This is a genomic window from Atopobium deltae, from assembly GCF_001552785.1.
GTDB lineage: Bacteria > Actinomycetota > Coriobacteriia > Coriobacteriales > Atopobiaceae > Atopobium > Atopobium deltae.
Window position 1 is genome coordinate 1 of sequence record NZ_KQ959495.1, and the last position, 45,000, is coordinate 45,000.

Sequence of the window (45,000 nt, forward strand, 5' to 3'; positions counted from 1 at the left end):
CCTTAAGCTCATCAGCGATTTTTGCTTTTAGCTGATTATGCTCAGCCTTTGTTTTTTATTAGTGGGTTGTCAATCAGTTTAATTGGCAAGCCGTGCTCCGCCAACGCATCTGCTGTACACTTATCTTTTTTATAATCGTGAAGCTGTTGATCATTAAGCTCATCTAAATTAAAAATTGAGTTATCCACTTCAGGCGCTTCACCCGTAAGTACCCATTGCGGATCGCGATATTTAAGTTTACGCTCAAGCAGACTGTGCTCACTTTAACGGCGCTTATTGCTGTGCTTTAACGACGATCTTCTCGCATATTTTTGTGTGTCGTGGCATTGCATCAATATGCTCGTGGCGCGCTGTTCCGCTGCTTGTGGTGTTGCTGCTGCCGCTAAAAGCACTGCCGCTAAAAGCGCCACCGCTTATAGCGTTGCCGCTGCCACTAAAAGGCGTGAAAAAAATTGTTAGATTCGTGTTGGTATAAACGTTTATGATACAAGCGTTCCTGTGAACGAGTGTGTGGTGACGCCGCATAGCGCTTGCCAACACACAAAGACGCACGGTACACAAAACGCATGGCAGGGCTCGTACATGTGAATTATTTCAAGAGTATGAGGACAATGGGGTAAAGTATGCTATCCTTGCAGAGCAAAACCTTTCCTGCTTCGGGTGCAACCTTCACGTCCCGGAGCCATTAGCCCAGAGGAGGTGACAATATGAAGGCTTATGAATTGTTGTTTTTCGTCGATCCCTCTTCAAATGAAGAGGTACGCGCTGGCATTATGAAGCGTGTTGAGGTGGCCATTACCGAAAACGGAGGTCAGGTCGACAGCGTCGATGACTGGGGTAAGCGTAAGCTTGCTTTCGAAATCGATAAGCTCAACGAGGGTGACTATACACTCATTAACTTCCATGCAGACCCAACTCAAATTGCAGAGCTTGATCGTATTCTCCGCATTAACGATGCGGTGAAGCGTCATATGGTTGTACGCCGCCCTGATAAGGACTAGTACTGGAAGGTGGGTTTATCCCACAAAGAGAGGTTGTGATCACATGAGCATTAATCGCGTGCTTCTTAGCGGAAACCTTACGCGCGACCCTGAATTAAAAGCAACAGCTGGCGGAACGCAGGTTTTGTCTTTTGGCCTTGCCGTTAACGACCGCCGTCGTAATTCGCAAACGGGTGATTGGGAAGACTATCCCAACTTTATTGACTGCGTCATGTTTGGTGCTCGTGCCGAAGCAGTATCTCGTTTTATTGCAAAAGGCGCCAAGGTTGCCATTGAGGGGAAGCTTCGTTATAGCTCGTGGGAGCGCGACGGTCAGCGTCGCAGCAAGCTCGAGGTTATCGTTGATGAGATTGAATTCCTCTCTCGAGGCCAGCAGGCGGGCACATCTGGATCGTTTGCCGCCTCTACTCCATCGGCTCCTGCAGCACCAAGGCCGCAGCAAGCACCTCCAACTGCCGCAGACTATGCCGATGAGGATATTCCGTTTTAAAAACGTTGGTGGTCGAAGGGCACTTGTGCTCAAGATCACTACATGAAAGGTAAATAGGACATGGCTACTGATTTTCAACACCAGCCGCGTCGTAAGTACTGCCAGTTCTGCAAGGAAGATGCAAAGTTTATTGACTATAAAGACGTGCAACTTCTTCGCAAATATATGACGGATCGTGGAAAGATTAAACCCCGTCGTGTTACTGGCGCTTGCACGCAGCACCAGCATGATATCGCGCTTGCCATCAAGCGCGCCCGCGAGATGGCCCTTGTGCCATACACCGTTCCTGTGGTATCTAGCCGCGGCGGCCGCCGTGAGCGTAACTAGCCCGCAATTCGTAACCAAAAATCGCACACCATGTGCGATTGTGTAAGGAGTGTCCATGAAAGTCATCCTTTTGGGTGAGCTGAGGGGCAAAGGTGGCGAAGGCGACGTCGTAGACGTTGCACAGGGCTATGCGGAGAACTTCTTGTTCCCAAACCGTATGGCTCTCGCTGCGACCCCAGGCAACATCAAACAGCTTGAAGAGCGCCGTCACAACATTGCAAAGCGTGAAGAGAAGCGCATTGCCACGGCTGAGCAGACGAAGAACGCTCTTGAGGGTAAAAATGTACAGATCGCCGTCAAGGTTGGCGAAGAGGGTCAATTGTTTGGCTCTGTCACCAATGCCATGATTGCCGATGCTGTAAAAGAGCAGTTGGATATTGAGATTGATCGTAAGCGCATTGAGCACCACACCATCAAGGTTGCTGGTGTTCATGAGGTTGTTATTAACCTGTACCGCGAGATCAGCGCAAAATTGCAACTGATCGTTGGCGGTGCTTCTGCGCAGGCTGCCGAGAAGACCGACGAGGTTGTCGAGTCTGTCGAGGCCAATGACGCCGCTGCCGAGACTGCCGCCGATGAGGTTATCGAGTCCGTTGAGGCTGCTGACACCGCTTCAGAAGCAAGTGATGAATAAGCAGTTGAATAAGCGCTTGTTTTTATAAACGAACAGCTGTTTCAACAATTTTCATCAGTGTGACAATAGGTAGGTAGAAGCAAGTCTATTGAGTTTTTAACAAATGCCCCGCTCGTACGTGCATGTATAAGCGGGGCATATTTTTGTATAGATTCTAGAACAAGCCGTTTACCTGCATAAATAATGATTATGCAGGTAGAAGTGGGTAAAGTTTAGGTAAAATTCAAGAAAAGTGCTCTATCGCGAAAAACTTTTAAAATTGTCGAAAACTTTTTTGTTCGCCAGCAAAAAATTGTTGAAAACGTCGAAAACTTACGTTTGCAAGGGTAGACGCCGCCCGCTCTCTACAATCGCATTGTTGAAACTTGTCTCGAACCGTTTCTGCACAAAATGATACTTGCATTTGGTTTACCATTCTGGTCAAGGAAAGTTTTTAAGCGCTGTCTGGAAGAGATGTCTAAGGAAGACAGGCTAAAAAGGAGATGACATTGCCCACAGCAACACCATATAACGATCGGCCCACAAGTCACGCACCCGCGCCAACGCCCCCCGAGGCTGGCGTAAAAATGCCGCAGGACTCCTCTGCCGAAGCGGCCGTGCTTGCTGCTATGCTCATCTCTGCGGACATTTTGGAAGAGTGCCTTTCCTTTTTAAAGAGCGACGACTTCTATGCCCCTTCTCATCAGCTTATTTTTACAGCAATGCAGCAGTTGCACGATACGGGTCGTCCTGTTGATGCTATCTCGGTGGCAGACAATTTAAAAAGCAACAACCAGCTTGACCGTATTGGTGGCCCTTCCTACCTGGTTGACTTAAGCTCAAACACCCTGTCGCTTGCCTCGTGGAAGTATCACAGCGAAATTATTCGTCGCAACGCCACGTTGCGCGAGATTATTAAAACTTCGTCGCAAATTACCGCGCTCGCGTTTAGTGCGCCAGAAGATACAAAAGAAGTGGTAAACGACGCAGAACAGATGCTTTTAAATGTGACCAACCGCGCCATCCGTTCTACCTATTCGGGCATCTCGGATGTCATGGAGGAGTTGTTTGAAGAACTGGATGAGCAGTCGCGCAACCAGACGGATATTCTCGGCATAAAAACGCGCTTTCCTGGTATCGACCGCGCGCTGTTAGGTATGCGTCCTGGGCAAATGATTGTTATTGGTGCTCGTCCTGGTGTGGGAAAGACATCGTTTTGTTTGAATCTTGCTGTTAACGCCGCCGCCGAAGGCGCATCCGTTGCGCTCTTCTCGCTCGAAATGAGTAAAAAAGAAATTGCCCAGCGCTTGTTGTCGGCGCAAGCAAAAATTAATCTGCAGGCAATCCGTTCGGCAAACATCAAGGACGCGATGTGGCCACAAATTGTACAGGCTACGTCGGAGTTATCGGCACTCGATATCATGATTGACGACACCCCTGGCACCACCGTTACCGAAATTCGTGCAAAAGCCCGCCGCATGCTGCATGGCAAGAAAAACGGCATTGTGATCATCGACTATCTGCAGCTTGTGTCTCCTCCTTCTGCGGGGCGCCGTGCCGACAGCCGCGCAACGGAAGTTTCCGAAATGTCGCGTGGCATCAAAATTATGGCTAAGGATCTCGAAGTTCCCGTCGTCGCGCTTTCGCAGCTCAACCGTCAGGTTGCCGACCGTAAGGGTCAGCGCCCACAGCTGAGTGACCTGCGCGAATCTGGTTCTATTGAGCAGGACGCCGACATCGTTATTCTTCTCGACCGCTCAATGACCGCTGAAGAAGCCGCACGCGATGATCGCCCGAAGGAAAATGTCACCGACTTTATTATTGCGAAGAACCGTTCTGGCCCGCTGGCTATCGTGCATTTGGTGTTTATGCCTGCCTCAACAAAATTCGTGGAGCTCGCGCAAGATTACGAGAATTAATATATCGACTGCCTGCGCATTGCTATACTAAAAGTCTGAAGTTAAAAACAGGTTTATGTTGTTGTGTCACGGGCGCAGGTTGCCTTAAGCAACCTGCGGTATGGCAGCGCGCATATGCGACCTGCTGTATAATAACCTGCTGCAAAACAACCTGCGGTATAAAATCTTATACAACCTGCTGTATAAAAACTATTGAGGAGCGCATATGTCTGCATCAGTATTGGTGGGAACCCAGTGGGGCGACGAAGGTAAAGGCAAGGTCACCGACCTGATTTCGGGCGATTTTGACGTTGTCTGTCGATATGCTGGTGGCGCTAATGCGGGCCACACGGTCATTGCCAACGGACATAAGCTCGCACTGCACCAGGTGCCTTCGGGCGTGATGTATAAGGGAACTTATCCCGTCATTGGCAACGGTTGCATTGTTGACCCCGAGGTTCTTCTCGGCGAGATCGACATGCTCGAGCAGCAGGGTATTTCCTGCAAGGATTTGAAGATTTCGGGCAACGCGCACATCGTGATGCCGTACCACAAGGACCTCGATGGCGCCCACGAAAAGAAGCTCGGCAAAAATCTGATCGGCACGACCAAACGCGGCGTTGGCCCCACCTACATGGACAAGATGAACCGCACGGGTCTGCGCATTCAGGACATGCTTGATGAGAAGATCTTTCGCGAGAAACTGGATGCGGCGCTCGCATATACCAATCCCATTCTCGAGAAGGTCTACGAGCTGCCGACCTATACCACTGATCAAATCTGCAAAACCTACTTGCCCTACGCTGAGCGCATTCGCCCCTACATTGTCGAAAGTTCGCTTTTCTTAAACGAGCAGCTTGAGGCAGGTAAAAATATCCTCTTTGAGGGCGCGCAGGCAACGATGCTCGATATTGACCACGGTACCTACCCCTTCGTGACATCGAGTAACTGCACAGCCGGTGGCGCAGTCACTGGCTCAGGCGTTGGCCCTACGCAAATCAAACGCGTGCTCGGCATTGCAAAAGCTTATCTTACACGCGTTGGCTCAGGCCCGTTCCCCACGGAATTGTTTGACGAGACGGGCGATCTTCTCGGCGAAGTGGGCCATGAGTATGGCGTTACCACGGGTCGTAAGCGTCGTTGCGGCTGGTACGATGCGGTGGTTGTCAATTATGCAGCTCGCGTCAACGGCCTGACCGATCTCGCGATTACCAAGCTTGATGTGCTTGGCTGCGTGGACGAGATTAAGGTGTGTGTCGCATACGAGTGCAACGGTCGCCGCTACACGACGGTTCCCGAGCATCAGAGCGTCTTTTATCACGCAAAACCTGTGTACGAAACGCTTCCTGGCTGGAAGATGGACATTTCGGGCGTGCGAAACTTTTATCAGCTTCCTCGAGAGGCGAAAGACTATATCGATTTTCTCGAGCAGCTCGCAGGCGTTCGCATTTCCATTATCACGGTTGGTCCCGACCGAGAACAAACCATCGATCGCTACTGGAACTAATACGCGTGGGGCTAAAGAGCGCACCACGCAGCACAAAATGCACTCAGCATGAAAGATGTCTATGAACTAATACATACGAAAGAGAAGCGGAAGTAAGAACTGTGACTGAGGTTACGACTCAAAAAATGCACCCCACGGCCTCTTTTGCGATTGTTACCGATACAGCGTGTGACCTGAGCGAAGAGTGGCTTGCTCAAAAAAACGTCGCCCTTGCGCCTATGTACATCCACATGGGTGGTAAGACGATGCGAGATTACATTGATATTGCGGCGCCAGATTTTTATTTAGCCGCAGCTCAAGCGCGTAAGCAAGCGACTACGAGTGCGCCGTCGGCCGAAGAATATAAAAAGATTTTTCAAGACCTGTTAGATCAGGGCTATGCCAACATCGTGTCGGTCCACCTTTCGAGCAAGGTCAGTGCCTCGCATGGCATGGCTTGCGTTGCGATTCGCGAGCTTGATGCTGCCGAGAAGATCGTGGCGCTCGATTCAAAAACCATGTCAGCAGCCGAAGGCTTTATTGTCGAGGATCTCGTGGCTTCTCGAGAAAACAACGTAAGTTTTGCCGACGCGCTTGTCCACGCGCACAAAATTATTAAAGCAACACGCCTTTTTGTAGTTCCTGCTCGTGGCACTGTGCTGGGAAATAACGGCCATCGTTCGTGCGGTGTTCGCGGCAAAACACGTGCACTATTGAGCAATTTCTCGAGGAATCGCACACTTTTTGAAATTGATGAGGAAGGCCGCTTCTTCCGTATTGCTTCGAGCGAGGTACTGGTCCGCCTTGCAGGAGATATCGTCCGCGAGATGAGTCTGTATTCGCAAAAGGTCGGCCCGCTCGCGTATGCCGAAATCAGCTCGGGCATGCCCCGCGACCTCGAAATTACCGAGAAACCCATGGACACCAACGAGTTCGAGAAGCGCCGCATTCGTATTTCAAACGTCTCAGCCGCAACAGCGGTACACCTTGGTGTCAGTGCCGTTGGTGTGGCATTTTTGCCGGACGGTCTTATCGGCATGGCGCATGAAGATGCGGCCCAGCGCCGCGAAGCTGAGGTTGTGGTGCGCACTGCCGAGAAGGTTGCAGCTGCCGATAAATCCGCGGACAAGAAGATCAACATCTTGCTCCTTGGTTCGGGCGGACGCGAGCATGCCTTGCTCACCAAATTGCAAGCTTCTCCTCGCGCAGGAAAATGCTATGTTTGCCCTGGTAACGGAGGGATGTGGACCATCGCGCGCAAAGCCGATTTCGATGCGGCCAACCCACAAGCGGTAGTCGAGTTTGCACGCACTCACGACATAGATCTTGTGGTTATCGGTCCCGAGGCGCCGCTCGTGCAAGGTGTTGCTGACGTCGTACACGAGGCAGGCATTGCTGTCTTTGGTCCTACCCGCGCCGCCGCTCAGATGGAAGGCTCCAAGCGTTTTGCAAAAGAAATTATGCAGCGTGCTGGCGTTCCTACGGCTGCCTATCAAGCCTTTACCGATGAGGCGGCGTGCCAGGAATATGTCGCGACCCAACCAACCCCGCTTGTTGTGAAGGCAGATGGTCTTGCTGCAGGTAAGGGTGTCATTATCGCACAAACTGCCGATGAGGCTTACGCAGCGGTTCACGAGTGCTTCACCGCTTTTGGCAACGCTGGTCAAACGGTGGTTGTCGAAGAATTTCTCAAAGGGCCAGAATGCTCGCTGCTGACGCTCACTGATGGTAAGACCGTCATTCCTCTTGCCACTGCGCAAGATCACAAGCGCGCGCTCGAGGGCGATACGGGCCCCAACACAGGCGGCATGGGCGTGTATTCACCCGTACCTTTTGTGACTGATGATGAAATGCAGCAGATGATCTCGATTCAAAAGCGCGTGGTTGCTCAACTGGCGTCCGAGGGTATCACCTATAAAGGTTGCCTCTACGGTGGCTTTATGCTTACCAAAGACGGTCCCAAGGTGCTGGAATTTAACGCGCGCTTTGGCGACCCCGAGACGCAGGTCATTTTGCCTCGCATGCAGGCCGATCTCCTTGACATTTTTATGCATATTGATGCAGACACACTCGATGAGGTTTCTGTCGCGTGGGACGATCGCTGGGCCGTTTCGGTAGTGCTCACCGCCGCAGGTTACCCAGGTGCTTACAAAAAGGGTGACGTCATCTCGGGCATCGAGCAGGCCAGTGCGTTGCCAGATGTGCTTATCTACCAGGCTGGTACAAGCCTTAATGAGAAAGACGAGCTTGTCACAGCGGGGGGACGCGTGATTAACGTGACAGCGCTGGGCGACAGCTTCGAGCAGGCTCGCGAGAAGGCCTATGCGGCATGCGAACTCATTCACTTTGTAGGAAAAACCTATCGTTGTGACATCGGTCTTCGGGCCTTGCGCGGACGCCGCGCGTGGGAGGTGTAGCGGCTATGACAACACATGACGAGAAGCTCGACGAGCTGGCGCAGGAGTCGCAGCTGCCGCAAGAATCGGTGCGCCACCCGCACGCGTCGTATCAGCAGACGCCGCACCAGCAGCCGACGCGCCACCTGTCTGGCACACCGCTTAAGCGCAAACTGGTGCTGGGTGACACCGACCCGCATGATGCGGCGTTGCACGAAACCGTGCTTTCGGAGAACCGCATTTGGGATGGGAAGATTTTTTCGGTTGATCGCCTGAAAGTTGCCATACCCACAGGCGAAGAATCGATCCGCGACGTCGTGCGTCACACGGGTGCCGTTGCTGTCGTGGGTCTGACCGACGAAGGCTATATTTGCTTGGTGCGCCAGTATCGTGTGGCGCTCGATCGCGTTACGGTGGAAATTCCCGCAGGCAAGCTCGAGCCTGGGGAAGATCCCTTAGCCGCTGCCCGTCGCGAATTGCTTGAAGAGACGGGGATGGAAGCAGCACACATTGCATATTTAACAACCATTACGAGTTCGGTGGGCTTCTCGGATGAGCTCGTGCACATTTATATGGCAACAGGCCTTCATTTTGTGGCATCTCATCCTGATCCTGAAGAGTTTATCAACGTTGATCTTGTCGAGTTGAGCGATCTTGTTGATGCTGTTTTGGATGGACAGATTGAAGACGCCAAGACGGTAGTCGGGGCTCTTATCTGCGATGCCGTTGGACACAGACTTGCGCTGCAAGAGACGATCGATGTAGATGCTGACGCGCCCGCCGTTGCGGACACACCACGAGCCGCAACGGCGTCACAAGAGGTGATCGATGTGGAGGAGCATGGCCGTTCATAAGTTCAACAAAGATAAATTTTTGAGCGGAGACGAGGCGGAAGAGCTCTTCTCGACGCTCGACGAGACGGGCCACCCCAACATCAAGGTCGCGCGCGAGCAGCACGAACGCCGTGCCCATAAGCAGGCTCCTCGCGAAATCGACCCGCTTTCGAACGAGGATCCTTCGGGCGCCACCACCGACCGTACGATTCGCCGCACTGCTGTTGCCTTCGTGCTCATCACGCTTGCGGTCATCATGCTTGCTCAAACGTCGTGCGGTGTCATTCGCCGCGTTTCAACAGCGCATCTTTCAAAAGAGGTGAGCGTTACCAGTGTGTCGCGCTCCCTGCAAAACGGTATCGAATGGGGCAACGGCTACACCTCGTTCCCCGGCGAGTTTAGCGTGGAACAGGCTGACGAGAATAGCGGCATTGTGGAAGTGTCGGTCGTGGATGTTTCGTCGGCTAATGCTGCGGAATGTTTTTCATCTTCGCAGGTGCAAGCCTCGGCGCTCTCTATCAACGCGCTGCTTAACCCTAACATTCACGCCGTCATTTATCACGTTAAGGTGCGCACGGACGACCAGGGTAATTTCCTGCACAATACGATGTTTGGTTTCTTGCGCCCCGTGGGCACCCTGCGCAGCTTTATGACCTTTGTCTGGACTAAAAACACCTCTGAGCAGGGCGTTAATTTTACCTGCCGCATTACGGGTCTCGACGAGCAAACGACGGCTGGCATTCGCAAAAAGCTGCAGGCAAACCTTGTCTTAAGCGACATTTTGGCACCCCCAGGCACCAAGCCGGGCACCAAGGCAAAGAATGACAAAGTAAGCGCCGCCGATGGCAAGGAAAACACAGCCGACGATAAGTCAAAAGACGCTGACACCAAGTCTGCCGAGAAGATCAACGGATCGGATGCAGCTACAAACTAGCACATCAACGCCGTCAGCTCTCCAAGTGTGGTTTCAAAACTGACACCGCGCTGCTGGTAGTTGGGCTGCTTAAGCGTCTTTTGCATCGCATGACGAACGGTGTCGCTGGCAAATTGTGCTGCCGTCTGCAAATCACGCTCGTTCATAATCGCCGCGATGCAGCATGAAGCAAACAGATCGCCCGTGCCGTGAAGCATAAAGGGAAGCAGCTCAGAGCTGACCTCGACCAGATCAAAATCTTTTCCTGCAAGATAATTGCGAATTTTGCCGTCGCCCTTAACAATGCCCTTGAGCACCACATTGTGCGCACCAAGACCAATGAGCGAATCCATGATCTTATCGATAGCTTCTTTTGAAGGATTGCTTCCAGGATAGTCCATGCTCGCCAAAAACGCCGCCTCGGTCATGTTGGGCGTCAGCAGGTCGGCGCCATCTACCAGCTCGCGCATGGCACAACAAAGCTCATCGGTATAGGTTGGATAGATTTTGCCCGCGTCTCCCATGACAGGATCAACAAAACGCAAAGCCTCAGGGTATTCTCGGTAGAGGCGCTGAATGATCGAAACCTGCTCGGCCGATCCCAAAAATCCAGAATAGACGCCGTCGAGATCGACGTTCTCCTGCTTCCACGCGTCGAGATAGTCCGAAAGCATGGATGTGGTGTCGTGCATATAAAAGACCTCGTACGCGGTGTGGGCCGAGAAGAGCGACGTGGGCACGGGACACACATCGCAGCCCGCCGCACTTAACACGGGGATGGCAACGCCGAGCGAGCACTTTCCGTAGCCGCACAAATCGTGTACCGCCGCAATGCGCGGGATATAATCGGTGGGTTTTTTATACAACTGCACTTGTGATGCCAACAACATGCGTCCTCCTTGACTATAACTATGGTAGGGATATACAAGGGTACACCAAACTAGCAATGAAGAAAGGCTTTTGGTATGGATCAGCAACAAAACCAACAGTTTATTCGGTTCACTCAGTCCGCCGCCGAGAATGACTGCGCGACCGCGCAGGTCGAGAAGGGCCGCGAGGTTGAGAAGCCCGCTGAGGACGCGCTGCAGCAGCACTCCGACACCACGCCGCTCGTTGGCATCATCATGGGCTCGAAGTCCGACATGCCCACCATGGAAGCGTGCACCAAGCAGCTCAACGAATTTCATGTGCCCTACGAGCTGATTATTGCGTCTGCGCATCGTACACCCGATAAGGTGCATACCTGGGCTGCAGGCGCTGCCGATCGCGGACTTAAAGTCATCATCGCTGCTGCAGGTAAAGCGGCGCACTTGGGTGGCGTTGTTGCCGCATTTACCCCGCTTCCCATCGTGGGTGTTCCCATGAAAACATCCGACTTAGGAGGCATGGATTCGTTACTTTCCATGGTGCAAATGCCTTCTGGGGTACCTGTGGCTTGCGTGGCCATTGGAGGCGCAAAAAATGCAGCTATTTATGCGACGCAAATTTTAGGAGCGACACTTCCCGAATATCGTAGGGTTATTGAGGACTTTAAAAAAGCCATGGCTCAAGACGCATAATAAGTTTTACAGTAGAACCCTACGAGGAGAATACCATGCAAAAAGCAGCGTTACTTACACAGATTAAGGATGCCATGAAGGCCCGCGACAAAGTGAGGCTTTCTATTTTGCGTCAGATCAATCAAGCGATTAAGCAAATCGAAGTCGACCAACGTCGAGAAGTGACCGAGGCTGATGTTGATGCATGCACAAAAAAGCTTTTAAAGGTGACGCGCGAGGAGCTTGATGCCCTGAATAAGGCAGATGCGCAGTCGCATGCCGATCGCATAGCGGATCTCTTTCAGCAGGCAGATATTTTAAGTTCGTTGTTACCCACACAGCTCGAAGGAGCAGCGTTGGCGCAGCAAATCGACGAACTTATCGACAGCCTACAAGCAACAACAAAGCGCGACATGGGTAAACTCATGGGGGCGCTTTCGAAGCAAACCAACGGTAATTTTGATAAACCCGCTGCCGCAGCGTATTTGGGCAGCAAACTCGTTTAAAAACCCATGAGGAGTGGTTATGGCACGGCACTTCGAATCCGATCCGAATGAGTCAACCGCACTGCGCTTTGAGCAGCGTGGCGCGCAAGCCAGTGCGCAAACTGGTGCGCCCGCATCACAGCTCGGCGCGAAACAAAATGCATATCTGTCGGGTGATCTTGGTAAGGATTCAAGCAAGGGAGCTGGCAAAAGGCCAGGTAAAAAGAAGCGTTCCATTTCGAGCATCATCTCCAACCTCATGCTTGTTATCGGCATTGTGCTCTTAGCCGTTGCAGGATTTATGTGGGGTAAAGCTCAATGGGATTATCACGAGCAGGATAAAACAAATCAAAAACTGGCGACCTATGCCCAGCTTCCCGAAAAAGGCGGTCCTCCCAAGGTTGACTGGAAGGGCCTAAAGGCGGTCAACAAAGATGTCGTCGGCTGGATTCAAGTTCCACACACCGTCATTAATTACCCCGTCTACCAGGGAGCCTCCAACGATACCTATCTCAACACCACAGCGGAAGGCGTGCACGGCGTTGGCGGTCAAATCTTTTTGGATTACGAAAACAAAAAACCTGGCATGCTTGACCAGCAGACGCTTATTTATGGACACCACCTTAAAAATGGCACCATGTTTAAGCAGATTGCCGACATGGATAAGCAGGAGTTCTTTAACTCAATTGACACACTGTGGTATGTGACCGAGACGGGTATCTACGAGCTTGAGCCGCTCTTCTTGTACTACACCACAGGAGAAGATACCACCGTACGTCAGTTTAATTTCGAAAACGAAGAAGCATTCCAAAACTTCTTAAAAGAGAAGCTCGCGAAGGCGCAAACCAAGCGTAAAGATGCGGAAAAACTATTGCCCTCTGTTAAACATGTGCTAAGTTTAGGCACTTGTGACTATATTGAAGGATACGGACGTACTATTCTTGTATGTGCGATTAAGAGTGAGGTACACCCCTCCTAGACCCTCGCAGGCTTGTTGTGAGAACCGTCGAGGTTGTTGCGGAACCGCCAGAACCTTTGCGGTGATGTTGCAGAATCTCCGCAGTATTCTCGTCAGGCTTGTTGTGTTTATTCGATGCGTGTTGAAGGAGCGCTTGCATGCAAGATCTCCAGCTCAGGAATAGACAATGCGATCCATTCGAGCAGGATATGCTGCACGATGAGTGCGGCTTGTTTGGAATTTGGGCACCTGGACGTGATGTGGCACGTCTTACCTATTTTGGTATTTTTGCTTTACAGCATCGCGGTCAGGAATCTGCCGGTATTGCCGTCGGCGATGGTCAGACGGTACTCGTACGTAAAGATTTAGGGCACGTCAATCAGGTCTTTTCGGATGCTGATCTTACGGCTATGCCTGGAAAAACTGCCGTTGGGCATGTGCGGTACGGCACCAGTGGTGCCAAAAGTTGGGAAGCAGCACAGCCTCATCTTGCGGCCATTGATGCAACCATTATTGCACTTGCCCATAACGGGACACTTGTGAACACCGACGATGCGCGCCGTGAGCTCATGGAGCTAGGCGTGCATTTTCGTTCGAATACTGACTCGGAAGTGGCCGCCAAGCTCGTTGGCTATTACACACAGCAAACGCATCACTTACGACAGGGTATTGCCAAAACGATGAGCCTTATCGAGGGTGGTTATGCCATGGCGCTCGTGCGCGAAAATGCATTGTATGCATTTCGTGATCCCAACGGTATTCGTCCGCTGGTCATGGGTACTATTTCTGCGACCAAAACCGCTCCGCAGGCGTGGGTTGTTGCAAGCGAAACCTGCGCGCTCGATATTGTAGGGGCGCAGTACATCCGCGATGTTCGTCCTGGCGAGATTGTGCGCTTCTCGGATGAAGGAATGATCTGTGAGCAGGGCATTGCTCCTCGGCAGCCCGCGGAATGCATTTTTGAAGCGGTGTATTTTTCTCGTCCTGACACACGCATTCAAAATCGCTCGGTCTACTCGATGCGCTATGATATGGGAAGGCGCCTTGCGCAAGAAGCTCCCGTTGATGCTGACATCGTCATCGGCGTTCCCGATTCGGGCCTGCCACCAGCCGAAGGTTTTGCGCGCGAGTCGGGCATTCCTTTTGGCGAAGGCTTTGTAAAAAACCGCTATATTCAACGAACCTTTATTCAACCCACCGATGAACAGCGCAAACTCGGTGTTCGCCTTAAGCTCAACGCGCTGCCCGATAACGTATGCGGAAAGCGCGTGGTCATGGTTGATGACTCCATCGTGCGCGGCACGACCTCCATGCAAATTGTGCGCATGCTCAAGGATGCGGGTGCAACCGAGGTGCACGTGCGCATCAATTCCCCCGAGGTGGCGTGGCCCTGTTTTTATGGCATCGATACCGACGTGCAGTCGCAGCTCATTTCGGCACGCGCCAGCGTTGACGAGGTCTGCCGCTACATTGGAGCCGACTCACTTGCGTTTTTATCGGTCGACGGCCTGCTGGACTGCGTTCCCAAAACGGGCTATTGCACCGCCTGCTTTACTGGGCGCTATCCCGTTCGCATTCCCGACAGCTTTGCCGCTGGGAAGTTTATAGAAACTCGCACACCCGTGTACTACTAACCGCCTGTGCGTGTACCAGCGCTTATCCGCTGTACGCGCATCCGTGTCCGCCACTCATGCCTTTAAGGAGAAGATCGTCATGTCCGAGCAGTGCCAAGCCGAGAAGACCGCGCAGGTTGAGACGACTGAACAGCCCACCGCGTCCGCTCAGCCCACTTTGACCGCGCGCCACGAGAGTTCTTCCACGCAGCCCGATCACATTACCTACGCCAACGCGGGAGTCGATGTTGACGAAGGTGCTCGTGCGGTCGATGCCATCAAAGAAGCGGTAAAGCGTACGAGCCGCCCCGAAGTTATCGGCGGACTCGGCGGCTTTGGCTCCTGTTTTTCGATGAAGGCCTTCAAAGACATGGAGGATCCCGTTCTTGTTTCGGGAACGGATGGCGTGGGTACTAAACTTGCGATCGCGCAGTTGCTGGATCGCCACGAGACTGTTGGTGAAGACCTGGTAGCCATGTGCGTTGATGACGTCGTGCCCGTCGGCGCCGAACCGCTCTTCTTTTTGGATTATGTAGCCATCGGCAAACTGCGCGCGCAGCACGTTGCCACCATTGTGAGTGGCATCGCGAATGGCTGCAAAAAAGCTGGTTGCGCCCTTGTTGGAGGCGAAATGGCCGAGCATCCGGGTGTTATGAACCCCAATGACTACGATCTTGCGGGTTTCGTGGTGGGCGTGGTCGATCGTCCTTATATGCTTGGTCCCGAGCGGGTGCAGCAAGGCGACGTTATTATCGGCCTGGCAAGCTCGGGCCTTCACTCAAATGGCTATTCCTTGGTTCGTAAAGCTGTCATCGAGAAGAAAACCCTCGAGGAACTCACGGCTCCGCTCGACGAGTTGGGTGGCGAATCGATTGCTGACGCTGCACTCAGGCCAACGACCATTTATACAGATGGCTTGCTCCGCGTACTAAAGGCAGGAGCGCCCATTCATGCCATGGCGCACATTACGGGTGGTGGCATTACCGAAAATCTGAATCGCGCGCTGTCGACCTCGCTTGATGCTGTGGTGTATAGAAGCAGACAGTCCGAGCTCTGGAATATTCCGCCTATTATCTCGTATGTAGTCCGCGCCGCACAGCTCACCGATGACGAGGCTTATAAGACCTTTAACATGGGTGTGGGCATGAGCCTTTTGTGTGCCTCCAACGCTGCCAAGCAGGTGCTTGAACTTTTAGCAGCCGAAGGTTTTGAAGCCTTTATCATGGGCGAATGCGTTGCTGGTACGGGTAAGGTGGTGTATCGATGAGCATAAAGCTGGGTGTGTTGCTTTCGGGAAGTGGCACCAACTTGCAGGCTCTTATCGACGCTATTCGTTGTGGCGGGTTGGATGCGTCTATCGAGCTCGTGGTGTCTTCCCGTCCGAACGCTTACGGGCTTCAGCGGGCGCGCGCCGCACACATTCCCACCCTCGCACTGAGCACTCAGGACTATGCCGACCCCATTGCTGCTGATGCAACCATTGCGCAGGAGCTTATAAAATACCAGGTAGATTATGTTGTGATGGCGGGATACATGCGCATGGTGCATGCGCCCATTTTGAAGCGCTTTCCCGCGCGGGTGATCAACATTCATCCGGCGCTTCTTCCGAGCTTCAAGGGAGCGCATGCTATCAAGGAGGCGTATGACGCGGGCGTGAAGGTGACGGGTGTGACGATTCATTTTGCCGATGATCGCTATGACTGTGGCCCCATTATTGCGCAGCAGGCTTTAGTGGTTGATCAGTCGTGGAGCCTCGAGGAACTCGAGGAGCACATTCACGCTATTGAGCACGTGCTTTATCCGAAGATGTTGCAGCTTTTTGCCACCAAGCGTGTCGAGTTCAATGAAGCTACACATAAGGTGTTTATTCGGTAAAGCCGTTTCGGCGGCATCGCGGTTAGACCGCGCGTCCAGCCCCGACAGACTGCGGCTAGACGATGCGCGCGGCTAGACGATACGGGCAGCAAGATGTCCTATCCAGCATGCCACAAGCGCACCGACTACATTAGCAACCATGTTGACGCTTGCTACCAAGTAGGCGCCGTTTTCGTATAACGAAATTGTCTCGTTGCTAAAAGTCGAGAAGGTCGTGAGGCCGCCTAGCATACCCGTTGTCAAAAACGTTTGCACCAGGCTCGAGAGTTTGAACTGCGGTGCAAGACCCATGATGAAGCCGATTGCAAACCCGCCTACTATATTCACGATGAGCGTGCCCCACGGAAGGAAGCACTTGTCGGCGGGAAAAGCGCTCGAGATCAGATAACGTGCCACAGCCCCCAGTGCTGCTCCTGCTGCAACAAGCAGTATCTTTTGTAAGGACTCATTCATGCGGCACGACCTTGTTCTGTGATATGACCTCTTGCCCTGTAATCTTGTCACTCTCGGCGGTCTTATCTTGTCTAGCGGTCTTAGGGGCGCCAAAGCCACAAACTCCACCAAACGCCTTGTTACACGCTGCCTGACAGGGCTTCAGCAGCACATAATCGCAGATGGTTGACACTAGCAGTGCCAGGCAATAGGTGCCAATGACAGCTGTTATCCAAAGTGGGAGGCGCAATGCAAAAGGCATGGGAATTTCTGGGACAAGTAAGCCTCGCGCCTGGAGACGCGAAAAAACAAAATTGATCGAGACGTAGTTGAACAAATAAATAGAATAGGATCGATGTGCCACAAAAGCTATACCTTTTTGCATGGGCGCTGCTGTAATGCGAATCTTATCGAAGAGATGAAACAGTGCAATGGTGGTAAAGAACCAAAGGTAACTGGGGTCTTCTCGCTGATAGCCATAAGCCGAGGCAATGCCTCCCAAAAGCCAAAGCACAAGTCCTGCCTCACAAAGACGCCGCAAAGTTTTTTCGGAGAAAAGTTCGGGAAGTCGTTTTACAAAATAACCGAGGCAGAAATAGACAAAGTAGCTTCCTGGAACTACTTGTGGAGGAGCGAGTATCGAAATTGTATTTATAAGGGTGATGAGACCTTCGCGCTGTATCCACGTAGCCATAGAAGAGAAGCTGGTAACAATAATGCCCCAAACCATGGCGACGCTTACGAGTAAAAAGAGGCGACGTAGTTGTTTGGTATCAAGCGATTCAAACATTTTGTAGAGCCACGGCGCAAGCATTAAGAAGGGGATAAGTGCTCCCGCAAACCACCAGCCACCTGAAATAAGTTGATACCACCAGCGAATAAGGTTGCCAGCCGAAAGCGTTGTTTCCCCTTGTCTGATGGCATAAAAATACAGAAGTGTGCCGTATACAAGAAGGGGTAGCGAAATAGTGAGGAATTTTTTCCAGAGGTAGGTGATGTATGAGCCCTTGAGTTCTCGAATGGCAAAGTATCCCGAGAGTGCAAAAAAGATGGGATCACAAATGATGATAATTTCTGCAACCATGCCACCTATGTTAAAGCCTCGTACTGGCGTGAGGTAGGGAGTGCTATGGATGGCTACTACCAAAAACATTGCTAGCGCGCGTAAGAGATCCCATTGTGTTAAACGTTGTTTTGCCATGTTTGCTCTATTTGCCATGAACCATACCTTAATCGCAAGAGTTGTAGAAAGGTTATGCAGGCTATGCCTGTGAGTAGTTGGTGTATCTGTGTGTTGTAAGTACATCTTATAGTGCATCTTGTTCGGATGCTAGGTGGGCACGAGCCACTTGGATGCTAGGTGGGCACGAGCCACTTGTAAAAGTGTAACAAAAACCCCCCCGAAGCATCGAGGAGGTCTTTGTCCGTGCGTTGTATGTAGTCAGACCTTAGCGACCTGCGCGCTGCTTGCGCTCGTAAGCGTACAGCGTTGCTGCTACACCAAGCATGCCAGCAGCACAAACGGCAGCTACGTTAAAGCTGTCGCCCGTCTTGGGCATGGTCTTCTTGGAGGACTTGCCCGAATCAGGCTTAGTGGTCTTGCCGGGCTTGACGTCAGTCTTGCCAGGCTTGGCGTCAGCGGCCTTAACCGTGACGTTAAAGTCTTTGCGGGTCGTCTTACCATTAACCGTGTTGGTGGCTACGACGTAGTACTTATAGGTACCAGGCTTAGCAGGAGCATCAAACTTGGCGTTCGAGCCCTCGGCAACCTTCACATCGCCCTCGGCGGCATACCAAGTGTAGGTGATCTTCTTGGCGCTCTTCGCGTCGCTGTCGATAACCTGAGCAAGTGCGGTGGCCTGAATCTTCTCGCCTGCCTTTACCTCGCTCACGCTATCAAAACTGTGGATGTCGGGAGCATTGAGCTGTTCAGCAACGCCCGCGCTGTAACGCAGAGGCTCTTTGAGGTCGTTTTTGGTGGCATTAAAGTCGCTGGCCACAAAACTACCAGGAGCAACCTTACCCTCACGCAGGGCGAGGAGCCAAGTCCTCATTTCGCCCAACAGCTTGTAGGCCTTCTCGTAAACCTGCTGAGAAATGGCTGCATGAGCGGCATTCGCGAGTTCGGAGCGTTTAGCGGCATCGGTCGTCTTCATCTTGGCATCGATGGCCTTGTGCTGTTCGATGACCTGCTTCTGCAAAGCGTCGAGGTACTGACGAACGGGCTTTGCGATGGCCTTGCGCTTGTTGTAAGCCAAGGTGTTGATGTTCATGATGGTGTAGTCCAAAGAACCATCATCAAGACTGGCGTCCATAGCGGCGTCAACACTGTCGTTGCGTTCGCTGTTACCAACGGGCTTCTCGCTCCACTGACCATTGGTGGGGAAGAGCTTCGTGTCAACTTTGGTGAGAAGGGCGGAGTAGCTCGGTACAAAGACACCAAACTCGCCGCGGGAGAGGTTCTGCCACTGGATGGTGGCGATGTCGGAGCTCAGGCCCTTGCGGATTTGGAACATGTGAGCCTCGACGGTGCGGTTGTTACCGATGGCATAGACGGGGTTTTGGTTCGCGTCGATGCCGGGCAGGCCTTCACCGCGAGTGCAGGTTGCACGCTGGGCCTCAAACAGGGTGATGCCCGTCTTGCCAGGAGTGAAGAACAACTGCGGGTCGGTAACAGCGGTGACACCCTTGCCATTGGTGTAGGTGAATTCGCCAGCCTGCAAGGGTTTGCCAAAGTAGGCACGGCCCTGAGCATAACGAGTCCACTGCGAAGCACCGGGGTTCTCGAGACCGTAGGAAGAAGCGATGTCAAAGGTACCGTCATCGAAGGTAACCTTGCTACCAGCATCTTCGGCAGTTTTTACCAGATTGGCAGAGTGCAGGCACTCGTTCTCGTCGTCGATGTTGACCTTGAACTTCAGACGACCAATGTTGGGGTTGACCGAAACCTTATCGGCGGCAACCTTGGTCAGGTTTACAGCGGTCCACTGGTGGCCTGAAACCATCGAGAAGAGCCAAGTTTCTTTAGCGTCAGCAATGATGACCTGGTTGTTGTCGTAAGCACCGTGCTTCTCGATAATAGAACCGAGCAGTTTTACGCCCTCGCGCGCGGTCTTGGAGCAACCAAGCACGATGTCGGGAATGGTATACTCGCCGATGCCCGAGGGATCATTGCTGTTGGCGTTGCCCGTGGGGTCTGCTGCGTCGATCTTCTCGTTTTGGTCGGTGGTCAGGGTGGCCGAGCAGCTTACGCCATGCTCGTTGGTGCCGGCCTCGGGATACGCGTCAGTGCGATTGTCCCAGCCAGAAGGCAGGTCGCGTACATAAGTGTAGCGATAGGTCTTGCCAGTGTAGGTCCACTTGAAGTTGGACTCGTCGGACGAGAAGGTCGGGTTCTCGCGAGGCTCCTGCACACCAAAGGCCTTGGGATGGCGAGGTGCGTAGTCCTCGGAGCGACCAACATACACGTCACCCGTGTCGGTCAGCTTGGGACCGACCCAAATTTGCGTGCACGCAAGTGCGTCAAGAGGAACTGCCATCAGCAGTGCCGTACCAAGGGCAACGGCTTTGCCGACAATTTTAAGAAGCCCTCTTGTGCGTTTTGGTGTATTCATACACACTGCTCCTTATCTAGAGGATTAATACACATACGGACGAGCCTTTAAAGGTTTGCTTTGCTTTGGCTGCGCGGGTTCGTTGTTGCATAACCCGCTCACACGAACGTAACGCGAACGCACGTTGGCGTATGCAAATAGATGTATATACCTGCGGGCTTACCTGCGCTTTTATTATAAACAAACCTCATAAGGCTATCGATGAATATCTTAGCATGTGAGGCGAGAAAACCCAATAAATTAAAAGGAGTATACCGTTCGCGGAAGGTCAGCGTATGTTGGTTTCCGAGCAGCGGAATATAACATAAGCTAAAACAAGTATATTATACTCTTCGGGTATTCAAGGATCTCATGATCCAATACGTTTTGAACAGACAGAACAGACGGTAGTTTTGAACAGCGATAGCGATTGTCGATTTCCCCGAGCCAGAGTGTCCTAGCAGCGCATAAGAGCGATTTTGCGTCAGCTCAAACGAAAGATCCAATAAGACCTTCTTGTCGCCGTAGGAAAAACTGACGTGGTTAAAAGCAATGTCGTAGTTATCAAACTGCGTGCGTGTTCCATAACTGAGCTGGTCAGACTGCATTTCGTCGTAGAGTTTCTCGAGCATTGTACGGCGTTACGTTTTACCGACGCAAGCGTCGGTAGGCACTGCTATACACTAGTTAGGGAAGACTAACTTAAAAATTTTCAAATGAGTGCGCTACACTATACAGGTTTATAAAGCATTTTTAGTATGCATACGTTTAGTATGCGCATGATCTAGATCTCGCACAACACATCATGATTCGCCGCGAAAGGACTTGCATGACCAGCGTAAATACCGCGACCATCACAGAGAACAAAACCACTGCAGCACAAAGTAAGCCAACGCAAAACAAAACGCAGCAACTCTTTTTGCTGACGCTTATGGCAAGCATTACGTTTATGGCAATCCTTTGCGAGTTGGTGCCTTCGGGCATCCTGCCGCTTATCGCCGATGCCTTCGAGGTGCGCCTAGCCGTTTGCGGAAGCCTGGTAGGAGGCTATGCCATTGCGTCAGCTCTGTGCGGTTTGCCGCTGGTGAGCCTTACGGTTGAGTGGGAGCGCAAAAAACTGCTCCTTACGCTTCTAAGCATTTTTGCCCTTTCGAACCTTGGCATGGCGCTGGTTCCTTCGTTTGTGCTGCTCTTGGTCTGTCGTGTCATCGGTGGTGCATGTGCGGGAACCCTGTGGCCTATGATCACCGCCTATGGCATGCAGCTTGCTGAGGATGGCAAGCAAGGTCAAGCTGTCACCATTATTATGTCGGGCATTACGGTGGGCATGTCGGTGGGACTTCCTCTGCTTACTGCTATAGGCATACAGTTTGGATTTCGCGCCGAGTTTCTTGTCATGGGCTGTGCCATCGCGGGGATCGCACTGTTGTGTTTTCGCTTTTTACCAGCGGTTTTGGGCGAGAAACGCAGCAAAGCAAATTCCATTGTCACCATCCTGCACAATAAGGGCGTGCTGCTCGTGCTTGCACTCACGTTTTTGGCGGTGGGCGCGAACTACGGTGCATATACCTTTGTAACGCAGCTGGTCAGCGCCAGCTCGTATCCGAGTATTGGGACGGCGCAACTCTTTTTTGGTGTTGGTTGCGTCATTTCGGTTTTACTCACGCTACGCTTTATTGATGGGCACCTCCTGCCGATAATGGAGGGCATGTTTGCAAGCGGCGTCGTTACCATGGGGCTTTTTGCCATAACACAGCAGGATCTGTTGCTGCACGGTGCCTTCTTTTTGTGGGGACTTGGTTTCGGTTCGCTCAGTAGCATTTTTCAGACGGCAACTGCGCATCAGGTGCGTGAGGGAGTTGCTATTGCCAACGCGCTGCAATCTGCCTCGTTTAACTGCTCCATCATGCTTGGCACAACGGGCGCGGGCATTCTTTTGGAGCAGCTTGGTGTGCAGGCGGTCGTTATCGCAGCTGCAGGAATTTTGGGAGCAGGCTTGCTGTTCATGTTGGTCAATCGCAGATTTTTAGCGTAGGATTCGTGACGGTAGTCGTGTTGGGGTGGGTCAGCTAGCGGTTTTCTGTATCTTGATTTAAAATAAACTATATAGAGCTATAGAGCAAGTCTGTATAGAGCAATTCGGCGTATGACGTTGTCGTATGCCGTTGGTGTTTTATGCGTCCAAGGAGTTGATTGCATGAAAAAGCACAACATCCACGGCATTCGTGCTGCTCGCAGTATCCATGACATCCGTAGTGCCCGCGCTACTCGTAATGCCAGCGCCCTGCGAAGCACACGAGATTCCAACAGCAAAATCAACGCCAAGATTGGCAGCAACGCCAGCGCCAAGGTCAGCACCAAACAAAATTTCGCCGCCACAAGCACCAATTACAAGCAGCGCCTTCACTTTGTGGCAACGCATACCGCCAACGACGTACTCGCGTACACCTCCAGCAACGACGCAGGTCTGCAAGAAGTACAGGTCTACGAGCATCGCAAGCGCTGGGGGAGCAACAACATTGCACACAAGCAAAAGATACCTGTGTCCAAGCGCTTAGCTGAAGCTTTTATCAACCCCTTTACAGCGATTTTGTTTTGCCTTGCCAGTGTGTCAACGGTGAACGATATTATCTTCCCTCTCTTTGGGCTGTTCGGAGCCACACCGCAAGATTTTAACTGCGTGAGCGTCGTTATTATCGTTAGCATGGTTACAATTTCGGGTCTGCTGCGCTTTGTACAAGAAACAAAAAGTTCGCGCGCTGCCGAGAAACTCTTGGCGATGATCACCACCACCGCGACCGTCAAGCGCGCAGGAGAACTCCAAGAAGTACAGCTCGATGACGTGGTTGTGGGCGACATTATTCGTCTGGGTGTGGGCGACATGCTTCCCGCTGACGTGCGCTTTTTGGCCACCAAGGACCTGTTTGTCAATCAAGCGAGCCTGACAGGCGAAAGTGAACCGCAAGAAAAAACTTCTCACAAGCTCAAAAAAGAAAACTCTGCCTTGGGCTATGGCAACCTTGGATTTATGGGAACCAATGTTATTTCGGGCGGCGGCGAGGCTGTCGTGGTCGCCGTGGGCAAAAAGACGATGTTTGGCTCGATGACCGAAACCATGGCGCAAGATGCTCCCGAAACAAGTTTTGCCAAAGGCGTCAACGAGGTCAGCTGGGTGCTCATTCGCTTTATGATGGTGATGGTGCCGCTCGTGTTTGTTATCAACGGCTTCACCAAGGGCAACTGGGTGAGCGCGTTTTTGTTTGCCATCTCGGTTGCTGTGGGTTTAACCCCCGAGATGCTGCCCATGATTGTGGCAACCTGCCTGGCTAAAGGCGCCATCAAAATGAGCCAAAAGCAAACCATCGTCAAAAATCTTAATTCGATCCAGAGCTTTGGCGCCATGGATGTGTTGTGTACCGACAAGACCGGCACACTGACACAAAACAAGGTGGTGCTTGAGTATCACCTGAATATCCATGGCGAGGATGACCTCAGTGTCTTGCGCCACGCCTACCTCAACAGCTACTTCCAAACGGGTTACAAAAACCTGATGGATATGGCGATTATCCAAAAAACGGAAGAGGAAGAGACAAAAGATCAAAGTCTTATCGACCTGTCGGAGCACTATGTCAAGGTGGACGAGATTCCCTTTGACTTTGTGCGCCGCCGTCTTTCCATTGTTGTCGAAGATCGGAAGAAAAATACCCTCATGGTTACCAAGGGTGCCGTGGAAGAGATCTTGTCCATTTGTTCGCAGGCGCAGGATGGCGAGACGTTGCTTCCCATCAATGATGAGCTGCGCCAAAAAGTGGTGGCTATGTCACAGGAGCTTAACGAGAAGGGCTTCCGTGTGTTGGGCCTTGCCAAGAAGGATAACCCCTCGCCCGTAGGGGCCTTTAGCGTCAAAGACGAGTGCAACATGGTGTTTTTGGGCTACCTTGCGTTTTTGGATCCGCCAAAGGAATCGACTCGCGCTGCGTTGCAGGCGTTGAAGAGCCATGGTGTGGTTACCAAAATTTTGACGGGTGATAACGAGAAGGTCACGCGCACGATTTGTCAGCAGGTGGGCCTGGAGGTCTCGGGCATGCTGATGGGCGAAGAAGTTGACAGCTTAAGCGACGAGGGGTTGTGCGAGCGTGCGCAAGTGTCGCAGGTATTTGCCAAGCTCACGCCCGATCAAAAAGCGCGTATCGTGCGTGTGCTGCGCGAACGTGGGCACACGGTGGGCTACATGGGTGATGGCATTAACGATGCAGCTGCCATGAAAGAAGCCGACATTGGTATTTCGGTGGATGATGCCGTGGATATCGCAAAAGAATCGGCCGATATTGTGCTTTTGCAAAAGGATTTAACCGTGCTCGAGGAAGGTATTATCGAGGGGCGTAAAACCTACGCCAACATGGTGAAGTACATCAAGATGACGGCATCGTCCAACTTTGGCAACATGTTTTCGGTGTTGGCAGCTTCGGCGTTTTTGCCGTTTTTACCCATGCAGTCGTTGCATCTGATTATTTTGAGCCTTATTTACGACCTGTCGTGCACAGCCATCCCCTGGGATAACGTTGACCCCGAACTTATCGTGCGCCCGCGGTCGTGGGATGCGCGTTCGGTGGGCTCCTTTATGGTATGGTTTGGACCCACGAGCTCACTCTTTGACTTTATGACCTACCTGGTGCTCTACTTTATTTTGTGCCCCATGGTGGTTTCGGACGGGGTGCTCTTTGGAGACCTTGCGCGGGTCTATTCGGGCGCTACGTTGGAGCAGCTGCAGCTTGCCTACATTGCGCTGTTCCAAACAGGATGGTTTGTTGAGTCGATGTGGAGCCAAACGCTGGTCATTCATATGATTCGTACCGCGCGCCTGCCCTTTATACAAAGTAAGGCCTCTGGTCAGCTGAGCTTTTTGACAGCCTGTGGGATGCTGGCGCTTACCTGCGTCCCCTTCTTGCCTTTTGCGTCGGCTATTGGCCTATGCGCCCTGCCGCCCGTCTATTTCGTATATTTGCTTGTATGCGTGGTGCTATATATGGTGTGTGTGACGCTCGTCAAACACTTTTATATAAAGGCACATGGGGAGCTGCTGTAGGAGGGCGTCGCGTTGCAGTCTACACGACTCGTTGCGTACAGCGCACCGCTCGCGCCCCCTTTAGAACAGGCAGAAAGCCCGACCGCCGCAATAATAAGACCGCAAACAAGCGCGGGGTAGAGAAGTTTTTTCATGGTGGCTCCATTCGTATCGTGCCTTTATATGTGCTTTCGTGCCTAAACTTATGCAATCCATACCCAAAAAAGAGATCAACTCGCAAGTGATTTCTTATGAAGAAGTGGGTATATATGGGGTACCGATTTGCTGTTGAAGTTACACAAAGGAGTCACTATGAAGGCTGGAATCTTTTATTTCACCACCTCTGGCAACACCGAGTCCATTGCCGACGGGCTTGAAGAAGTCCTGCAAGAAGAGGGTGTCGAGGTCATCAAGAAGGCTTTTGACGAGGCCGATGCAAGCGATTTGGATGAGCTCGATCTGGTCGCGCTTGGCACGCCAGCACAGGGCTCCGAAGAAGTGGACGAGAGCGAGTTTAAACCCTTTTATGACGAGAATATCGACGTATTGAGGGACAAAAAACTCTTCTTGTTTGGTTCCTACGGCTGGGGCGGCGGCGAGTTTCTCGACATCTTCGCTGATGAAGTCAAGGGGGACGATATGAACGTAGTCGCTGTCTTTGCTTACAACGAGGCACTTGACGACGACGGGAAAGAGCAGTTGAGCCAAACCGTTAAGGACATTTTGTAACGTACGCTGTGTCTCGCTTTAGGAATTTTTTACAGTGCGGCGCTTTTTGCGTACGCGTGTATAGTTTATGCTGTATCTGTCGTAAACAATGTATAGAAGCATACGTAGAAGCAACGGGTAGAAAAAGCATACGTAGAACCTAGGAGTTCATGCCATGGGATCCTTTATACAGCACGTTATTGATCATCTTCCGTCATCGAAGCGTGCTGTTCGCAACGTGCATACAAAACTTGATCGTTTGGAGCAGCAGGTCAGTGGGCTCCAAGCTATGCTCGCGTTGCAAGAATCCCTCATGCATGAGCAGCTCCAACAGCTGCAGCGCTACGAGCAGCTCCAGCAAGAGCTTCGCACGGAAGTACTTACCAATCGCGCGCAAGCGTCGCTGTTTGATTGGTCGCTTTTTCGCCGCGATGGAGAAGATGATCGCTCCGCTCAGCAGCGATTTTTTGCGCAGCTGCCGCAGGCTACGGGAACAGTGCGTTTGATCCAGCGTGGTTGTGCAGGGTTATTGCAGGAATTTGCTGCTATTGCTCACAAGCATCAGCTGCCCTACTGGGTCGATTTTGGAACGCTGCTTGGTGCTGTGCGCCACCAAGGTTTTATTCCCTGGGATGACGATGTCGACTTAAGCATGATGCGCGACGACATTACCCGTCTCTGCGCGCTTTTGAAGGACGATCCCGAGCTGGTGCAGCGTTACCGCGTCACGCTCATCTACGATCCCTATGCTTGCTGCCGCCAGTTGCGTTTCCGTTATGCAGATGACAAGAACCCCTGTTTTCTCGACATCTTCTTTTATGACTACAAGGGCGCTTGGTCATCGCAGGAGCGCGATTGCTTTATTGAACTCAGACGCCAATTAAAAGCAGATCTGCACTCGTTGAGTTTTTATAACGAATGGTGTGAGCAGGGGTATTGGCCCGTTGGTCATCCTCACACCGACGAGGTCGAAGCCGTGTTTGCGAAATATCAGCGTTTGGTCCATAAGGAAGGAATTCTTGCCGAGAAGACCACCTCGCAAGGCATTGTGTGCGGCCTGGATAATGTTGATGGTGAGTGCGCCTACACGGTGGCAAACGATGACATTTTCCCGTTGCAAACCATGCGCTTTGAGAGCTTTGAAGTTTTGGCTCCAGTGCATGTCGAGGCGGTGCTCGCGCAGCTGTACGGGGATATCTATCAGCTGCCCGACGACATCATTTCGCATTTTCAGCATATCGACCGCGCGGCGCTGGAGGATCCAGCGCAGGCTCGTGTTATTGAAGAGGGCATCGCAAGCAATCCCTGGATATAGATCTAGCAGAGGATGAAAAAGAGGATAAAAAAGTTCGAGGGCTCGAGCATGTGCTCGAGCCCTCGAATCAGTTATGCGCTCGTTATGTGTGATCGCTATGCAACTGGCTGCTATTAGTGCTTTTTAAGGGCGCACGCTGCGGCGAGCAGTGTGGTGCCCAAGCTCGCTACACCAAACAGAGAAGAGGCAAGTGCTGCGGGGTCACCCGTTTTTGGAAGAGCGTGCTTCTTAGCAGGGGAGACCTTCTTGGCAGCTGGTTTTGCGGGCGCTGTAGGCGCTGTAGGCGTCGTCGGCGTCGAAGGATCCGGATCGGCGGGCGTAACTTTGCGGCCAAGCTCAACCCTCCAACCATCGAGGTCGTTGCCGCTCACAGTCAGGGTATAGCGCTTTGCGAGCTCGTCTTTGTTGTTGCCCGCGAACTCGGCGTGCAGCTTGTAAGCAATATAGCGGCCTGTGTAGGGGTTAAACATCTCCATGTTGTTTTGCTCGAGCGCACGCTTAAAGGATCCTTTGCGAGGCTTCCCAGCCCATAGATCGACAGGGCCTTCCGCGAAGGGAAGTGTGCTTTCGATCACGCGTCTGTTGTTGATACTCTTGTAAGGATACTCGCTTTTGCCATCCTTGATCCTCTCGAGCGTGTAGCGAATCGCGATTTTGCCCTCGTCCTCCTTAAGAATGGCGTCGCCCTTCTTGACGGCCGCCGTGGTCTGCGTCTGCATATTTTGCGAGAAGAGCACATCGAGCTCTTGCTTCTTGGGGTCTTTGGCCAGCGCGACACCATAAATCTTGTTGCCCTTGTGAATAGGGAGAATGACGCCGTTAATGTCGCAGTCGGTGTAGGTCATATTGTCCTGTGCGACGATCTTATCGGTAGGAACAACGAGGTCAGTGGCCTCGCCAATTTTGCCCTTGTACTGCTTCTGGACGTAGGCGCGAACCTTTTTGCCTTCGGGATTCGTGCCCGTAAAGGTGATGAAGTAGGGGAACGAAACCTCTTTGCCCTCATCAGCGGGGTTGTAGTAGCCCGTCTTTTTGTCGTAGTGATGCCAATGAAATTTGATGGTCTGGGATTTTTGCGCTCCTGCACGCGCGGCAGGTGCTGGCTCGCCAGCGGTGGCCGTCGTCAAAAATGCAGGCACCAGTCCGACGAAAAGACCTGCGGTTACAAGTAACGTGACACAGAACGCAAGATAGCGTTTGCACAAACGCTGGGGTTGATGCTTCATACAAGTTCCCTTCTGGATAGGATATATAAACGAAGCTGCTTTGCACATGAACGCATGCCACATCCAGCGCTAGGCTCGAGGTTCAAGTGGCTAGAAAAAACATTCAAAGCAGCGATATGCACGTCACAGCCTTCTTATTCGCCTAGTATATATTAACTGTTATTAAAAGACAAGTTTTACAAAATAAGGGCAGACTCATCGAAAATAGAAATTTGGAACCCGCTTGCACACATGCATATACCACTTACATGCCGTTTTCATACCGCTTACAGAAAACATGTAAAAGGCTTTCAACAAAGTCTGCCATGCGCATAGGAGGTGTTCGAGCCGTGTCCTATACTGGTGCTAGCGAGCAGCTTTATGTTCTGTAAAACTCTAACTAACGAGGGAGTGTTCTATGGAGAGCGAAGTTCACAACGACGAAGCTACAACCCCGCAAGAAAACTCAGCTTCTGCCGATAAGCCCGACGAGGCCGCCACCAAATCAACCACGGCCGAGGACACTAAGAAATCCAGCGAAACTGTCACAGTCACGCCCGACGCACCAAGCGCAAAACCTAAGGTGACGGTTGCGACCAGCCAGTCTTCGACCAACCCGTCTTCAGCCAACGACTTGATCAAAACGCTGCAAGGTTTTATACAGCGCTATTCAAAGAACTTCCTCTACGAAAAGCTGCTCATGGGGCTTTACGGGCTTGCCGTAGTGCTCTTCCTGTTTATTATGATGCAAATCTCAAAACTGCAAAACACATCGTCATCAGGCTCATTTATGCAGGCGATTGGAAAATCCCTCGATACCACACGCACGATAACAGGGGCCTTTGGTTTCTTTACCTTTGTACTCTGGGTAGCCGTTGCTATTCTGGGTCTTTCCGTATACAACAGATGTATCCTGCGTAACGATAGATCAAAAACGTTCCTTGCCCCCAGCATTTTGGGTCTGGCGGGACTCGTTGTGGTGCACTCGCAAAACCTGACGCTTTCAAAAGCCATGCGCTTTTTGAGCGGATTTTCAAACCTTAACTTTGGCGAAATCCTTGGCGGCGGTGCCGAAGTTTCGACGCTTTCAGAAGGCAGTGCAAACATAATGATGGTGTTGTACCTCATAGGTTTTGCCCTGCTCATCGCTGCCATCGTGTTTTACTTCCGCTTTATTAAAACCACTAACGAAAACACCGTTGCCCAAAGCGACGAAGAGATTGCCGAAGCGCTTAAGACGGGTAAAGCCAACGCGCAAAAAGCTATGGCTGCAGGCGTTGATCTGGCCGAGAAGGGCGCGCAAAAGGCAAAAGAGGTTATGCAAAGCCAAGAGGTGCAAAACGTTGTCAAGACGGGCAAACAAACCGTCGCCAAGAATAAGAAGACCATCGTGCTTGCGATAGCCGCAGTGGCTGTCGTCCTCGTTGGTATTCTCGGTTTTACCTTAATTGGTGCGATGCTCAAGCCCGATGCCGTAGTAAGCATGAAGGACATGCAGATCGTTTTAAACATAGAAGGCAAAAGTGGCTATGGCAAAGCTACAGCAGAAGTCATGGGCGAGCCTCTTGTGACAGAGATTAAGGATCCCAAACAAACTGCACAAATTCAAAAAGCGGTACACGAGTACGATATTAAGATCAACAAGAGTGAAAAACTGAAGAACGGCGACGAGATTACGGTTACAGCTGTGGTCAAAGACAGCTCTCTGAATTTGAAGTTCGACACAAAAGAGCTCAAAAAGACAGTGACGGTTGAGGGTCTAGAAGAGATTGTTAATTCCGCAAAGGAGCTCGACACCAAGGTGCGCGAGCGTATGACACAAAAGGCAAAGACCGATATTGGCGAGAGCATCCGCTCAGATATTAAGAATTTAAAGGTCGAGAAGCTAAAGACCTTTGAGCGCCCCATTCCAGAAGCGGAGCTTGAAAAAGAGTATTCAAATCAGCCCTTTACGATTCTTGAGGCCTATAAGGTCACGTTTGACGAGAAGAAATTCAAGCTATCTACCAGCGATCCTGAAGAGTTTGAGCCAAGAGAAAGAGTCTATGTCTATGAATTCTCTGGTTTTAGAAAGAAGGGGTCGGCTGTGGACTTTGACTTCGGTAGAGCTACGTGGAAAGACAGCTTGGGCAAAGATGTTATGACAGACCTTGAAAACAGGTACCAGGTAGAAGGCTATACGGTCGTCGAGTAAGCTTTTGTCGCAACTCGTGTCAGCATTTCATCGGGGTTGTTGAGTTACAGCAGGGAAGCGTCGTACAACAGTGCGGCGCTTCCTTTTTGCGTTGTGAAGGAGGTTGTGCTGCAGGCACGCTGTAGCCAAGCCGCAAAATGCATAAAAATACAGTTTACCGACGATTTTATCGACTCTAAAAATTTTAAAGCTCCTTTTGTAGCAACACTAAACATTGGGTTCATAATTAGGTACACTAAGCGTAAGAACCTGTATGAACAAGGAGGTTGCTATGGCTCTATCGAATGAAACTATACTCCAACAGGCCGAGGCCTATATGGATACAGCTATCGATTTTTTGAATAGAAAAATTGCTATGAAGGCTGTTTCCGCTGACGGCATTGCGGCCGAGCACATGAAAAAAGACGCGGAATTTGTCGCCAAAGAGCTCGCGCGCGTGGGCGTCGATTCCAAGGTTGTGCAGTCCCGTAACGAGGACGGCTCTGCTGGCGCCTGGGAAGTTATCGGTCAGAAGATCGTAGACCCCAAGGCAAAGACCGTGCTTCTGTATGCGCACCACGACGTTATGCCTGCACCCAACGATGATGGCGCTTGGGAGACCGATCCGTTTGTTGGCACCATCAAGGGCGATCGCCTGTATGGTCGCGGCGCTTCTGATGACGGTTCAGGCATTGCTATTCACCTTGGCGCACTCGCCATTTTGGGCGATAAACTCGGTGTCAACGTCAAATTCTTTATCGAGGGTGAAGAGGAGGTTGGCTCCGAGAGCTTCATCCCCTTTGTAAAGGAGCATCCCGAGTTCTTTAATGCTGACGTTATGATCGTTGCTGACTCGGGCAACTGGACAGCCGAGATCCCCAGCTTGACCACCTCGCTGCGTGGTAACACCACCATTGACGTTACTGTTCGTGTTATGGAAAGCCCGCGCCACTCTGGTGCATACGGCGGCGCCGTTCTGGACGCTAACACCATGGCAGCTCTTCTCATCTCCTCGATGTACAACGAGGACGGCGAGTTGGCAGTCGACGGTGTTAAGTCGCAAGAGGTTGTCGGCGGCCTGCAGCAAGATCTTGATGAGGAGCAGTTGCGTCGCGATGGCTCTATCCTGTCGTCCGTCAAGCTTCCGGGCACGGGCTCACTGGCTTCTCGTCTGTGGGTAAAGCCGAGTGTTACCGTCATTGGTTTTGACGCACAACCCGTGGAAGGTTCCTTTAATGTCATTGCGCCTTCCTGCACCTTTAGACTTTCTCTGCGCACCGCTCCTTCGCAGGATCCCGCCGAGGCGCAAAAGGCCTTGGGCGAGTTCATGGTCGCACACGCGCCCTTTGGCTGCGAGGTAACCTGGAAGCCCATCGATGCGGGTCGCGGTTGGGCCATGGATGCACACAGTGAGGTAACGCAAATTGCCGAGAAGTCCCTCGAGGACGCATTTGGCTGCGCTCCCATCAACCAGGGCCAGGGCGGCTCGATCCCCTTCATCCCTGATCTGTGCGCTATGTATCCTCAGTATCATGTTTTGGTGACGGGTCCCGAGGATCCTAAGGCCAACTGCCATAGCCCCAACGAGTCGCAATCGCTGCCCAGCCTGCGCAAGCTTATTGCTGCCGAGGCCATGATGCTGCGCGACTTCGCAAACATTAAGTAACTTCGTAGAGAAGATCGTAGGTAAAGTGCTGCTGGCGTTATCGCCCGCAGCGCTTTACTTACTGTTTGGGTACTGCTCGCGCCATTCGGTTTAGACAGCTGTCCGATGCGCGTTATTGCAATGTGCAACGAATTTGCGCGTTCTGGCGCGAGACGAATTCGAAATGAGAGAAGTTTTTTCATGAGATTACTAGAAGAGAAAATTTTGCAAGATGCGCAGATACTTCCCCGCAACATCTTGAAGGTTGACAGCTTTCTAAACCACCAAGTGGATCCACAACTCATGATGGCGATGGGCCAAGACATGGCAGACCACTTTGCCACGTCAGGTGCCACTAAGGTGCTCACTCTTGAGGTTTCGGGCATTACACTCGCGATGGCCGCTGCCTTTTACCTACGCGTTCCCATGATTTTTGCCAAGAAGATCGCCTCGGTCACCCTGACCCATGACGTTTACTCGAGCGTCGTGGAGTCCTATACCAAAAAGCGCTCATACGAGATCAAAGTCGACAAGCAATTTTTAACGCCTGACGATAAGGTCCTGATCGTCGACGATTTTCTCGCCACGGGAGCTGCGCTTAAAGGCCTGACAAACATTTGCGAACAGGCAGGTGCGGCCGTGGTTGGGTATGGCATTGCTATCGAGAAGGTCTTTCAAACTGGCGGCAATCGCCTCAGGGAGCTTGGCTTTGATGTGTATAGCCAAGCTCGCATCAGCGAATTTGTTGACGGAAGCGTCAAGTTTGAGCATTAAGGCCCGAGCAAGACCTGAAGCGGACGACTTCGCTAAGACCTGCGCGCGCCTTATGACAGACAGCCCGCCCCCCAAGCTGCTTGCTTCTGTGGTTGCTATTACAGCTGCCCGTAGTAAGCGTTTGCTCCATGCTTTCTAAAGTAATGCTTGTCGAGATAGTACTGAGGAATCTCTTGTTGTGCGCCGCGCCTCAGTGTTTCTGTCCGCTCAGCCATTTCACAAACAGTTTCGATCACTTTGCCTACCTCGACCGATTTTATCGCCGAGGATCCCCACGAAAACGTTCCGTGATTGCGAACAAGCACGCCTGGCGTTGCCACAGGATCAATGTTTCTTGTGGTAAACGTTTCTACGATGACATGACCGGTGTTCTTCTCGTACGCCTCTTCTACCTCGGTCTGCGTTAAATCACGCGTACAGGGGATGGGGCCGTAAAAATTATCGGCATGCGTGGTTCCATACACGGGGACATCTCGGCCTGCCTGCGCCCATGCTACGCCTTGGATGCTGTGGGTATGTGTAATGCCTACGACCTGCGGGAAAGCTGCATACAGCACCACATCAGTAGGCAAATCGGAGGACGGACGAAGCCTTTGGTCGCCAATAATGCGCCCTTGTGTGTCGCAGACAACCATGTCGGCTGGCTTCATTGCCTTGTACGATACGCCGCTTGGTTTAATGACGATAACCCCGAGGTCACGGTTAATTTCGGCAACGTTTCCCCAGGTGAGCGTCACGAGACCCAGTTTTGGAAGCATGCAGTTTGCTTCGCAGACGCGCTGCTGCATGTCGAGCACTTCTCGAGAAGCTAAAACGCGCGGATCGATGGTCGATGCTGTTGTGCCAGTCGATCCACATGAGCCTTGCTTAGTTAAACTCATAGCCGGCCTCCTTGAAAATCGGCATGATGAATCCCAGCGCATCCTTAACCTCGGCCACGGGGTCATCGGACGTCTCGCTCCACATTTCGAGCATGAAGTTTCCTTCGTAGTCCAAACGCTTCAGCGTCTTAAAACAGCCGAGAAAATCGACGCAGCCCGAGCCCCAAGGCACTTCTTTAAACTTACCAGGAAAGTCAGGCGTTACCTTGAGCGTGTCCTTAACATGAATGCCGGTGATTTCGTTAATGCCCAACTCCAGCTCTGCAAGCGGATCGTTAGCGGGCCACGCGCACAAGTTTCCTAGATCGGGATATACCTGCAGCCACGGCGAGTGGATTTGGCGCTTAATGGTGTTGAATTTTGTGATCGAATTGATGAAGGGGTCGTCCATGATCTCGATCGCAAGCATGACTTCAGCGGCGGCTGCCATTTCCGTTGCTTTCTGAAGATTCTCGATAAAATACGCGCGGCTCAAGGAGGTCTTCTCTTCATAGTAGACATCATATCCCGCAAGCTGGATAGTACGTATGCCTAATTGCGCAGCTAAATCAACGGCTTGCTGCATGATGCGCATGCCCTGCGCACGCACCATAGGATCGGCTGAGCCAAAAGGATAACGCCTGTGCCCACTCAGGCACATGGAACGCATGGCAACACCTTCATCGAAGATGGCATCGAGCACTTCTTTTCTCTGCTCACGAGTCCACGAAAGACGGCCAAGGCGCTCATCACTTTCGTCTACGGACATTTCGACAAAATCAAATCCTAAGGAACCTGCGATGGAGAGGCGTTCTTTCCAACTGATATTTTTTGGCAGGGCCTTTTCATAAATTCCTAAACGAGCCATGTTATAACCCTATCTCGTACGAACTTACCTACTGTTACATGCGGCGTCGCCTGCGATGTTACCCGCGGTTACTTACGGCGTTACCCGCGGCGTTACCCGCGGCGGTTACCCGCGACAATACAAATACCTGCGGCAATGCAAACAAATGGGCCCATGATCAATCCCATGCGGCGGGAGATACATTGGGCCCAGGTGTTGAGCCTCTGACATGAGGCTTCTATCTCATTGAGTCTTCTAAGCTGACCTCTTGGCTGAGGCTATGACCACAGCTCAGCGATTTTTGCTTGAAATGCGTTCGCGGCAGCACAAGGATCGGCCGCTGCCGTCATGCCACGACCAGCAATGAAGCAATAGACGTCGATTCCTTCAAACAGATCGAGAGTATCTACCGAAAGGCCGCCAGTGACGGATACCTTAAATCCCATGTCGATAAGTTTTTGGACGCGATCAAGGTCTTTTTGGCCCCAAGTTTGACCAGCAAGCAACGCATCGCGGCTCTGGTGATAAATAGTATGATCAATGCCAGCATCAAGCCAAGCTTGCGCTTGCTCAAAGGTCCAGTCACCATAAAGCTCTACTTGGACCGACTCAACCTCTTTGGCGGCAGCCTTCATGGTTGGAATCGTAGCGCAGCAGATGCAGGTCATAAAGTTTGCGCCTGCAGACGCAAGATTTTTTGCAACGGTGCCACCTGCATCGGCGCATTTTGCATCAGCAACAACAAGCTTGTTAGGATACAGTGCCCTAAAACATTTGACGGCCTTATCGCCTTCTTGGAGCAACAAAATTGTTCCGACTTCAAGAATGTCGACCACATCTCCTACAGCACGGATATCAGCAAGGGCAGAAGGAAGATTATTGTGATCGCAGGCAATTTGTAATAACGGTTTTGCCATGGATATACCTCACCACTACTTTACGGGGAACTTCTCGAGAATTGTACTTTCCTCGATCAGCTTCTTTACCTCAGGGACGCTCATGACGTTCTTGACGCCAATGACGGGCGTGCCCGAAGCAGCAACGTCGTCAAACATGTTGACAAAATTAAGGGAGGTAAAAACAACGTCATAGCTTTTGGCAATACTTTTGCCTTCAGCAATGGAGGTGTGGTGACCATCGACGACGGTATAACCAAGCTGGTTGAGTGCCTTTGTTGCGGTCTGCTGAAGCATCAGAGAAGTGCCAGAACCGTTTGCACATGAAATTAAGATACGCACAACTATCTCCTTAGATTGAAAAAAGATACCGAAAGCGAACTAGATACAATAAAACAAACAATCGCAGCACCTACCACATGCGTAGAGGGTGCTGCGACACAAGGCAAAAGTTAAGCTTTCTTGTACAACTCCTTGTACTTCTCGTAATCCTCTACCTCGAGGAAGTAACCCTCGGGGTTACGACGGTACTGAAGCTGAGGAATAGCAATAAGCAAGACGATGACAATACCAATGCCCACGAAGGGGATGAACTTCATGACGGCAGCCATGAAGGGCCAGACGGTTGCCCAGTCGAGCATGCCCAGGTAGCCACCGTATTGCGCAAGGCCAATCCAGCTTGCAAAGACAGCAGAGCCGACTACCTGCAAAATACCAGAGATGAAGGGCAGAATGATTGCTGCCTTATAGCCACCACGGTTGTTGGCAAAGACGCCGATAGCAGCGTTGTCGAAGAATACAGGAATAAAGCCTGCGATAACGATGGTGGGCGATTTGAAGAGGATGAGTGCTGCAATGGCAAGGAATTGTCCGATAGCACCAGACAAAAAGCCAATGGTCGAAGCATTGGGGGAGCCAAATGCAAAGGTAGCAGCAATGTCGATACCAGGAACAGCGCCAGGCAAAATGGTGTTAGAAATACCCTGGAACGAAACGGTCAGCTCACCAACGAAGGTGCGGACGCCGAGCTGAAGGATGGCAAGGTAAACAGCGAAGTTCAAGCAGGTCTCGATGATGTAGAAGACGAAGTCCTTCTCGGGAGCCAATGCCTTGATGCTTACGAGGTAATCTTTTCCAAGAACGGTCAGGATGATACCAAAAAAGAGAAGCATCAAAATCGAGGTAGAGACCATGTTCTCGTTAAAGATGGAAAGCCAACCAGGAAGCTGCATGTCCTCCATGCGCTTAACTTCTTTTCCATCCTTCGCCTTGAACTTCTCGGCAAGCTTAGCAAAGAAGGTCAGACCAAACATTTGCTGGTGAGCAACGGCAAAGCCGCCGCCGTCGGTGAGGTCCTGGCAAATACCAATGGTGAGGTTCGAACCAACGGCCCAGTACAGACCAAGGATGACACTCATGATGGCCAGAACTTCCCAACGACCAATGAAGGGGTAGCAGAACAAAATGATCCAAAATGCGGTTGAAGCCTGCTGAACCTGGACATGACCAGTGGTAAAGATCGCGCGCAGCTTCGTAATTTTGTTAAAGCGTACGAGCAAAATGTTGATCAAAAATGCGCAGAGCAGCAGTAACATGACGTCACCGAATGCGCGACCAAAAGTCTCCTCAACGCCGGCGGTCACGGCATTTTGACCGAAATAGGGGTCGATAACCATAGCGCCGAGGTTAAAGCGATCCTTAAGACCGACCAAAATAGGACGGAAGTTTTTGACGAGGCCACCAGAACCAACGGCCAGAATGAGGTATCCGCAGGTTGCCTTGAGGAAGCCTGCCAAGCAGGAATACCAAGGTTTTTTAAGCAGGATATAACCGATTAAAACGATAAAACCAATCATGAACGCAGGTTGGGTTAGGATGTTCTTCGCAAAGAAAATCCAGGCGCTCAAAAGCGTATTGAGAAATGCATCCATCGTACGTGCCTCCTTTGTCTTTAACGCTTTTTGTGTACTAACTCTTGCCTAACTTTTGTGTAACGCTTGCCTAACGTATGCTTGCTACGAGCGCTTGAAAGTCCTCGATTGTGTGCGTGAGCTTGATCTTCTCGATAAGCTCTTCATCCATGAGAAGTTCCATCAAGCGCTGAATATTTGAAAGATGTGTGTCTGGATCTTGAGCTGCCAAGGTAAAGAACAGCTCAGCTTCAGGACGCTCGCCCGTCTTCTCGTCAAAGAACGTGACGGGCTTCTTAAACTTGGTAAAACTAATAGCCGTGCCCAATACCCCAGGATTTGAAGACATTGCGTGAGGCATGGCAATACCAGGGGCAATGACGATGTAGGGGCCATGCTCGTTGACACAGTCGATAACAGCGTCTACATACTGATCTGTTACAAAACCCTGGCGTTTAAGTGCTTCGCAGCTTATGCGAATGGCTTGCTGCCAATCTTGCGGCTGCTGCGAGGCATAGTGCACAAGCGAATTATCTAAAAAATACTGAAGCATGCTCATTGTGGCCTCACCTTATAAGAACGAGTCGTAGTACAGGTCGGTCTCATAATCAAAGGCATCATGAAAACCACGATCGTACATGTACTCAATATGGTCGGTGTCACCGGGGTAGTCGTAGCGGCCGCCTACCTGCCAGATGAAGGGCTTAAATTTGTACTGCATGCGGTCACGACGATACTTCCAGAGGTAGACAATCTCTTTTGGATCGGCCATGAAGTTGGTCCAGATGTCGTAGTGCGTCGGGATAATGACTTTGCACTGCAGGGCCTCAGCAACCTTGAGGACATCGGAGCTCGTGAGCTTATCGGTAATACCGATGGGGTTCTCGCCATATGCGACGCAAGCGATGTCGATCTGGTGCTCTTTGCCGTGCTTGACGTACATGTTTGAATAGTGAGAGTCGCCTGAGTGATAGACGGAGCCGCCATTAGTTTTGACCAAGTAGTTCAGCGCGAGCTCATTCATGTCGCGAACGGGCTTGCCCTTGAGCGACTCGTTGGGGTCGTCAATGGTCAAAAGCATGGTGCGGTCGAATGACTCGAGGCCGATGACCTCGACGTCCTTAACCTTGATCGACTCGTTGGGGTGAAGCACGACAACGCGCTCGGCGGGAACGCCCCATGCGATCCATTTATCGGCAACATCCTGCGGGCCAACGAAGGTAGCGTTCGGGCAATTTCTGGTTACAACCGCTGCGGTCGTTTGGTCCAGATGGTCGGAGTGCGAGTGCGTCACGCACAAAATGTCAATGTCGCGCACCTCAAATGGATCGATGACAAATGGCTGATTGCGGCGATTTGGTTGGAGGTTGCGCACACCACTCATGCGCATCATCTGGTGACCTTTTTTCATTTCACCCTTGCCAATGGTCTGCTTGCCCGTCTGGTTCCACATGTCGATAACCACATTGGTTCCCTGGTCAGACTTGATCCAAAGACCCATGTTACCGAGCCACCACATCGAGAGTGTTTTCTCGGGAATCTTGGCCGCCGCAATTTCTTCAGTCAGCCAAGTTCCCCACTCGGGAAAGGTTTTGTTTAACCAAGACTCTCTCGTGATTTCGTCAATTACACGCCCCATAGATATCCTTTCGGCCATACGATCCTTACAATTCCTGCAATCTTGCAATCGCCAAAATGTACACGCATAGACGTACATTTCTAAAACAAAAGCATGCGACTGCCCGTGCTCTAAAACACTTATTAAATTAATTATATGTGCGGATAAATATGGTGACAATATGGAGTTACGTCTCTTTTGAGCGCTTTTGGGCGAATTATTCACATATTCGCTCATTAACGTGGTACATTCGCTCATATATATGATTGTTTGCCGCTGCGAATGTTGCCAAATAAGAAGGGCATGTCATGAAGCGTTCGACTGAATTTATTAGTTCACGAAGGGGTCTTATCGAGGAAGCTCTTCGGAATGCGAGCGATTATACCTTGTCAGTTGCGCAGCTTGCCGATAAGTTCGAGGTGTCTGCAATGACCGTGCGCCGCGATCTTGATTCCCTTGCTGCCATGGGGGTGGTGACCCGCCATCACGGCTATGCCACTCTGAATAAGGACTACCAATTTAAAGATGCGCATCCTACGAACGATAGTATCGAGAAGATCAAGATATCGATCGGTCGCATGGCAGCAAATTTTGTACGCAATAAAGATACGATTTTTATTAATACGAGCTCTACCGCATTATATGCACTGGATGCGCTGCAAAAAAAGCGGGTCAACGTAGTGACAAATAACCTGCGCATTCATGAACAGATTCATAAAGATTCTCTCAATCCTGCCTCAACCGTCATTATTACGGGGGGAGAGCTTCGTCTGCCAAAGGAAGCGCTTACTGGTGAAGTTGCCGAGATGGCAGTATCGCGTGTGATTGCCAATATAGCCATCATAGGATGCTCGGGCTTTAGTCTTGCCAATGGCATAACGACAAGCAATGTGCTGGAGGCAAATATCAATCGCCTGATGATCGAACACACAAAAGGAAAAGTAGTGGTGGTGGCCGATTATCGCAAAATTTGCCACGACTCAAACTTCTTTGTTGCTGGTCGACAAGTTATCGACATGCTCATCACCGATGAATTTGCGAACCCGCAATCAATACGCGCTATAGAAAAAGCTGGCATTGAAGTCATCCAGGTCTCCGTTGATAGGAACATCTCGCAAGATCTTGTCGACACACATCACAGCGATGTGCGCCATACATAAGCTGGGGCACAAGTGGAAGGGTGAAAATTGACCGATTGACCTAAAATTTTCAAAAAGTTTTGTACGCGTTACGCGCGTGAGTATCTCAATAAATAGTTTTTCATTTTTTAGGAAATGATTTTTCCAAGATGCAGCGTGCGGCTGTGCTCGAGATCATTGATGAGGCTACGAAGGGCGGCACGGTTGACATCCATGATACGTCACTTCCAGACTTCTCGGAGGCAGTTCTGAACCGCACGCTTGGGTATGTATCGCGCGCGAACTATGCGCGCGAAAAGGGCGTGAGTTTACCGCCAAGATTCATGACATGCCATCGAGGCAGGATAACCGTGTGACCGAGTGCCAGGATGCAAGCCTCGTCTGGATGGCAAATGGCATCTGGAATTGCTCGGCAGATATGATGATGGGCTTTGACCCCGAGCTGGGGGCGCTACGCAAGAGCACGACCGTCCTCCCAGACAAGGAATCGTCTGAGTCTGTGCATGTGAAGCCCGATGGCACGCCTATCACCTTCTGGCAGTGGATTGATTCTCTCGTTCCGTATGAGGGCGGGCGCGAGCTTCTGGCCAAGCTTGCAGGAGCAACCCTTCGCAACCGCGTGAACTGGCGCTGTATGGTCACCCTGTACAACAAAACAGGGCAAACGGCAAGAGCGCGTTCCTCGACCATCTGTATGCTCAAGCAAGAAGTCCGGGTCAGAAATGATGTAGAACTGGAAAATTTCATCCCCCGCCCCGAAGTCCCCGTTTATCAGGTCGAGGTTGCGGATGGTTATGTCGTTTGCAAGCACCATGCCGCCTACCTGCCGTGCCAAGTCCTCATAGGTCTTGATGTAGTTCGAGTAGTTCATGAAAAGCCTCCTTTTTTCATGAGAACCCGGGAGCCGTCAGGCGACTTTTTTACTAAAGAGATGATTACCACCGTGAAGCGTTTGCCGTAGGCGAAAATCTGCATGAACTCCTTAGTCGTAGGCATGACAAGTTCGTTTGCTGGCGGGGCTTTTGTTATCAGGAAGTTGATAGCAATTCCATTTAGCGCTATACCGCAGGCAATGAGGTAAGAGCGAATAGTGTTACGAATGATTTTTAGCATGTGTTTTAGATACCTCCTTTTTACCTTACGCTCGGGTGCGAGTTTCTCGCACCGTGGGCGGGCTATGTTATATATAAAAAACCCCTGTCCTTGCGGGCAGGGGTTTTCTGTGTGGTAGTGCTGGGATTGGCTTTATGCAGTAGGACTATTCGTAATGTCCGGCTTGGTCGACAACCCATTTTCTACCTGTGACCTTGTTTTCGTAGTGACCACGGTCTTCAGTGTGAGTAACTGCATCGTGGTGTACGGTCTTGTACTGCGGATAGAAGGTGTAGCTTACAGGAGTATCGGCGAGAATCATTTTCTTGGAATATGCTCTTGCTTCCGCGTCACTGCAAGCAACGTGGCCGTCGCTGAAGACATATTTGATTCCGATTTCTACTTGTTCATCCCAAGCAGGTTTGTCGGTTACAGTAACGACGTTAGGAACCCACACCTTTTCGGTGGTGTTTTCCCAGTGACCCTTTTCAGGCACCCAGGTTTTAGCCTTTTCAGCAGGTTTGTTGTTTGCAGGAGCCGAAGGCTGGCTTGCAGACTTTGGAGCCTCTGTTACAGTAGCCTTTGCCTCAGTTTCAGTAGAGGCTTGTGCCTTTTCAGTGCTTTCAGCAACGTTTGCTTTCGCATCTTCTGAAAGGTGAGCGTTAGCCTTGGTGTTGGCTTCGACTTTGCCCAAGATTGCCTTTCCGGCATCACCCTTAAGGGAGTTGTCGCCGTTTTCGATGGCAGTCTTCGTTGTGTCGGCGATTTCCTTGATGTCCTTTTCAGTCACCTTGTCGGCAGGGATTGTCTTGTCAAGCTTGACGTTGACAGTCGCCTTATTCTCGGCATCGCCCTTCTTGTCAGTGGACTTGATGCTGACTGCGATTTCCTTGCTTTCCTTGGCAGGCTTTGCAATGGAACCGTCGTTGTTGATGACACCGGTTACGGTGACTTTGTATTCGCCAGGCGATACTTCGACTGTGTCGGTCTTCTTGCCTGAGTCTACGGCGTGGTAGAGGTCTACAGGCTCTTCACGCGTGTCGGTGCTCTGTACGTGGACGATAGCAGGAGTCGATGCCTCGGTTACTTTGTCGTCAGCTTCGACGTTGATGGTAACAGACGTCTTTTCAGTGTTAGCGGGAACTTCTGTGGTCATAGCAGATTTGCTGGACGCAGTATCAGCGGGTTTTGAGCCGAATACGCCAGTCATTCCGGCAACTAAGAGTGCAATTACGGCTATGATTGCGATGGCTACGGCAATCGCTGTTTTGGCGTGGTTTTCAGTCCACACTTTCATTGTGTTGATTACGTTTTTCATATTGTTTACCTCCGTGAACGATGTTCTTATATTTATGAAGCAAGTTTTTGCTTCACGCATACTCCCGCACTGTCGGTCAGACAGTGCTTTTTTCAGTAACGTACGGTGCCGCCGCGGGTCGGCACGTTTCTTTGTGTATCGGAAAAACCGAGCGCAGCGAGGGAGAGAGGCCTTTTCGAAAAACGCGAACCCGTAATCCCACTTTTGGTTGCTAGAAGGAACCCCTGTTTTGCTTTTTGAGTTCTTCGGCAGCGACTCCAGAATTATAGGCGGCTCTCGCGGCGGCGTCAGCGCCTCTGTTGATGGCTTGGCTGTTCGCCAGATTGACCACAAGATTTCCCATCTGGATGAGGTTGGAGGCTTTTTGCAGTGCAATCATCTTCTGCTGGTTGTGCAGGCACTGGTCGACCCCATTCTTGATGGATGACAGCTCTGTTATCACCTGCTCGCGGTACTTGTCCTCCTTGTAGGTCTTCACCATTTCCTTGACGGTGTCTGCCTCGTGGTTTTTTACATACTTTATGAACGCCGAACAGCAATCGATGGCGTAGTAGTCGGCTGGGTACCAAGAGGCGGTCTCATCCTGCATCGTGGCGACTATGGCATGAACCTCGTCTGCAAGTTCCTTGCGCCGCTGAATTATCGATTCATTGTTAGCCCTTATTGCTCTGTTCGCTTCGTCAGCATCACCTTGTTGCTTTGCGTTGTACTTGTCACGGATTATCTTTGCGCCTATGGATGCCACAACGAGGGCGCCGACTTTAAAGAGGGATAGATTAATGAGAAATGTTAAAAGCAGCGCCACAAGCAAAATCTTTCCAATTTTTAAAAATGTTTTGTTTTGCTTTACCTTTCCAAGCGCGAAAACGCCGACGGATGCCAGAGCGAAGATGAAGGTTACCGGATCGCCGCCGAGCAGGCAGATGAGGCCGGCGATTCCGGCGAATGCCATGCCAGAGACAAAAAGGCCGTACTCGGATTTGCCACTGATAGTATTCGTCTCGATAAGGTTTGGTGCAACCTCGTTTCGAAACTTACGCTCCAGCCCCCAGTACTGGTTGAGCTTGTTGCTGGCATCCTGTAGATACCCATTGACGACATAGAGTCCATCGAGAAGTTCTGGACCCTCGGGGTATGCGATTGATGATGAGACGCTTTCACTCATGTAATTTCCTCTTTCTTATAGAGTTTGATGAATCAGTTGCTCCGCCTAATCGTAAGGAAACACGACCTGTATAGGCAGAAAATAACCCATTCTATTTGTTATAACTCCTAATAAATGCCAATCGGTGCATGTGGATTCACTTCTCTATGAGAAGCCCGTTATAAGCAGAACAGAAACCGAAGATGAAGTCTTGGAAGTCTTGCCAACTTCATTCTTTGTCAGGAACGTCTTCTTCATAAGAGCAGCAATCCAGCTCGAATACTCCTGCTGTGTCATTACTCCGTTTGACTTGGTCTTCTTCATCGTTTCTTGCATATCTATTTCCTCCTCATCTTTCTCGAAAAACAAAAAACGGACGGCAAACCGATAGGATTTCTCCTAAAGGTTCACCGCCCGTTTTCCATTCGTGCGTTATGAACGTTGGTCGCTTTTAAGTGCTTCCCCAAACTGAAAAACAGGGTCGCTCAAGTGCGATGATCGCTCGTGAACATATCTAATTTTGTTTTATTATACCACGAGTCACGTTCGCAATCAAGACTTTTTAAGCCTCTAAACTGCTCAAACACAGGCTTGAAAACACCCATTTTTAATAACTCCCGACACAGGCAAGGCATCCAAGAAAGCCGGGCACAGAGAAGAAGGTAGAAAATATTTTTTTGAGAGCAGCGTGTGGAAAATGAGGTGCCAGTTTTCCACACCCCGCCCTTTCCCTGTGCCCAGCTCGTCTTCTTCGTGTGGCGAGCGGCGCGGCAGCGCCGTGAGGAACACGCTCTCTCTTTGTTCTTGAAATCAAAAGAGCGAGGAAGCCGTCTGGCTAAC

At 51.3% G+C, this 45,000-nt stretch carries 40 protein-coding genes; 24 read left to right on the forward strand and 16 right to left on the reverse strand.

Going from position 1 to position 45,000, the window contains the following annotated elements; genetic code table 11:
* Nucleotides 1–41 precede the first annotated feature (41 nt).
* Nucleotides 42–188, reverse strand: coding sequence for a hypothetical protein (locus tag HMPREF3192_RS06785; RefSeq protein ID WP_156422852.1), 147 nt, complete (start codon nt 186–188; stop codon nt 42–44).
* A gap of 519 nt (nt 189–707) precedes the next feature.
* Here HMPREF3192_RS06785 and rpsF point away from each other — a divergent pair.
* From rpsF to HMPREF3192_RS03670, 9 genes are all read left to right on the forward strand, one after another.
* On the forward strand, nt 708–1,001 hold the full coding sequence (gene rpsF / locus HMPREF3192_RS03630; RefSeq protein WP_066305457.1) for a 30S ribosomal protein S6: 294 nt from the start codon (nt 708–710) through the stop codon (nt 999–1,001).
* A gap of 43 nt (nt 1,002–1,044) precedes the next feature.
* Entirely contained in the window at nt 1,045–1,491 is a 447-nt protein-coding gene (locus HMPREF3192_RS03635) for a single-stranded DNA-binding protein (protein ID WP_066305459.1), read from the forward strand.
* Between the two features lie 60 nt (nt 1,492–1,551).
* Nucleotides 1,552–1,818, forward strand: a complete 267-nt coding sequence (gene rpsR / locus HMPREF3192_RS03640; protein ID WP_066305462.1) for a 30S ribosomal protein S18 — start codon at nt 1,552–1,554, stop codon at nt 1,816–1,818.
* A gap of 55 nt (nt 1,819–1,873) precedes the next feature.
* Nucleotides 1,874–2,452 carry a 50S ribosomal protein L9 gene (gene rplI, locus HMPREF3192_RS03645; protein ID WP_066305465.1) on the forward strand — a complete coding sequence of 193 codons (579 nt, stop codon included), beginning with the start codon at nt 1,874–1,876 and terminating at the stop codon, nt 2,450–2,452.
* Nucleotides 2,453–2,934: 482 nt separating this feature from the next.
* Nucleotides 2,935–4,350 carry a replicative DNA helicase gene (gene dnaB / locus HMPREF3192_RS03650; protein WP_066305469.1) on the forward strand — a complete coding sequence of 472 codons (1,416 nt, stop codon included), beginning with the start codon at nt 2,935–2,937 and terminating at the stop codon, nt 4,348–4,350.
* Between the two features lie 205 nt (nt 4,351–4,555).
* The gene (locus HMPREF3192_RS03655; RefSeq protein ID WP_066305472.1) at nt 4,556–5,836 is read left to right on the forward strand and encodes an adenylosuccinate synthase; all 1,281 of its coding nucleotides are present in this window, start codon (nt 4,556–4,558) and stop codon (nt 5,834–5,836) included.
* A 101-nt stretch (nt 5,837–5,937) separates the two neighbouring features.
* Nucleotides 5,938–8,232 (forward strand): phosphoribosylamine--glycine ligase, encoded by a 2,295-nt coding sequence (gene purD, locus HMPREF3192_RS07070; protein ID WP_082715626.1) that lies wholly within the window; start codon nt 5,938–5,940, stop codon nt 8,230–8,232.
* Between the two features lie 5 nt (nt 8,233–8,237).
* Nucleotides 8,238–9,065, forward strand: a complete 828-nt coding sequence (locus HMPREF3192_RS03665) for an NUDIX hydrolase (RefSeq protein ID WP_082715627.1) — start codon at nt 8,238–8,240, stop codon at nt 9,063–9,065.
* Complete coding sequence (locus tag HMPREF3192_RS03670) at nt 9,052–9,978, forward strand: hypothetical protein (protein ID WP_197414557.1); 927 nt, start codon at nt 9,052–9,054, stop codon at nt 9,976–9,978. Before HMPREF3192_RS03665 ends, HMPREF3192_RS03670 begins: the two co-directional genes overlap by 14 nt.
* Here HMPREF3192_RS03670 and HMPREF3192_RS03675 read toward each other — a convergent pair.
* Nucleotides 9,975–10,847, reverse strand: coding sequence for a pyridoxamine kinase (locus tag HMPREF3192_RS03675; RefSeq protein WP_066305473.1), 873 nt, complete (start codon nt 10,845–10,847; stop codon nt 9,975–9,977). The two genes, HMPREF3192_RS03670 and HMPREF3192_RS03675, sit on opposite strands and share 4 nt — an antisense overlap.
* A gap of 234 nt (nt 10,848–11,081) precedes the next feature.
* Here HMPREF3192_RS03675 and purE point away from each other — a divergent pair, with 234 nt between their 5' ends.
* The 6 genes from purE to purN all read left to right on the forward strand — a co-directional run bounded on the left by purE (nt 11,082) and on the right by purN (nt 16,426).
* Entirely contained in the window at nt 11,082–11,516 is a 435-nt protein-coding gene (gene purE / locus HMPREF3192_RS03680; protein ID WP_066305549.1) for a 5-(carboxyamino)imidazole ribonucleotide mutase, read from the forward strand.
* Between the two features lie 35 nt (nt 11,517–11,551).
* Nucleotides 11,552–12,001, forward strand: a complete 450-nt coding sequence (locus HMPREF3192_RS03685; protein WP_066305474.1) for a GatB/YqeY domain-containing protein — start codon at nt 11,552–11,554, stop codon at nt 11,999–12,001.
* Between the two features lie 19 nt (nt 12,002–12,020).
* Nucleotides 12,021–12,959, forward strand: coding sequence for a class B sortase (gene srtB, locus HMPREF3192_RS03690; RefSeq protein WP_082715628.1), 939 nt, complete (start codon nt 12,021–12,023; stop codon nt 12,957–12,959).
* 137 nt (nt 12,960–13,096) lie between these two features.
* Entirely contained in the window at nt 13,097–14,572 is a 1,476-nt protein-coding gene (gene purF / locus HMPREF3192_RS03695; RefSeq protein WP_066305482.1) for an amidophosphoribosyltransferase, read from the forward strand.
* Nucleotides 14,573–14,615: 43 nt separating this feature from the next.
* Nucleotides 14,616–15,818, forward strand: coding sequence for a phosphoribosylformylglycinamidine cyclo-ligase (gene purM, locus HMPREF3192_RS03700; RefSeq protein ID WP_231723353.1), 1,203 nt, complete (start codon nt 14,616–14,618; stop codon nt 15,816–15,818).
* Nucleotides 15,815–16,426 carry a phosphoribosylglycinamide formyltransferase gene (gene purN, locus HMPREF3192_RS03705; protein ID WP_066305485.1) on the forward strand — a complete coding sequence of 204 codons (612 nt, stop codon included), beginning with the start codon at nt 15,815–15,817 and terminating at the stop codon, nt 16,424–16,426. Before purM ends, purN begins: the two co-directional genes overlap by 4 nt.
* A gap of 72 nt (nt 16,427–16,498) precedes the next feature.
* Here the strand turns inward: purN and crcB are convergent, their stop codons facing one another.
* From crcB to HMPREF3192_RS03725, 4 genes are all read right to left on the reverse strand, one after another.
* Nucleotides 16,499–16,879, reverse strand: a complete 381-nt coding sequence (crcB, locus tag HMPREF3192_RS03710; RefSeq protein WP_066305487.1) for a fluoride efflux transporter CrcB — start codon at nt 16,877–16,879, stop codon at nt 16,499–16,501.
* Entirely contained in the window at nt 16,872–18,059 is a 1,188-nt protein-coding gene (locus HMPREF3192_RS03715) for an acyltransferase (RefSeq protein WP_082715633.1), read from the reverse strand. The genes crcB and HMPREF3192_RS03715 overlap by 8 nt, the downstream gene beginning before the upstream one ends.
* A 247-nt stretch (nt 18,060–18,306) precedes the next feature.
* Complete coding sequence (locus HMPREF3192_RS03720; protein WP_066305489.1) at nt 18,307–20,472, reverse strand: dipeptidase; 2,166 nt, start codon at nt 20,470–20,472, stop codon at nt 18,307–18,309.
* A gap of 323 nt (nt 20,473–20,795) precedes the next feature.
* Nucleotides 20,796–21,083 (reverse strand): ATP-binding cassette domain-containing protein, encoded by a 288-nt coding sequence (locus HMPREF3192_RS03725; RefSeq protein ID WP_066305492.1) that lies wholly within the window; start codon nt 21,081–21,083, stop codon nt 20,796–20,798.
* A 197-nt stretch (nt 21,084–21,280) separates the two neighbouring features.
* Between HMPREF3192_RS03725 and HMPREF3192_RS03730 the strand changes: the two genes are divergently transcribed.
* The 4 genes from HMPREF3192_RS03730 to HMPREF3192_RS03745 all read left to right on the forward strand — a co-directional run bounded on the left by HMPREF3192_RS03730 (nt 21,281) and on the right by HMPREF3192_RS03745 (nt 27,539).
* Nucleotides 21,281–22,486 (forward strand): MFS transporter, encoded by a 1,206-nt coding sequence (locus tag HMPREF3192_RS03730; protein ID WP_197414558.1) that lies wholly within the window; start codon nt 21,281–21,283, stop codon nt 22,484–22,486.
* 162 nt (nt 22,487–22,648) lie between these two features.
* Complete coding sequence (gene mgtA / locus HMPREF3192_RS03735) at nt 22,649–25,537, forward strand: magnesium-translocating P-type ATPase (RefSeq protein WP_082715630.1); 2,889 nt, start codon at nt 22,649–22,651, stop codon at nt 25,535–25,537.
* 291 nt (nt 25,538–25,828) lie between these two features.
* A complete protein-coding gene (locus HMPREF3192_RS03740; RefSeq protein WP_066305500.1) occupies nt 25,829–26,245 on the forward strand; it encodes a flavodoxin domain-containing protein in 417 nt (138 codons plus the stop codon).
* A 154-nt stretch (nt 26,246–26,399) separates the two neighbouring features.
* A complete protein-coding gene (locus tag HMPREF3192_RS03745; RefSeq protein ID WP_066305502.1) occupies nt 26,400–27,539 on the forward strand; it encodes a LicD family protein in 1,140 nt (379 codons plus the stop codon).
* A 113-nt stretch (nt 27,540–27,652) separates the two neighbouring features.
* Here the strand turns inward: HMPREF3192_RS03745 and HMPREF3192_RS03750 are convergent, their stop codons facing one another.
* Entirely contained in the window at nt 27,653–28,765 is a 1,113-nt protein-coding gene (locus HMPREF3192_RS03750; protein WP_066305503.1) for a hypothetical protein, read from the reverse strand.
* A gap of 397 nt (nt 28,766–29,162) precedes the next feature.
* Here HMPREF3192_RS03750 and HMPREF3192_RS03755 point away from each other — a divergent pair, with 397 nt between their 5' ends.
* From HMPREF3192_RS03755 to HMPREF3192_RS03770, 3 genes are all read left to right on the forward strand, one after another.
* On the forward strand, nt 29,163–30,938 hold the full coding sequence (locus HMPREF3192_RS03755; RefSeq protein WP_066305505.1) for a hypothetical protein: 1,776 nt from the start codon (nt 29,163–29,165) through the stop codon (nt 30,936–30,938).
* Nucleotides 30,939–31,209: 271 nt separating this feature from the next.
* Nucleotides 31,210–32,583 carry a M20/M25/M40 family metallo-hydrolase gene (locus HMPREF3192_RS03765; RefSeq protein WP_066305511.1) on the forward strand — a complete coding sequence of 458 codons (1,374 nt, stop codon included), beginning with the start codon at nt 31,210–31,212 and terminating at the stop codon, nt 32,581–32,583.
* Between the two features lie 180 nt (nt 32,584–32,763).
* Nucleotides 32,764–33,336: a xanthine phosphoribosyltransferase gene (locus HMPREF3192_RS03770; RefSeq protein WP_066305513.1), complete on the forward strand. Its 573-nt coding sequence runs from the start codon at nt 32,764–32,766 to the stop codon at nt 33,334–33,336.
* A 98-nt stretch (nt 33,337–33,434) separates the two neighbouring features.
* Here the strand turns inward: HMPREF3192_RS03770 and araD are convergent, their stop codons facing one another.
* From araD to ulaG, 7 genes are all read right to left on the reverse strand, one after another.
* On the reverse strand, nt 33,435–34,124 hold the full coding sequence (araD, locus tag HMPREF3192_RS03775; protein ID WP_066305563.1) for an L-ribulose-5-phosphate 4-epimerase AraD: 690 nt from the start codon (nt 34,122–34,124) through the stop codon (nt 33,435–33,437).
* Nucleotides 34,125–34,203: 79 nt separating this feature from the next.
* Entirely contained in the window at nt 34,204–35,064 is an 861-nt protein-coding gene (locus HMPREF3192_RS03780) for an L-ribulose-5-phosphate 3-epimerase (protein WP_066305515.1), read from the reverse strand.
* A gap of 257 nt (nt 35,065–35,321) precedes the next feature.
* Complete coding sequence (locus tag HMPREF3192_RS03785; protein WP_066305517.1) at nt 35,322–35,960, reverse strand: 3-keto-L-gulonate-6-phosphate decarboxylase UlaD; 639 nt, start codon at nt 35,958–35,960, stop codon at nt 35,322–35,324.
* A gap of 15 nt (nt 35,961–35,975) precedes the next feature.
* Complete coding sequence (locus tag HMPREF3192_RS03790; protein ID WP_066305520.1) at nt 35,976–36,281, reverse strand: PTS sugar transporter subunit IIB; 306 nt, start codon at nt 36,279–36,281, stop codon at nt 35,976–35,978.
* A 110-nt stretch (nt 36,282–36,391) separates the two neighbouring features.
* Nucleotides 36,392–37,870: a PTS ascorbate transporter subunit IIC gene (locus tag HMPREF3192_RS03795; RefSeq protein WP_066305523.1), complete on the reverse strand. Its 1,479-nt coding sequence runs from the start codon at nt 37,868–37,870 to the stop codon at nt 36,392–36,394.
* A gap of 70 nt (nt 37,871–37,940) precedes the next feature.
* On the reverse strand, nt 37,941–38,402 hold the full coding sequence (locus tag HMPREF3192_RS03800; protein ID WP_066305566.1) for a PTS sugar transporter subunit IIA: 462 nt from the start codon (nt 38,400–38,402) through the stop codon (nt 37,941–37,943).
* Between the two features lie 18 nt (nt 38,403–38,420).
* A complete protein-coding gene (gene ulaG, locus HMPREF3192_RS03805) occupies nt 38,421–39,488 on the reverse strand; it encodes an L-ascorbate 6-phosphate lactonase (RefSeq protein ID WP_066305526.1) in 1,068 nt (355 codons plus the stop codon).
* A 287-nt stretch (nt 39,489–39,775) separates the two neighbouring features.
* Here ulaG and HMPREF3192_RS03810 point away from each other — a divergent pair, with 287 nt between their 5' ends.
* Both HMPREF3192_RS03810 and HMPREF3192_RS06790 read left to right on the forward strand, forming a co-directional pair.
* The gene (locus HMPREF3192_RS03810; RefSeq protein WP_066305528.1) at nt 39,776–40,627 is read left to right on the forward strand and encodes a DeoR/GlpR family DNA-binding transcription regulator; all 852 of its coding nucleotides are present in this window, start codon (nt 39,776–39,778) and stop codon (nt 40,625–40,627) included.
* Between the two features lie 331 nt (nt 40,628–40,958).
* Entirely contained in the window at nt 40,959–41,567 is a 609-nt protein-coding gene (locus HMPREF3192_RS06790) for a hypothetical protein (protein ID WP_156422853.1), read from the forward strand.
* A 297-nt stretch (nt 41,568–41,864) separates the two neighbouring features.
* Here HMPREF3192_RS06790 and HMPREF3192_RS03825 read toward each other — a convergent pair whose 3' ends face one another.
* Nucleotides 41,865–43,016, reverse strand: coding sequence for a hypothetical protein (locus HMPREF3192_RS03825; protein ID WP_066305532.1), 1,152 nt, complete (start codon nt 43,014–43,016; stop codon nt 41,865–41,867).
* A 211-nt stretch (nt 43,017–43,227) separates the two neighbouring features.
* Nucleotides 43,228–44,181 (reverse strand): hypothetical protein, encoded by a 954-nt coding sequence (locus HMPREF3192_RS03830; RefSeq protein ID WP_066305538.1) that lies wholly within the window; start codon nt 44,179–44,181, stop codon nt 43,228–43,230.
* Nucleotides 44,182–45,000 lie beyond the last annotated feature (819 nt).

What these genes read in the sequence shown, in the direction of transcription:
- HMPREF3192_RS03765 (WP_066305511.1), top strand. Translation starts at nt 31,210, where the DNA reads ATGGCTCTATCGAATGAAACTATACTCCAACAGGCCGAGGCCTATATG.
- purN (WP_066305485.1), top strand. Translation starts at nt 15,815, where the DNA reads ATGAGCATAAAGCTGGGTGTGTTGCTTTCGGGAAGTGGCACCAACTTG.
- HMPREF3192_RS03655 (WP_066305472.1), top strand. Translation starts at nt 4,556, where the DNA reads ATGTCTGCATCAGTATTGGTGGGAACCCAGTGGGGCGACGAAGGTAAA.
- HMPREF3192_RS03670 (WP_197414557.1), top strand. Translation starts at nt 9,052, where the DNA reads ATGGCCGTTCATAAGTTCAACAAAGATAAATTTTTGAGCGGAGACGAG.
- HMPREF3192_RS03675 (WP_066305473.1), bottom strand. Translation starts at nt 10,847, where the DNA reads ATGTTGTTGGCATCACAAGTGCAGTTGTATAAAAAACCCACCGATTAT.
- mgtA (WP_082715630.1), top strand. Translation starts at nt 22,649, where the DNA reads ATGAAAAAGCACAACATCCACGGCATTCGTGCTGCTCGCAGTATCCAT.
- HMPREF3192_RS03750 (WP_066305503.1), bottom strand. Translation starts at nt 28,765, where the DNA reads ATGAAGCATCAACCCCAGCGTTTGTGCAAACGCTATCTTGCGTTCTGT.
- HMPREF3192_RS03685 (WP_066305474.1), top strand. Translation starts at nt 11,552, where the DNA reads ATGCAAAAAGCAGCGTTACTTACACAGATTAAGGATGCCATGAAGGCC.
- HMPREF3192_RS03665 (WP_082715627.1), top strand. Translation starts at nt 8,238, where the DNA reads ATGACAACACATGACGAGAAGCTCGACGAGCTGGCGCAGGAGTCGCAG.
- rplI (WP_066305465.1), top strand. Translation starts at nt 1,874, where the DNA reads ATGAAAGTCATCCTTTTGGGTGAGCTGAGGGGCAAAGGTGGCGAAGGC.
- dnaB (WP_066305469.1), top strand. Translation starts at nt 2,935, where the DNA reads ATGACATTGCCCACAGCAACACCATATAACGATCGGCCCACAAGTCAC.
- HMPREF3192_RS03795 (WP_066305523.1), bottom strand. Translation starts at nt 37,870, where the DNA reads ATGGATGCATTTCTCAATACGCTTTTGAGCGCCTGGATTTTCTTTGCG.
- srtB (WP_082715628.1), top strand. Translation starts at nt 12,021, where the DNA reads ATGGCACGGCACTTCGAATCCGATCCGAATGAGTCAACCGCACTGCGC.
- rpsR (WP_066305462.1), top strand. Translation starts at nt 1,552, where the DNA reads ATGGCTACTGATTTTCAACACCAGCCGCGTCGTAAGTACTGCCAGTTC.
- HMPREF3192_RS03715 (WP_082715633.1), bottom strand. Translation starts at nt 18,059, where the DNA reads ATGGCAAAACAACGTTTAACACAATGGGATCTCTTACGCGCGCTAGCA.
- HMPREF3192_RS03825 (WP_066305532.1), bottom strand. Translation starts at nt 43,016, where the DNA reads ATGAAAAACGTAATCAACACAATGAAAGTGTGGACTGAAAACCACGCC.
- HMPREF3192_RS03730 (WP_197414558.1), top strand. Translation starts at nt 21,281, where the DNA reads ATGACCAGCGTAAATACCGCGACCATCACAGAGAACAAAACCACTGCA.
- HMPREF3192_RS03745 (WP_066305502.1), top strand. Translation starts at nt 26,400, where the DNA reads ATGGGATCCTTTATACAGCACGTTATTGATCATCTTCCGTCATCGAAG.
- purE (WP_066305549.1), top strand. Translation starts at nt 11,082, where the DNA reads ATGGGCTCGAAGTCCGACATGCCCACCATGGAAGCGTGCACCAAGCAG.
- purF (WP_066305482.1), top strand. Translation starts at nt 13,097, where the DNA reads ATGCAAGATCTCCAGCTCAGGAATAGACAATGCGATCCATTCGAGCAG.
- HMPREF3192_RS03800 (WP_066305566.1), bottom strand. Translation starts at nt 38,402, where the DNA reads ATGCTTCAGTATTTTTTAGATAATTCGCTTGTGCACTATGCCTCGCAG.
- HMPREF3192_RS03720 (WP_066305489.1), bottom strand. Translation starts at nt 20,472, where the DNA reads ATGAATACACCAAAACGCACAAGAGGGCTTCTTAAAATTGTCGGCAAA.
- HMPREF3192_RS03785 (WP_066305517.1), bottom strand. Translation starts at nt 35,960, where the DNA reads ATGGCAAAACCGTTATTACAAATTGCCTGCGATCACAATAATCTTCCT.
- HMPREF3192_RS03725 (WP_066305492.1), bottom strand. Translation starts at nt 21,083, where the DNA reads ATGCTCGAGAAACTCTACGACGAAATGCAGTCTGACCAGCTCAGTTAT.
- ulaG (WP_066305526.1), bottom strand. Translation starts at nt 39,488, where the DNA reads ATGGGGCGTGTAATTGACGAAATCACGAGAGAGTCTTGGTTAAACAAA.
- araD (WP_066305563.1), bottom strand. Translation starts at nt 34,124, where the DNA reads ATGCAGCAGCGCGTCTGCGAAGCAAACTGCATGCTTCCAAAACTGGGT.
- crcB (WP_066305487.1), bottom strand. Translation starts at nt 16,879, where the DNA reads ATGAATGAGTCCTTACAAAAGATACTGCTTGTTGCAGCAGGAGCAGCA.
- HMPREF3192_RS03755 (WP_066305505.1), top strand. Translation starts at nt 29,163, where the DNA reads ATGGAGAGCGAAGTTCACAACGACGAAGCTACAACCCCGCAAGAAAAC.
- HMPREF3192_RS03780 (WP_066305515.1), bottom strand. Translation starts at nt 35,064, where the DNA reads ATGGCTCGTTTAGGAATTTATGAAAAGGCCCTGCCAAAAAATATCAGT.
- HMPREF3192_RS03830 (WP_066305538.1), bottom strand. Translation starts at nt 44,181, where the DNA reads ATGAGTGAAAGCGTCTCATCATCAATCGCATACCCCGAGGGTCCAGAA.
- HMPREF3192_RS03740 (WP_066305500.1), top strand. Translation starts at nt 25,829, where the DNA reads ATGAAGGCTGGAATCTTTTATTTCACCACCTCTGGCAACACCGAGTCC.
- HMPREF3192_RS03770 (WP_066305513.1), top strand. Translation starts at nt 32,764, where the DNA reads ATGAGATTACTAGAAGAGAAAATTTTGCAAGATGCGCAGATACTTCCC.
- HMPREF3192_RS03635 (WP_066305459.1), top strand. Translation starts at nt 1,045, where the DNA reads ATGAGCATTAATCGCGTGCTTCTTAGCGGAAACCTTACGCGCGACCCT.
- HMPREF3192_RS03810 (WP_066305528.1), top strand. Translation starts at nt 39,776, where the DNA reads ATGAAGCGTTCGACTGAATTTATTAGTTCACGAAGGGGTCTTATCGAG.
- rpsF (WP_066305457.1), top strand. Translation starts at nt 708, where the DNA reads ATGAAGGCTTATGAATTGTTGTTTTTCGTCGATCCCTCTTCAAATGAA.